Source organism: Pseudomonas sp. PS01300, assembly GCF_029960155.1.
Classification (GTDB): Bacteria; Pseudomonadota; Gammaproteobacteria; order Pseudomonadales; family Pseudomonadaceae; genus Aquipseudomonas; species Aquipseudomonas palmensis.
Genome location: NZ_JASCPN010000042.1, coordinates 1 through 50,270, shown reverse-complemented (window position 1 = coordinate 50,270; position 50,270 = coordinate 1). Strand labels below are relative to the sequence as shown.

At 65.3% G+C, this 50,270-nt stretch carries 38 protein-coding genes, 1 pseudogene and 1 riboswitch; of the genes and pseudogenes, 15 read left to right on the top strand and 24 right to left on the bottom strand.

Annotated features, from left to right (window positions below):
* Positions 1–81: 81 nt before the first annotated feature.
* Positions 82–1,962 carry a phosphomethylpyrimidine synthase ThiC gene (gene thiC, locus QMX96_RS18920; RefSeq protein ID WP_054915742.1) on the bottom strand — a complete coding sequence of 627 codons (1,881 nt, stop codon included), beginning with the start codon at positions 1,960–1,962 and terminating at the stop codon, positions 82–84.
* Between the two features lie 146 nt (positions 1,963–2,108).
* A riboswitch (TPP riboswitch) is annotated at positions 2,109–2,214 on the bottom strand.
* 142 nt (positions 2,215–2,356) lie between these two features.
* On the opposite strand from thiC, the gene QMX96_RS18915 reads away from it, so the two are divergent.
* The gene (locus QMX96_RS18915) at positions 2,357–3,787 is read left to right on the top strand and encodes a TolC family outer membrane protein (RefSeq protein ID WP_043863566.1); all 1,431 of its coding nucleotides are present in this window, start codon (positions 2,357–2,359) and stop codon (positions 3,785–3,787) included.
* A gap of 77 nt (positions 3,788–3,864) precedes the next feature.
* Here the strand turns inward: QMX96_RS18915 and waaA are convergent, their stop codons facing one another.
* Entirely contained in the window at positions 3,865–5,139 is a 1,275-nt protein-coding gene (waaA, locus tag QMX96_RS18910) for a lipid IV(A) 3-deoxy-D-manno-octulosonic acid transferase (protein WP_100632907.1), read from the bottom strand.
* Between the two features lie 14 nt (positions 5,140–5,153).
* A complete protein-coding gene (locus tag QMX96_RS18905) occupies positions 5,154–6,044 on the bottom strand; it encodes a LysR family transcriptional regulator (RefSeq protein WP_236176705.1) in 891 nt (296 codons plus the stop codon).
* Between the two features lie 85 nt (positions 6,045–6,129).
* Here QMX96_RS18905 and QMX96_RS18900 point away from each other — a divergent pair, with 85 nt between their 5' ends.
* The 4 genes from QMX96_RS18900 (at position 6,130) to QMX96_RS18885 (ending at position 9,509) form a co-directional block, all read left to right on the top strand.
* Positions 6,130–6,462 (top strand): multidrug efflux SMR transporter, encoded by a 333-nt coding sequence (locus tag QMX96_RS18900; RefSeq protein ID WP_043863569.1) that lies wholly within the window; start codon positions 6,130–6,132, stop codon positions 6,460–6,462.
* Positions 6,463–6,530: 68 nt separating this feature from the next.
* The gene (locus QMX96_RS18895; protein WP_078479863.1) at positions 6,531–7,706 is read left to right on the top strand and encodes an FAD-dependent oxidoreductase; all 1,176 of its coding nucleotides are present in this window, start codon (positions 6,531–6,533) and stop codon (positions 7,704–7,706) included.
* A complete protein-coding gene (locus tag QMX96_RS18890) occupies positions 7,703–8,515 on the top strand; it encodes an aldo/keto reductase (RefSeq protein ID WP_058541609.1) in 813 nt (270 codons plus the stop codon). The genes QMX96_RS18895 and QMX96_RS18890 overlap by 4 nt, the downstream gene beginning before the upstream one ends.
* A 40-nt stretch (positions 8,516–8,555) precedes the next feature.
* Positions 8,556–9,509 (top strand): hypothetical protein, encoded by a 954-nt coding sequence (locus QMX96_RS18885; RefSeq protein WP_043863572.1) that lies wholly within the window; start codon positions 8,556–8,558, stop codon positions 9,507–9,509.
* 36 nt (positions 9,510–9,545) lie between these two features.
* Here the strand turns inward: QMX96_RS18885 and hldE are convergent, their stop codons facing one another.
* The 3 genes from hldE to QMX96_RS18870 all read right to left on the bottom strand — a co-directional run bounded on the left by hldE (position 9,546) and on the right by QMX96_RS18870 (position 14,089).
* Positions 9,546–10,967, bottom strand: coding sequence for a bifunctional D-glycero-beta-D-manno-heptose-7-phosphate kinase/D-glycero-beta-D-manno-heptose 1-phosphate adenylyltransferase HldE (hldE, locus tag QMX96_RS18880; RefSeq protein ID WP_043863573.1), 1,422 nt, complete (start codon positions 10,965–10,967; stop codon positions 9,546–9,548).
* Positions 10,968–11,089: 122 nt separating this feature from the next.
* The gene (gene msbA / locus QMX96_RS18875) at positions 11,090–12,898 is read right to left on the bottom strand and encodes a lipid A export permease/ATP-binding protein MsbA (RefSeq protein WP_058541611.1); all 1,809 of its coding nucleotides are present in this window, start codon (positions 12,896–12,898) and stop codon (positions 11,090–11,092) included.
* Positions 12,899–12,913: 15 nt separating this feature from the next.
* The gene (locus QMX96_RS18870; protein WP_282362221.1) at positions 12,914–14,089 is read right to left on the bottom strand and encodes an O-antigen ligase family protein; all 1,176 of its coding nucleotides are present in this window, start codon (positions 14,087–14,089) and stop codon (positions 12,914–12,916) included.
* Positions 14,090–14,189: 100 nt separating this feature from the next.
* Here QMX96_RS18870 and QMX96_RS18865 point away from each other — a divergent pair, with 100 nt between their 5' ends.
* Entirely contained in the window at positions 14,190–14,795 is a 606-nt protein-coding gene (locus QMX96_RS18865) for a lipopolysaccharide kinase InaA family protein (protein WP_282362220.1), read from the top strand.
* On the opposite strand, the gene QMX96_RS18860 is transcribed toward QMX96_RS18865, so the two are convergent.
* The 9 genes from QMX96_RS18860 to putP all read right to left on the bottom strand — a co-directional run bounded on the left by QMX96_RS18860 (position 14,781) and on the right by putP (position 25,625).
* A complete protein-coding gene (locus QMX96_RS18860; protein WP_282362219.1) occupies positions 14,781–15,893 on the bottom strand; it encodes a glycosyltransferase in 1,113 nt (370 codons plus the stop codon). The genes QMX96_RS18865 and QMX96_RS18860 overlap by 15 nt on opposite strands.
* 48 nt (positions 15,894–15,941) lie before the next feature.
* Positions 15,942–16,715, bottom strand: a complete 774-nt coding sequence (locus QMX96_RS18855) for a glycosyltransferase family 2 protein (RefSeq protein ID WP_282362218.1) — start codon at positions 16,713–16,715, stop codon at positions 15,942–15,944.
* A gap of 69 nt (positions 16,716–16,784) precedes the next feature.
* Positions 16,785–17,741 carry a glycosyltransferase gene (locus QMX96_RS18850; RefSeq protein WP_282362217.1) on the bottom strand — a complete coding sequence of 319 codons (957 nt, stop codon included), beginning with the start codon at positions 17,739–17,741 and terminating at the stop codon, positions 16,785–16,787.
* A gap of 49 nt (positions 17,742–17,790) precedes the next feature.
* Entirely contained in the window at positions 17,791–19,200 is a 1,410-nt protein-coding gene (locus QMX96_RS18845; RefSeq protein WP_282362223.1) for a PIG-L family deacetylase, read from the bottom strand.
* Entirely contained in the window at positions 19,197–20,093 is an 897-nt protein-coding gene (locus QMX96_RS18840) for an antimicrobial resistance protein Mig-14 (RefSeq protein WP_043863580.1), read from the bottom strand. The genes QMX96_RS18845 and QMX96_RS18840 overlap by 4 nt, the downstream gene beginning before the upstream one ends.
* Entirely contained in the window at positions 20,093–21,223 is a 1,131-nt protein-coding gene (locus QMX96_RS18835; protein WP_054915750.1) for a glycosyltransferase, read from the bottom strand. The genes QMX96_RS18840 and QMX96_RS18835 overlap by 1 nt, the downstream gene beginning before the upstream one ends.
* Complete coding sequence (locus QMX96_RS18830) at positions 21,207–22,964, bottom strand: carbamoyltransferase (RefSeq protein WP_043863582.1); 1,758 nt, start codon at positions 22,962–22,964, stop codon at positions 21,207–21,209. The genes QMX96_RS18835 and QMX96_RS18830 overlap by 17 nt, the downstream gene beginning before the upstream one ends.
* Positions 22,965–23,175: 211 nt before the next feature.
* The gene (rlmJ, locus tag QMX96_RS18825) at positions 23,176–24,012 is read right to left on the bottom strand and encodes a 23S rRNA (adenine(2030)-N(6))-methyltransferase RlmJ (RefSeq protein WP_043863583.1); all 837 of its coding nucleotides are present in this window, start codon (positions 24,010–24,012) and stop codon (positions 23,176–23,178) included.
* Positions 24,013–24,140: 128 nt separating this feature from the next.
* Positions 24,141–25,625 (bottom strand): sodium/proline symporter PutP, encoded by a 1,485-nt coding sequence (gene putP / locus QMX96_RS18820; protein WP_210013885.1) that lies wholly within the window; start codon positions 25,623–25,625, stop codon positions 24,141–24,143.
* A 351-nt stretch (positions 25,626–25,976) separates the two neighbouring features.
* Here putP and putA point away from each other — a divergent pair, with 351 nt between their 5' ends.
* From putA to yccS, 8 genes are all read left to right on the top strand, one after another.
* Positions 25,977–29,930 carry a trifunctional transcriptional regulator/proline dehydrogenase/L-glutamate gamma-semialdehyde dehydrogenase gene (gene putA, locus QMX96_RS18815; protein WP_282362215.1) on the top strand — a complete coding sequence of 1,318 codons (3,954 nt, stop codon included), beginning with the start codon at positions 25,977–25,979 and terminating at the stop codon, positions 29,928–29,930.
* Between the two features lie 204 nt (positions 29,931–30,134).
* On the top strand, positions 30,135–31,937 hold the full coding sequence (locus QMX96_RS18810; protein WP_282362214.1) for an acyl-CoA dehydrogenase: 1,803 nt from the start codon (positions 30,135–30,137) through the stop codon (positions 31,935–31,937).
* A gap of 31 nt (positions 31,938–31,968) precedes the next feature.
* Entirely contained in the window at positions 31,969–33,411 is a 1,443-nt protein-coding gene (locus tag QMX96_RS18805) for a TldD/PmbA family protein (protein WP_196933008.1), read from the top strand.
* Positions 33,411–34,742: a TldD/PmbA family protein gene (locus QMX96_RS18800; protein WP_282362213.1), complete on the top strand. Its 1,332-nt coding sequence runs from the start codon at positions 33,411–33,413 to the stop codon at positions 34,740–34,742. The genes QMX96_RS18805 and QMX96_RS18800 overlap by 1 nt, the downstream gene beginning before the upstream one ends.
* 110 nt (positions 34,743–34,852) lie before the next feature.
* On the top strand, positions 34,853–36,280 hold the full coding sequence (gene mdtD / locus QMX96_RS18795) for a multidrug transporter subunit MdtD (RefSeq protein ID WP_043863589.1): 1,428 nt from the start codon (positions 34,853–34,855) through the stop codon (positions 36,278–36,280).
* 105 nt (positions 36,281–36,385) lie between these two features.
* Complete coding sequence (gene dbpA / locus QMX96_RS18790; RefSeq protein ID WP_229589801.1) at positions 36,386–37,723, top strand: ATP-dependent RNA helicase DbpA; 1,338 nt, start codon at positions 36,386–36,388, stop codon at positions 37,721–37,723.
* Between the two features lie 121 nt (positions 37,724–37,844).
* Positions 37,845–39,026 (top strand): NAD(P)/FAD-dependent oxidoreductase, encoded by a 1,182-nt coding sequence (locus tag QMX96_RS18785; RefSeq protein ID WP_282362212.1) that lies wholly within the window; start codon positions 37,845–37,847, stop codon positions 39,024–39,026.
* A 121-nt stretch (positions 39,027–39,147) separates the two neighbouring features.
* On the top strand, positions 39,148–41,328 hold the full coding sequence (gene yccS / locus QMX96_RS18780; protein ID WP_043863622.1) for a YccS family putative transporter: 2,181 nt from the start codon (positions 39,148–39,150) through the stop codon (positions 41,326–41,328).
* Here yccS and QMX96_RS18775 read toward each other — a convergent pair whose 3' ends face one another.
* Entirely contained in the window at positions 41,329–42,066 is a 738-nt protein-coding gene (locus QMX96_RS18775; protein ID WP_213606800.1) for a transporter substrate-binding domain-containing protein, read from the bottom strand. It abuts the gene before it with no gap.
* A 242-nt stretch (positions 42,067–42,308) separates the two neighbouring features.
* On the opposite strand from QMX96_RS18775, the gene QMX96_RS18770 reads away from it, so the two are divergent.
* Positions 42,309–42,761 (top strand): GNAT family N-acetyltransferase, encoded by a 453-nt coding sequence (locus QMX96_RS18770; protein WP_282362211.1) that lies wholly within the window; start codon positions 42,309–42,311, stop codon positions 42,759–42,761.
* A 68-nt stretch (positions 42,762–42,829) separates the two neighbouring features.
* On the opposite strand, the gene QMX96_RS18765 is transcribed toward QMX96_RS18770, so the two are convergent.
* The 8 genes and pseudogenes from QMX96_RS18765 to epd form a co-directional block, all read right to left on the bottom strand.
* Entirely contained in the window at positions 42,830–43,126 is a 297-nt protein-coding gene (locus QMX96_RS18765; RefSeq protein ID WP_043863593.1) for a winged helix-turn-helix domain-containing protein, read from the bottom strand.
* A gap of 17 nt (positions 43,127–43,143) precedes the next feature.
* Positions 43,144–43,644 (bottom strand): M48 family metallopeptidase, encoded by a 501-nt coding sequence (locus QMX96_RS18760; RefSeq protein WP_043863594.1) that lies wholly within the window; start codon positions 43,642–43,644, stop codon positions 43,144–43,146.
* Between the two features lie 61 nt (positions 43,645–43,705).
* A pseudogene (locus QMX96_RS18755) lies at positions 43,706–45,814 on the bottom strand (EAL domain-containing protein); the annotation flags it as partial.
* Positions 45,815–46,078: 264 nt separating this feature from the next.
* Positions 46,079–47,143, bottom strand: coding sequence for a class II fructose-bisphosphate aldolase (fba, locus tag QMX96_RS18750; protein ID WP_043863595.1), 1,065 nt, complete (start codon positions 47,141–47,143; stop codon positions 46,079–46,081).
* Between the two features lie 100 nt (positions 47,144–47,243).
* Positions 47,244–47,570, bottom strand: a complete 327-nt coding sequence (locus QMX96_RS18745) for an MliC family protein (protein ID WP_043863596.1) — start codon at positions 47,568–47,570, stop codon at positions 47,244–47,246.
* Between the two features lie 51 nt (positions 47,571–47,621).
* Positions 47,622–47,840 (bottom strand): hypothetical protein, encoded by a 219-nt coding sequence (locus tag QMX96_RS18740; protein WP_043863597.1) that lies wholly within the window; start codon positions 47,838–47,840, stop codon positions 47,622–47,624.
* Between the two features lie 32 nt (positions 47,841–47,872).
* Positions 47,873–49,036 carry a phosphoglycerate kinase gene (locus tag QMX96_RS18735; protein WP_043863598.1) on the bottom strand — a complete coding sequence of 388 codons (1,164 nt, stop codon included), beginning with the start codon at positions 49,034–49,036 and terminating at the stop codon, positions 47,873–47,875.
* Between the two features lie 12 nt (positions 49,037–49,048).
* The gene (gene epd, locus QMX96_RS18730) at positions 49,049–50,116 is read right to left on the bottom strand and encodes an erythrose-4-phosphate dehydrogenase (protein WP_043863599.1); all 1,068 of its coding nucleotides are present in this window, start codon (positions 50,114–50,116) and stop codon (positions 49,049–49,051) included.
* Positions 50,117–50,270 lie beyond the last annotated feature (154 nt).

Here is a 50,270-nt window from a genome sequence, read left to right as displayed (position 1 = left end):
GGTCAAGCCCGCTCCCACGGGGTATCGCTGATCTCTAGGGCAGCGGCATACCTGTGGGAGCGGGCTTGACCCGCGATGCTTTCAGACCTTCTGGTACAACTGGCTGCCTTCCTGGCGGAACCGCTCGGCCTGCTCGCGCATGCCCTCTTCTACCGCCACCTCGACCGGCTGGTTGGCGGCGTATTCACGCACTTCCTGGGTGATCTTCATCGAGCAGAACTTCGGCCCGCACATCGAGCAGAAGTGCGCGACCTTGGCCGAATCCTTGGGCAGGGTCTCGTCGTGGAACGAGCGTGCGGTGTCCGGGTCCAGGCCCAGGTTGAACTGGTCTTCCCAGCGGAACTCGAACCGCGCCTTGCTCAAGGCGTTGTCGCGGATCTGCGCGCCCGGGTGCCCCTTGGCCAGGTCCGCCGCGTGCGCGGCGATCTTGTAGGTGATGATGCCGGTCTTGACGTCGTCCTTGTTCGGCAGCCCCAGGTGCTCCTTGGGCGTCACGTAGCAGAGCATCGCGCAACCGAACCAGCCGATCATCGCCGCACCGATGCCCGAGGTGATGTGGTCGTACCCCGGCGCGATGTCGGTGGTCAGCGGGCCCAGGGTGTAGAACGGCGCCTCGTCGCAGCACTCGAGCTGCTTGTCCATGTTCTCCTTGATCAACTGCATCGGCACGTGGCCGGGGCCTTCGATCATGCACTGCACGTCATGCTTCCAGGCGATCTTGGTCAGCTCGCCCAGGGTCTCCAGCTCGCCGAACTGCGCCGCGTCGTTGGCGTCGGCGATCGAGCCCGGACGCAGGCCGTCGCCCAGCGAGAAGCTGACGTCGTAGGCCTTCATGATTTCGCAGATTTCGTCGAAATGGGTGTAGAGGAAGTTTTCCTTGTGATGCGCCAGGCACCACTTGGCCATGATCGAGCCGCCGCGGCTGACGATGCCGGTCACGCGCTTGGCGGTCAGCGGCACGTAGCGCAGCAGCACGCCGGCATGGATGGTGAAGTAGTCCACGCCCTGCTCGGCCTGTTCGATCAGGGTGTCGCGAAACAGCTCCCAGGTCAGGTCCTCGGCCACGCCGTTGACCTTCTCCAGTGCCTGGTAGATCGGCACCGTACCGATCGGCACCGGCGAGTTGCGGATGATCCACTCGCGGGTTTCATGGATGTGCTTGCCGGTGGACAGGTCCATTACCGTGTCCGAGCCCCAGCGGATGCCCCAGGTCAGCTTGGCCACTTCTTCCTCGATGGAGGAGCCCAGCGCGCTGTTGCCGATGTTGCCGTTGACCTTCACCAGGAAATTGCGGCCGATGATCATCGGCTCCAGCTCCACATGGTTGATGTTGGCCGGAATGATCGCGCGGCCGCGAGCGACTTCCTCGCGTACGAATTCGGCGGTGATCTCCTTGGGGATGCTTGCGCCGAAGCTGTGCCCGGCGTGCTGCTGGTCGAGCAGGCCGGCGGCGCGGGCCTCCTGCAGCTTCATGTTCTCGCGGATGGCCACGTACTCCATCTCGGCGGTGATGATGCCCTGACGCGCGTAGTGCATCTGGCTGACGTTGGCGCCGGCCTTGGCCCGGCGCGGGTTGCGCACGTGGGCAAAGCGCAGCTTGGTCAGTTCCACGTCGTTCAGGCGCATCTGGCCGAAACTGGAGGACAGCCCGGCCAGGCGCTCGGTGTCGCCGCGCGCGTCGATCCAGGCCGAGCGCACATCGCCCAGGCCCTTGCGCACGTCGATCTGCACGGTGGGGTCGGTGTAGGGGCCGGAGGTGTCGTACACCAGCACCGGCGCGTTGGCTTCGCCGCCGAAATCGGTGGGGGTGTCGTCCAGGCTGATTTCGCGCATGGGCACCTGGATATCGGGGCGCGAGCCCTGCACGTAGATCTTGCGCGAACGGGTGAACGGCTGCACGGACTGCTCGTCGACCTTGGCCGATTCACTCAGGTGCGCGGGGTATTTTTGTTTTTGGCTCATCACAGGCTCTCCAGACGGGTTGGCAGTCGGAGTGAACCTGAAAGGCACGGGCGCACCAGGGCTGGTGCTGTGCCGAAAACGGAAGATGCCACACCAGCCAAAAAGCTGAAATGACAATCCCGCAGCCGACACAAGAGGGCTCGCGGGAGACGAGCAATCTTGTTCCCTACGCAGGCGCTAACCTGATCAGGTTCAACGGGATCCGGAATTATCCGATCTCAGCCTCAACGCAAGGCACCCCGACAAGAACGCGCCCAGCATAGACCGGTGCGACGCGAAACGCCAACAGTCCAAGCACAAGCATGATAAAAGGCGCAAATAGCGGATTGTTGCAAAATGCCTGCGCAACTACACTCATCGGTTCAGAAATACTCAACCGTTCAAGGACTGCCCTATGCTGCGCAAACTTTCACTGGCCCTCGCCGTGTCGTGTGCTACCAACGGAATGGCCTGGGCAGCAGAACCGCCCCTGTCGGTACGCACCGATCTGGTCAGCGTGTATCAGGAAGCGGTGAACAACAACGCCGACCTGGCCGCTGCCCGCGCCGACTACGGCGCCCGCAAGGAAGTGGTGCCCCAGGCCCGTGCCGGCCTGCTGCCCAACCTCTCGGCCGGCGCCGAGATGATGAACAGCCGTACGAAGATCGATCACCCCTCGATCACCGCCAACCGCAGCGGCAACTCCTGGCAGGCCACCCTGGCCCAGCCGATCTTCCGCGCCGACCGCTGGTTCCAGTTGCAGGCAGCCGAAGCGGTGAACGAACAGGCGGCGCTGGAGCTGTCGGCCACCGAACAGAACCTGATTCTGCAAAGTGCCGAGAACTACTTCGCCGTGCTGCGCGCCCAGGACACCCTGGCCTCGACCAAGGCCGAAGAAGCCGCGTTCAAGCGCCAGCTCGACCAGAGCAACGAGCGCTTCGATGTAGGCCTGTCGGACAAGACCGACGTGCTGCAGTCCCAGGCCAGCTACGACACCGCACGGGCCAACCGCATCGTCGCGCAGCGCCAGGTGGACGACGCCTTCGAGGCCCTGGTGACCCTGACCAACCGCGACTACAACTCGGTGCAGGGCATCGTGCACACCCTGCCGGTGCAGGTACCCACGCCCAATGACGCCAAGGCCTGGGTAGAAACCGCCGCAAAGCAGAACCTGAACCTGCAGGCCACCAACTACGCGGTCAACGCGGCCGAGGAAACCCTGCGCCAGCGCAAGGCCGGGCACGCGCCGACGGTGGACGCGGTGGCGCGCTACCAGAAGGGTGACAACGACAGCCTGGGCTTCAGCAACCCCAACCTGACGGGCCAGAACTACCGCGGCGACGTGGAGCAGACCAGCATCGGCCTGCAGCTGAACATCCCGATCTACAGTGGCGGGCTGACCAGCTCGCAGGTGCGCGAGGCGTACCAGCGCCTGAGCCAGAGCGAACAGCAGCGCGAGAGCCTGCGTCGCCAGGTGGTGGAAAACACCCGCAACCTGCACCGCGCGGTGAACACCGACGTGGAGCAGGTGCAGGCGCGCAAGCAGTCGATCATTTCCAACCAGAGTGCGCTGGAAGCGACCGAAATCGGTTACCAGGTGGGTACGCGCAACATCGTCGACGTGCTGGATGCACAGCGCCAGCTGTACACCTCGGTGCGCGACTACAACAACACCCGGTATGACTACATCCTCGACAACCTGCGCCTGAAGCAGGCCGCCGGGACCTTGAGCCCGCAAGACCTGAATGACCTGGGTCGCTACCTCAAGCCCGACTACAACCCGGACAAGGACTTCCTGCCGCCGGACCTGGCCAAGGCGGCGCAAGCCAATTTCGAAAGGCCCTGAAACAGCTTCGCCGGCAAGGCCGGCTCCTACAGGTGTTGCGCACCCGTGTAGGAGCCGGCCTTACCGGCGAACAGGCCTCACGCCTTGAGCAGATTCCCCAGCCCATCCAGCAGGCGCTTCAACGCCCCCTGATTGGCCCGCATCACCCCGACCCCCGCCTCGCCCATCTTCAGTGCATCACTGGGCAGCTCGATCAGGCGCCGCACCTCGGCCGCCAGCCCCTGGGCATCATCCACTTCGCACAACGCCCCCGCCTCGCGCAGCATTGCCGCGATCTCGAGAAAGTTGAACAGATGCGGCCCACTCAGCACTGGCCTGGCCAGTGCAGCCGGCTCCAGCAGATTGTGCCCGCCGTTGGGCACCAGGCTGCCGCCGACGAACGCGATGTCCGCCAGCGCATACAGAAACAGCAGCTCGCCCATGGTATCGCCCAGCAGTACCTGGCAATCCGCCGTCACCGGCGCACCGCCAGAGCGGCGCACCGTGGAAAACTGCGCTGCGCACAACCCATGCACCGCGTTGAAGCGCTCCGGATGGCGCGGTACCAGCATCAGCAGCGCGTCCGAATGGTGCGCCAGCAACTGCCGATGCGCTGCCAGGATCACCTCGTCCTCGCCCTCATGGGTGCTTGCGGCAATCCACACCGGCCGTTGCAGCGCCTGCCACTCTTCACGCAGTGCCCTGGCGCGCACCGGCAGCTGCGCATCGATGGTCAGGTCGAACTTGATCGAGCCGGTCACCTGCACGCACTCGGGCCGCGCACCGAGCTGGCGAAAACGCTCGGCCTCGGTTTCGGTCTGCACCGCGATCAGGCTCATCTCGGCCAGCATCGGCCGGGTCAGCCCGGCAAAACGCGCATAGCCCTTGGCCGAACGCGCCGACAACCGCGCATTGGCCAGTGCCACCGGTATGCCACGTCGGGCGCACTGGTGGATATGGTTGGGCCACAGCTCGGTCTCCATGATCACCGCCAGTTGCGGGCGAGCACGCTCCAGAAACCGCGCCGCCGCCCACGGCAGGTCGTACGGCAGGTAGCAGTGCTGGATGCGTGGCTCGTTTGCGAACAGCGCCTGGATGCGCTCGGAACCGGTGGGCGTCATGCAGGTGATGGTGATCGGCAACTGTGGATAACGTTGCAGCAGGGCACGCACCATCGGCGCGGCGGCGATGCTCTCGCCCACCGACACCGCATGCACCCAGATGCCCCCCGGCTGCAGGGGCGGCAGCTTCAGGCCGAAGCGCTCGGCAATGCGCCGGGCATAGGCCGGCGCCTTGCGCGAACGCAGGTACAGGCGCAGCGCGACCAGCGGCAGGCCCAGGTGAAACAGCAGGGTATATAGGGTTCTGTTCATGGCGCCGAAGTGTACTAGCCAATGGCGCACAAATGCACTGCGAAGCGCTCGGCCAGCCAGCGCGCGGCCGGCCCCAGCGGCTCGTCGCGGCGCCACGCCAACTCCACCACCAGCGCCGGCGGGCGCCACTCGCTGGCAAGCTCCACCATCTGCTGCTGGTAGGCCGGGTACTGCACCACATGGCGCGGCAGCCAGGCCCAGCCCAGCCCGCGCATGAGCATCTCGGCCATCACGTAGAAGCTGTCGGCGCGCCAGATCTGCGGGCTGATCGGTTCGCCGCCAGGGTAGCCACTCTGCTGGGGCGTGATCAGCAACTGACGGTGCTGCGCCAGGTGCTGGCGGTTGACGCTGGCCAGTTGCGCCAGCGGGTGATGCACCGCGCACACGGTGACCATCTCCACGCTGCCCAGCGCCTGGCGCTCCAGCGCTGCAGGCATGTGCTCGTGGTGGAACATCAGACCCAGGTCGGCACGGCGCTCCAGCAACTTGCGCGCCACATCGCCCTGGGCACCGCTGGCCACCTGGATTTCCAGCAGCGGGTACTGCACGGCCAGCTCGTCGAGGCTGTCGAGCACCGGCTGGAAGGGCATGGCCTCGTCCTGCGCCAGGCGCAGTTGCGCCTCCTGCCCGCGCATCAGCGCCTGCGCCCGACCGTCCAGGCGCTCGCACTGGCGCAGCAGCTCGCGTGCCTCCTCGAGCAACGCCTGGCCGGCATCGGTCAGGCGCGGCTGACGCCCGCTGCTACGCTCGAACAGCGTGACCCCAAGGTCGGCCTCAAACAACGCGATGGCGTTGCTGACCGCCGACTGGGCCTTGCGCTGCTCACGCGCCACCGCCGAGAACGAGCGCAGTTCGGCGACCCGCACGAAGGTGCGCAGCTGTTCGAGGTTCCATTGACCGTGCATGCCCGCCTATCTCCAGAATAGATAGGTAATGACTTTACCCCATTGCGCCATCCTCTAGAATGCGCGACCAGAACAGAGGACTACCATGAACGCCTATACCTACCTGGCCATCGCCATCTGCGCCGAAGTCATTGCCACCGCCTCGATGAAGGCGGTCAAGGGCCTGAGTACGCCGCTGCCCCTGCTTCTGATGGTGTGCGGCTACATCGTGGCGTTCTGGATGCTGACCCTGGTGGTGCGCAGCATTCCGGTAGGCATTGCCTACGCCATCTGGTCGGGCCTGGGCATCGTGCTGATCAGCATCGCGGCGCTGGTGATCTACGGGCAGAAACTGGATGTGCCGGCCATGCTCGGCATGGCCATGATCGTCGGCGGCGTGGTGGTGATCCAGGTGTTCTCCAAAACCACCGGGCATTGATGAGCGACAGGGTACGAAACCTCACAGGCTGTATACTGCGCTCCTGTCTTTGCTTGTGAGGTGCGTGCATGTCATCCGTTATTTCCACCGACGTGCTGATCGTCGGCGCAGGGGTCGCAGGCCTCTGGCTCAATGCCCGCCTGCGCCGCCTGGGCTACTCGACGGTGCTGGTGGAACGCGCCAGCCTCGGTGGCGAGCAGACCCTCAAGTCCCAGGGGATCATCCACGGCGGTGCCAAGTACGCCCTGCACGGTGCGCTCACCGGCGCCTCCGAGGCCATTGCCGACATGCCGCGGCGCTGGCGCGAGGCCCTGGCCGGCAACGGCGAACTGGACCTGAGCGGCGTGCGCCTGCTGTCCGAGGCGCACTACCTGTGGTCGCCCGGCACCCTGGCCGGCAACCTCACCAGCTTCTTCGCCAGCAAGGCGGTACGCGGCCGGGTCGACCAGGTCAAGGGCGACCAGTTGCCCCCTGCCCTGCAGGACCGTGCCTTCAAGGGCAAGGTGTACCGCCTGGCCGAACTGGTGGTGGACGTGCCGAGCCTGCTCGCGCGCCTGGCAGAGCTGGCCGGCGACAGCCTGCTGGCCGGTGAACATATCGAACCGCTGCATGAAGGTGACGAACTGGTCGGCTTGCGTGTCGATGGCCGCGATATCCGCGCCCAGCGCGTGGTGCTCAGCGCCGGTGCCGGCAATGCCGCGCTGCTGCAAAGCCTGGGCCTGAGCCAGCCGGCCATGCAGCGCCGACCGCTGCACATGGTCATGGCCAAGGGCCCGAGCCTCAAGCCCCTGTACGCCCACTGCCTGGGCGGCGGGCCCAAGCCGCGCATCACCGTGACCACCCACCCGGCCGCCGACGGCCAGTGGGTGTGGTACCTGGGCGGCGACCTGGCCGAAGCCGAGGGCGTTGCGCGCGAACCCGAAGCGCAGATCGCTGCCGCCCGCAAGGAGGTCGCGGGGCTGCTGCCCTGGGTCGACCTCAGCCAGGTGCAGTGGGCCACCGTGCGTGTCGACCGCGCCGAACCTGCGCAATCGGGCCTGGTGCGCCCCGACAACGCCTTCCTCGCCGACCAGCAGCGCCTGCTGGTGGGCTGGCCGACCAAGCTGGCCCTGGCACCGGACTTCGCTGACCGCGTGCTGAACAGCCTGGAACGTGACGATATCAAGCCAGGCAATCTGCCTGCCCTGCCGCCCCTGCCAAAACCGCCCCTGGCACAACCGGTATGGGAGCAACTGCTGCCATGAGCCTGCCGACCCTGCACCCCTATCACCGCCCGCTGGGCAGCACCGGCCTGAGCGTTTCCCCGCTGGGGCTGGGCACGGTCAAGCTGGGCCGCGACCAGGGCGTCAAATACCCCAACGGCTTCACCATCCCCGACGACGACGAGGCCCGCCTGCTGCTGCGCCAGGCCCGCGAGCTGGGCATCAACCTGATCGACACCGCACCGGCCTATGGCCGCAGCGAAGAGCGGCTGGGCCCATTGCTGCGCGGCCAGCGCCACGACTGGGTGATCGTCAGCAAGGTCGGCGAAGAGTTCGACGACGGCCACTCGCACTTCGACTTCAGCGCCGCCCACACGCGCCGCTCGGTGGAACGCAGCCTCCAGCGCCTTGAAACAGATTGTATCGATCTTGTACTGGTGCATTCCGACGGCAACGATCTGCGCATTCTGCAGCAGGAAGCGGTGTACGAAACCCTGGCCCGACTCAAGCAGGAAGGCAAGATTCGCGGCTTCGGGCTGTCCGGCAAAACCGTCGAAGGTGGGCTGCAGGCCCTGCAATCAGGCGATTGCGCGATGGTTACCTACAACCTCGACGAGCAGGGCGAACGCCCGGTGCTGGACTATGCTGCCGAACACGGCAAGGCCATCCTGGTGAAAAAGGCCCTGGCCAGTGGTCATGCCTGCCTGGCCCCGGGCGTCGACCCGGTGCGGGCCAGCTTCGAGCTGCTGTTTGCCCACCCCGGGGTGAGCAGTGCTATTGTCGGCACCATCAATCCCGTGCACCTGGCCCACAACGTGGGCGTGGTCGCCAAGATCCTGAGCCAGCGCTGAGCCGCCGCCGCGGCCGACCCCAACGCAAGAAGGAGCCGAGATGCCGCGCACGCTGATCCGCAAGAACCCCAGCAACTTCAAGACCCTGCCCCTGCATGTGGAAGCCGGCCCCGAGGGCCTGAGCTACCAGAGCATCGGCATGCCGCTGAACTTTGCCCAGACCCTGCAGCGGCGCAAGGCCATCCAGGTGGCCGACCCCGAGCGCTTCGCCGTGGAGCTGGCCAACCTGGGCGTTTCGGTGCGCCTCACCCTGCAGTGGCAGAACCGCGACTACTGGGTACTGGTGCGCCAGCGCCGCCAGGACCGCGGTGATGTGGTGCTCAAGCTGATCTCCGGTTACGTGCCCGCTCAGGAACTGAACCTGCCCTTGCACACGGCCGTGCAGGAAGTGGCCGAGGAATGCCTGCTGGAGACCCCGGAAGGCTGGCTTGGGGGGCGTTTCAACGACACCTGGTTGCCGGCGCCGTACGCCGACGCGCTGCATTACCGTGAAGCGATGCCCTTCGTGCTGACCCCTCACTCGGGGGCCGCGCGACCGGTGCGCTGTGGCAACCAGCCGCTGATCGAGCGACCGCGAGCCTATGTCCACCTGCCCACGGCGTCACTGCAACTGATTTATGACCTGCGCCTGCAAGTGCCCAGGGAAGCCAAATCATTGAGCCTGTTCCATGTGGACGAGCGCCTTGAGGGCGACCAACTGGTGGCACGCCTCAACCGCAGCCGGCCAGACTTGTACCTGATGCCGCTGGAAGACGGTCAGCCGCAGGCCGAGCTGTACACCCTGAAGAAGGACCGATTGGTGCCGGCGAGTACACGTGGTATCTACCTGGCCGAAAGCTTTGCCCGACAGGATGGCTGGCTGGTGCGTGAAGAGCGGATTCGCTGGAAGGACTGGCTGAGGCAGCAGGGGCTGGTGGCGCCCAGGCCGGACTCGAAACTTAAAAGGCTGACGGGCAAGGCCCGCCAGCTGTTGGGGCTGGCTTTGCAGAAGTAGGACGTTTTTGCAGGCCCTAATCGCGGGTCAAACCACTCAGTTCTTGCGGATTTTCTCCACGATCGCCGTGGTCGAGCTGTTTTCCACCAGCCCCAGCACCTTCACCGTACCGCCATAGGCCTTGACGATATCGGCGCCCACCACCTGATCGATGCCGTAGTCGCCACCCTTGACCAGCACGTCGGGCTTGACCTCGGCAAGCAGGTTTTCCGGGGTGCCTTCGGAGAAGCTGATGACCCAGTCCACTGCCCCCAGCCCCGCCAGCACCGCCATGCGCCGGTCGACACTGTTGATCGGGCGACCCGGCCCCTTCAGGCGACTGACCGAAGCATCGTCATTGACCGCCACGATCAACCGGTCGCCCTGCGCACGCGCCTGCTCCAGGTAGGTCACGTGCCCGGCATGCAGAATGTCGAAGCAGCCATTGGTGAACACGATCTTCTCGTTGTGCGCCCGCGCATCGTCGATGGCCAGCAGCAACTGCTCAAGACTCAGCACCCCGCGCTCGGAGCCTTCTTCGCGCTGGATGGCGCGGCGCAGTTCCGGCGCGCTGATGGCCGCCGTACCCAGCTTGCCGACCACGATGCCGGCAGCCAGGTTGGCCAGACCGACCGCATGGGGCAGCTCCTCACCGGCGGCGATCGCCGCCGCCAGGGTGGAGATCACGGTATCGCCGGCACCGGTCACATCGAACACTTCACGCGCCCGTGCCGGCAGGTGCATGGCCGGATGGCCCGGGCGCAGCAAGGTCATGCCGTGCTCGCCTCGGGTCACCAGCAAGGCGCCCAGTTCCAGCTCGCGCATCAGCTCGCCGCCCTTGCTGACCAGTTCGGTCTCGTCGGCGCAATGCCCGACGATGGCCTCGAACTCGCCCAGATTCGGCGTGATGACGCTGGCGCCGCGGTAGATCGAGAAATCCTTGCCCTTGGGGTCGGCCAGCACCGGAATGCCCTTGGCCCGCGCGGCCTGAATCAGGCTCTGATGGTTCTTCAATGCGCCTTTGCCGTAGTCGGACAGCACCAGCACCTTCACCCCTTCGAGCAGGGCGTCGACTTCGGCGCCCAGCGACAGCGGGTCGGTGGCAAAGGGCTCTTCGAAATCGATGCGCAGCAGTTGCTGGTGACGGCTCATGACCCGCAGCTTGACGATGGTCGGCTGATGGGCGATGCGCTGGAAGATCGAACGAACCCCCGCTGCCTGCAGGCTGTTGGCCAGACTGTCGGCGGCCTCGTCCTGGCCGGTGACGCCCACCAGCGAGGCCGGCGCACCCAGCGCGGCAATGTTCAGCGCAACGTTGGCCGCACCACCCGGACGGTCCTCGATCTGCTCGACCTTGACCACCGGTACCGGGGCTTCAGGTGAAATGCGAGAGGTACCGCCATGCCAGTAGCGGTCGAGCATGACATCCCCGACCACCAGTACCGGAGCTTGATCGAAACGCGGCATGGACAACTTCATGGGCAACCCATATAGACAAAATGAACAGGGGCGGGATATTAGCACAGCCCTGGCACCGGCCTGTTCGGCGCCGGTAACCTGCTGTGACAACCAGGGCGCAGAACGCGCCCTGGCAGGGTGACTCAGGTGATGTCGGCCTTGGCCGGCTCATCCAGGCCCATGGCGTGCAGGCGCGCGTAATAGCCGTTTTCGGCCAGCAACTGGCCATGCGTGCCACGCTCGACGATGCGCCCCTGATCCATCACCAGGATCAGGTCGGCCTTCTCGATGGTCGACAGGCGGTGCGCGATCACCAGAGTGGTACGGCCTTTCATCACCTGGTCCAGGGCGGCCTGGATGTGCCGCTCCGACTCGGTATCGAGGGCCGAGGTGGCCTCGTCCAGAATCAGCAGCGGTGCATTCTTGAGCAGGGCCCTGGCGATCGCCAGACGCTGGCGCTGGCCGCCGGACAGCAGCACGCCGTTCTCGCCGACCTCGGTGTCCAGCCCTTGGGGCAACTGATCGATGAACTCCTTGGCATAGGCATCGGCTGCCGCAGCCTCGATCTGCTCGCGCGGCGCACCGGCCAGGTCACCGTAGGCGATGTTGTTGGCCACGGTGTCGTTGAACAGGGTCACATGCTGGGTCACCTGGGCAATGTGCCGACGCAGGTTACGCAGGCGGTACTGCTCCACCTCCACGCCATCGAGCAGGATCTCGCCCTCGGCATGCGGGTAGAAACGCGGTATCAGGCTGGCCAGGGTCGACTTGCCGCTGCCCGAACGCCCAACCAGCGCCACCATCTGACCCGGCTCGGCGGTGAAGCTGATGTCATCGAGCACGCGGCGCTCGCTACCCGGGTAGGTGAAGCTCAGGTGGCGTACATCCAGACGCCCGGTAACCCGGTCGCGCTCGACGGTGCCGTGGTCGACTTCCGGCTCCACATCCAGCTGCTCGAAGATGCTCTCGGCCCCCGACACACCCTTCTGGATGGTCGAGCTGACTTCCGACAGCTGGCGGATCGGCTTGGGCAGCAGACCGGCCGCGGTGATGTAGGCCACCAGGTCGCCGGCGGTGGAGTCGCCGCGCAGGTACAGCACCAGGAACATCAGCACGGCCATGGCCGAGTAGATCACCAGTTGCAGCATCGGTGTATACACCGCGCTGGTCTTGGTCATGCGCAGCTGCTTCTCGGTGTTGCTCTGGCTGGCATCGGCGAAGCGCTGCTGCTCGTAGTTCTCGCCCCCGAAACTGCGCACCACGCGATAGCCCTGGATGGTCTCGGACGCGACATGCGTCACATCGCCCATGGCCACCTGGATCTTCTTGCTCTGCTTGCGGAATTTCTTGCTCGAACTGCTGACCATCAGCGCGATCAGCGGCAGGATCGCCAGCATCACGATGGTCAGCTTCCAGTTCATCCACAGCAGATAGCCGAACAGGAACACCACGGTCAGGCCTTCGCGGATCACCACCTTGATTGCATCGGTGGCGGCGCCGGTGACCATGGTCACGTTGAAGGTGATACGCGAAATCAGGTGTCCGGAGTTGTGGCTGTCGAAATAGCGGTTGGGCAGTACCAGCAGCTTGTTGAACAACTCCACCCGCAGGTCGTGCACCAGGCCCAGAGAAACCTTGGCCAGAAAGAAGTTGCCCAGAAACGAGCCCAGGCCCTGCCAGGCGGCGATCAGCACGATCAGCAGCGGCACGGCCTGCAACAGTTGGAGGTCACGCAGGTAAGGCACGTTGGGGAACAACACCGCTTCGGGATTGCTCAGCCCATCGACGAAATACTTGAGGATGCCCGCCAGCATGGGCTGGGTCGAGGCGAATATCACGAAGCCGAGGATACTCAGCAGGAAAATGCCAATGTAGGGCTTTACGTAGGTCAACAGTCGGAAATAGATCTTCAGACTGGAGCTCTGCTGCGCCGTGCGCGGTGTTTCAGCCATCTTCGAGCTCACTGTTCAGGTTGAACGATCGATTTTATCACAGCCTGCCGATTGGGCACGCGCCCACACCAGCACGCTGGCCAACCCCACTGGCAGCCAACTGATGAACCATTCGGCACGGGGGGTGCCGGTCAGGCTCGCAGCGTCGAACTGCATGGCCAGGGTGCAGAACAGCCACAGACCGATGAGGCCCTTGCCCAACAGCGTGTCGCGGGCACGCCACCCCTCCCTGAGCACCAGCAGCCACACTGCAGCCCACAGCAACAGGCCAGGCACACCCAGCTCGATACCAATGTGGGTGAACATGTTGTGCGAGTGATCGAAGGCGATACCGTTGGCCACCACCTTGAACTGCGTACCGAGGCCCAACCCCAGCCAGGGATGGTCGGCGATCATCTGGAGCGCGCTGTTGAAAATCTCGGGACGATAGGAAACGCCGCGCAAAACGATCAGTCGGTAGACCATCAGAAAGCCCAGTACCGAAATGATCAGCGCCCCAGCGGCAAGCACTCGACTGCGCCGGTCACGGCACCAAAGCGGCATTGCCACGACGGTAAGCAGAAGGGCCAGCGCAGCGCCGCGGCTTTGGCCAAGCATCACGAAGGCCCCCAGACATACCACCGAAAGTGCCCATAAAAGCTGCATCCAGCGCTGTTGCGGCATCCAGTGCAACATCCAGACAATGGCCGCACCCACCACGTAGGCACCCAGAATCGGATGGGAAATTTCACCGATGCCTTGCAGCCGAGCCACCCATGGGCGTCCCAGGACTCCGTAGAAGTGGACGATCGAGATTGCAGCGGCCAACCCCAGACCGATGCCACCCCATTGCATCAAAAGTAAAAATCGCTGCGTACCTGCACTGGCCAGCAAAGGAAACGCCAACAGGAACAGGATGATGTAGAACAGCCGCTTGCCCTCCCGGATCGGCTCTTCACCTACGGCCCAGCTCAACGACACCAGGCCCCAGCCCAGCAACATAAGCACGCTCATGCACAGCGCGCGCTGCTGTGCCCACAATCGGCCGAACTGCTCCCGGGCCGACCAGCCCAGTACCAGGGTCGGTAGCCAAAGAAACGCGATCAGACCTTGCTGATAAATCTTGTTACTAGGCGCCAGAGCAATACCTGCCAGAAACCAGAGCAGCCCTACAGCCAACCACAATTGCGCCCAGCGACTCGCGTACATCATCCCTTCCCCATTCAATCCAAGCGACCAACATGGTGCATTCTTTTAGTTTTCGGCATTATGCCCTGTCATTCCTGCTCGCTATTTCGACAAGGCCATCTACATGCAATGCTCCCGGCTCCCTCAGGCCGACCTCAACCAACTGATCGTCGGTGCCCAGATACTGGAAGCTGACAGCTACGGTGCGAAAGTCTACCTGCTAGAGAACGGCAATATCCTTAAACTTTTCCGGCGCAAGCGCCTGCTGTCGTCGGCGTTGCTGCGGCCCTACTCCCGCCGCTTCATCGACAACGCCGCCAGGCTGGAGCAGTTGGGCATTCCGACTCTGCGTGTATTGGCGCATTACCGCCTGGAAAAGCCCGGCATGACGGCGGTGCTGTACCACCCCCTGCCAGGCCAGACGCTGAGCCAGCTCAGCCGCAAGGAAGGCTTCAGCTGGCAGCAGGCACTGCCGGACATGGTCCGCCTGGTACGGACCCTGCATCGATCGGGGGTATATTTTCGCTCGCTGCACCTGGGCAACATCGTGGTGACGCCCGACCAGCAGTGGGGGCTGATCGATGTGGCGGACATGCGTTTTCTACGCGGGCCGCTGAGCCGGCGCATGATCAAGCGCAACATACAGCACTTCGCCCGCTACCTGTCACGTGAAAAACTCGGCGGGAGCTTCCCCCTCGCCGAGCTGGAACAGGCCCTACTGGCTCCCTGAGTCAGGCTTGACCGCCCACATTTCCCGCAGGGTTCGACTGAAGCATTCCCAGGCTTGCTCCGGTGCCAGCGAGCGGTACTGCGCCTGGGCAACGGCGGTTGCCGGCAGGCTGGCGCAACGCTCGATGGCAGCAGCCCACTCCTGCACATCACCGACCCGAGCGTAAAGACCGCTATCGCCCAACTGTTCATGGAACACCGGCAGGTCACTGCACAGCACCGGCACGCCGGCAATGACTGCCTCCTGCAGTACCAGGCCCAGGCCCTCGGCCCGGGAAGGCACGAGCAACCAGTCGAACGCCTGGTACAGGCACTCCAGAATGTCGCAATGCCCTGTCAGCGATACCTTGCCCTGCAGGCCCAGCGCCTGGATCTTTTGCTGCAGCAATGGGCGCTCGGGGCCTTCGCCGAGAATGACCAGGCGCAGATCGGGTTGCGCCCGGCTGGCGTCGGCAAATGCATCGATCAGGTAGTCGAACCCCTTGTCCATGACCAGGCGACCGACAGCCCCCATGATCCGCACACCGGGCTCCCTCAACCCCATGACCTGGCGCGCTTGCTGCGCTGTCAGTTGCTCGGCGCAAAAACGGGTAGGTTCCAACGCGGTACGCAAGGCCGTCACCTTCAGGCCCAGCTCGGCCTGCAATGACGCCGCCAGCGTGGCCGACACCGCCACCAGTGACAGCTGCGCCGGCTTGAACCCGCGCAACAGCGCCACGTCACTGGGATGCAAACGGGTCTTGCCGTGAAACACCACGGTCGCCTTTACCTCAGGCAGGCCCTTGAGCACAGGCAAGATCAGGCGCGACACACCCACCCCATCGAGCAGCAAGGCGTCGGCATCGGCCTCCAGCAGCGCCTTGCGCAGGCGGGCGCGCAACCAGGGCTGCAGCAGCCCCCACACATGACGACCCTTTATCAGGCGCTGTGGCAGGTTCCATTCCCGCGTTGCGCCCGGGGCGCACGCAGCCCCATGGCCCTGCAGCAACCAGCTGTTCACAGAGATGTCAGGAGGCACCAGCGAAAGAATCTGCTGGTGGACCTTGTGCACGGAGACGAACGGCGAGCCACCTGCCCACATGATATTGATGACGTTCACTGGCCAGCCCACCTTGATTCACCTATCACTGGAAAGGCAGAAAACGACTCACGACAACAGAAGAGCAAGGCCAACTCCCACCACCAACCCCGCTATTGCCGCCAACGACAACCGAACACGCTCGCGCTGCTTGCGACGTGCCTTGCGCAGCCGCTCCTCGGGCATCGTGACGTGATGGCCGAATCCGGTGTGCAGTACCGCATCGCCTTCAAGGGTCACAGCAGTCAGTTCAAGTTCGGCATACCGCTTTGACAGCGACTTTTCACCGCCATGCGCAGCGAAGGGTGCACATAGATGATAGTCACTCAGGCGCCGCAGCCCTGGGTTCAGCGAGAAAGACTGCCACTCGGGCTTGTCCGAGAGCAGTGGGTAGCAAGGGACCCCAGCGATGATCTCGCGCTCGCCCAGATGAATGTAGGGGCTGTTGACGTTGAGGTCGTAGACGAAATTGCGCAGCCATACCTGCAGCAGTTTCGGCCGCGCCTCGAGAATCGCTCGCGAATCTTCGACGAAGGCCGGGCGATAGAACCGCCAGTCATCCTCGCAATGAAAGATGTACGGGGTTTTGACATGACCGTAGGCCAGGTCGATCGACGCCAGCTGCCCAAGCTTGGGCTTGTTCACGAACACCGTGCAGTAAGGCTTCCAGTGCTCCGGTATGGCGTCGTGCACGGCCTCCTCACCGCTGTCTTCGGTGATGAAAACCTCACGGATAGGCGCCGTGTTGAACTGATCGAAGCTGTCCAGCGTCAGCTTGAGCAGATCGAACCGCCCGCAGCTGGTCACTACCAGCGTCACATCACTCTTTTCACTAAATTGCACAGCAACCCCCGGTAAATACATCCATGCAGTTGCAACCTCTCCAGTCCGTTCGGGCGGCAGCCCAGGGAGTCAGACCCCCAGTTTCAGACGCAGACGCTGCCAAGCGCTCAATGGTGGGTGAGGACGGAGTACCGGCTGCAACTGCTCGACAATACTGCGCCCGACCTGGGCGAAACTGAAACGTGAAACCGCCAGATCACGGCCGTTGGTAGCAATACGCCGCACCAGGGCCTCATCGGCACGCAGGACCTTCAACTTGGCCTGCAGCTGGGCAATGCTGCCATACAGTACGACGTTGTGCATGTCCTGCAAACCCAGCGCACGATTCTCCGCCTCGCCCTGGTCGAACGCCAGCAGCACGCAACCGCAGGCCATGGCCTCGAAGTTCTTGATCATGTATTCGCCCATGCCGACGTCGGCACTGACGAAGAAACGAATGCGGTTGAGCGTGTCGCAATACTCGGCACCCGAATTGGTACGGGTCACCACCAGGTTCTCGACTTGCCCCAGCTCGTCGAGCAACGCCTTGCGGCCGCTGTAGGCCACACTGTTGGTGCTGCCGACGAAGGCAAGCTCCATGTCCCGCTCGCGCCCCTGGTCGGCCAGCAACTGCTGGTCGTAGCCCTTGGGCACGAACACCGCGTCGAAGCCTTCCTGGCGCAGGCGCTCGCTGACCATGAAGCCCGAGCTGATCACCCGGGCCCAGGGCAGCTTGCGGTAATGCGCGCTGAACTTGCCGGTGTACTTGCACGGAATGTAGTTCTGGTAGGCATCGTGCTCCAGAATGACCAGATTGGGCACGGTACGGATGAAACCGACCTGACGGATCTCCTGCTTGAAGCGCAGGAAGAAGATGATGCGGTCGTACCGGGTGACGTCCACCTCGCGGCGAAAATACCCGCGCAGGTCGCGCTGTTCGGCACTGCTCAACCAGCGCAGGTCGCATTCGCAATGGGCCGCAACCCCTTCGTACAGCCGGTCAAGAATGGCCCGCTGTTCCTTCTGCACCAGAAATAGAACTTTCATTGTCTTCCTTGCGGCGCTCGGGCCACAGCTATGCAGTCATGCACCGGGTTCAGAGGTCCCGGCGCCAGAACAATTCGTGTCGACGTACCGCCTTGCGGAAGAACTCGTTCTCACCGTAAGGCGAAGGCTGACGACCGGCCAGCCAACGTTGCAGCAGGCGACGCAGGCGACGCTTGAAGGGTGCACGCGGCTGCAGGTCATGCATCATGCCCAGGGCCATGGCCTTGTCGCGCTGGGTGTCCAGCGTCAGGCTCAGGCTGTAGGGTGCCCAGGCCTGGCCAGGCTCGACCTGCGGCGGCAAGGCGATGCCGGCACCGCTGTCACCCATCGGCCAGCGATCGTTGTCATGCAGGTGGTTGGCGTAGTACAGCACGCTCTCGGGCTGCCATTGCAGGCCGTGCAACGCTTCGAGCACGGCGGCCTGGGCACACAGGTGGTCCGGATGCGGGTCCAGGGTCGGGTGCGGCATCACCAGCACCTGTGGACGCGCCTGCATGATCAGTGCACGCAGGTCGGCCAGCAGGTTGTTCCAGGTGGGCGCGCCGTCCTGGTCGCCCGGCAGCGACAGGGCGTTGAGCTGGCGGAACAGCCGCGTATCGCTCAGGTCGGCTTCGCGTGAGGCGACGGGCTGATCCGGTGCGGCCTGCATGGCGGGCAACTGCAGGCAGAAGTAGCCCAGTTGCACGCACTGCGCTTCTGGCACACCGGCCCAGCGCGGTACGGCGATACTGTCCCACGCGCGCAAGCGGCCCTTCAGGCGTGCGGCGTGCGCAGGCTCCAGGCCCATCTGCTGGTAATGCTCGGCCTCGATCTCGCCGGCCGTAAGCGTCACAACCCACGCCTCTTCGGCCTGGCTGTACAGCCCGTAGGCGGCCAGTTCCGCATCGTCGGCGTGGGGCGCAATCACCATCACCCGGCGCTGGCGCAGGTCGCTGGCGCGCACCACGATCAGCGACGCAGCCTCGACCACCCGGCAGCAACGCCCGCGGATGCGCAGAGTGCCGGCCAGCAGCGCCGGCGCCTGCCCGGTCAGATTGAGGTAGCGCAGCCCGTCGACCCCGCGCTCCAAGCCCTGCAGATCCGCCCCCCCCTCGCCCGACACCTCGACGCCAGGGTCGCGAAAACGCCCCAGCAGCGAGCTTTTGACACGCACCTGCAGCACCAGCGTCTCATCGCCCGACAGGCTCAATGATGCCGGCGCACGCAGCACCAGGCCATCCAGCGACACCGGCACGCGCTCGCAGGGTTCAGGGAACTCGTACAGATAATCATCACCTGGCGAATAGAACAGGTGATCGGCAAACCATGCCTCGTGAGCCACCCACAACAGCGGCAACAGCACCAGCGCCAGCCACCATTTCACCAGCACGCCCAGGGCGATCAGCACCACCAGAGCGACCAGCAGGCCCACGCGCTTGTTGCGCCGATGGCGCCTGAGCAACTGCTGCTTGCGGCTCACACCTGAAACACCGGCACGGGGTTGCACCATCGGTCCTTGTACTCGCGATCGGCGCGGCCGAAGGAGAACCGCAGCGGCTTGTTCAGCGCGCGCGCGGCTTCCCAGGCGCTCTGTGTGTTGAGAAAGCTCAGCACGCTGCCCGGGCTGAAGGCACGCGTCTCGGGGTCGACGCCGCCGTTGACGTACTCGACGCTGACCCACTCGGGAGCCTCGACGCGGTACACCAGCTGGATCGCGATCGGCTTGTCTTCCAGAAACAGCACCGAGCCGATCAGCAACGCGCGCAGGCGTTCGACCATCTCGGCCATGCGCTCGGCACCGGTGGCCGCAAAGCCCCAGCGGCGCTGGAACAGGTCGCAATACATCGACGCGATCTCGGCACTGGTGAACTCGGTGATGGCCCGCACCTGCCCGCCCGCCTCTTCCAGCAAGCGCAGTTCGCGGCGCTGGTTGTAGCGAAACTTCTTCGACAGTTCTTCGGGCTGGCGTGCCATGGCCAGGGCTTCGGGCTGCGCCTTGAGGCCGCTGAAACGGCCCTGGTTGAGCTCGGACAGGTAGCGCCCGGCATGGCGCAGCGGCGCCTGTGCATCGGCAGCGGCCGGCAGAATCAGCTCGGCATTGCCCAGGTCGAACAGGCCCTTCTTGCCCCGGCGCTTGAGCACGTCCTTGGACAGTGCCAGGTAGCGGTCCCAGGTGGGTATGGCCGCCTTCAGTTCGTCACCCTGGTACCAGCCCAGGTAACGCACCGGAATATCGGCCATCTCGGCCAGTTGCGCGAGCACCAGCGGGTGGGTCGCCACACTGCCGCCAAAGCGCTGCCAGGCGTCGGCGTAGGCCGGCGCATCGATCACGCGCCAGCCGCGCTCACGCCAGCCTTGTACATAATTGAGCATCAGGCCTGCCCCGTCAGTTCGACAACCTGGGGAAGGTGCCAGAAAGTCTCGCGCACGGCCGTGTCGGAGAAGCGTTCGCGCAGGCGCTCGAGCATGCGCTCGGCACAGGCCTGGCGTTGCGCCTGGTCCAGCTCGGCCAGGTGTTGCAGGCCTTGCGCCAGACGCTCGGCATCCCCGAGCGGGAACAGGATGCCGACACCTTCGACCACTTCCTTGGCGCCACCGCAGGCGGTGGCCAGCAACGGCACGCCGGCCACCATCGCTTCGAGCAGCACCATGCCGAAAGGCTCGTGGTCCGAGCTCAGGGCAAACACGTCGAAGGCACTGAAATAGCGCCGTGCATCCGGTACCTGGCCGAGAAAGTCCACCTGTGCGGCAATCCCCAGCGCCTCGGCCTGCGCCTTGAGCGCGTGCTCCAGGCGGCCGGTGCCCAGCACTGCCAGGCGGGCGCCTGCCGGCAGTGCCGGCAGTGCCTGGGCAAACCCGCGCAGCAAGGTGGCCTGGTCCTTGTCCGGGTGCAGGCGGCCGACGTTGCCGACGATCCATGCCTTCGCATCCAGGCCCAGGGCCTGGCGCGCCTGCGCGGCGGGCACCAGGCTGGCCTGCAGGGCGTCGATGTCGATGCGGTTGTACAGCGTCTGGATACGCTCGGCCGGCCACTTGGGCAGGCACTGGCGCATGTCGTCGCGCACCGCGTCCGACACCCCGAGCAGGCTCAGGCGTTTGCTGAACAGGTTGGCGAACAGCTGGCGGGTACGCCGCTGGTAGTCGCCAAAGGCGTGGTGCACGCCGATCACCGGCAGGCGGGTGGCCAGCAGGGCGATGTAGATAGGCTTGAAGCGATGGGCGATGCAGAAGCTGAATCGGCGCGACGCGGCAATGCGGCGCAGTTCGCGAATCGCGCCCAGCTTCAAGCCACGAATGGCCTTGGAGCTGAACTCGAGAAACAGCACTTCATCGCTCGCACAGCCCGCCGCCACCTGCGGATCGGCGGCGCCGGTGAGAAACACCGTGGTGACGCGGTAGCCCTTGCCCGCGAACAGGCTGGCGTACTGACGGGCGCAATCGAGAAACGGCCCGTCATAGCCGTGGCAAAACTGCAGGACGTGCCGTTCAGCCAACGCTGTCATAAGCTTTCGCGCCGTCCTTGACCACCAGGATGTCTTCCATGATCAGGTACTGCAGGTCCGAGCCGAAGAACATGTTCAGGGCATCGGTCGGCGAGCAGATCATCGGTTCGCCACGACGGTTGAGCGAGGTATTGAGCGACACGCCGTTGCCGGTCAGCGTCTCCAGCGCCTTCATCATGTCGTAGTAGCGCGGGTTGTACTCGCGCTTGAGCACCTGGGCCCGCGAGGTGCCATCTTCGTGGACCACTTCCGGCACGCGGGTCTTCCACTCTTCAGCCACTTCGAAGGTGAAGGTCATGAACGGGGCCGGGTGATCGATCTTGATCATCTGCGGCGCCACGGTGTCGAGCATCGAAGGGCAGAAAGGCCTCCAGCGCTCGCGGAACTTGATCTGGTGGTTGATGCGGTCGGCCACGCCCGGCACGCTCGGGCAGCCGATGATCGAACGTCCGCCCAAGGCCCGCGGGCCGAACTCCATGCGGCCCTGGAACCAGGCCACCGGGTTGCCGTCGACCATGATCCGGGCGATCTGCTCGGGCATGTTGTCCAGCTTGCGCCAGGTCGGCTTGTGTTCGTGACGGGCGCAGGCGGCGATCACGTCCTCGTTGCTGTACGCCGGGCCGAGGTAGACGTGTTCCATCTTCTCGACCGGTACGCCACGGGCGTGGGACACATAGGCGGCAGCACCGACTGCGGTGCCGGCGTCGCCCGAGGCGGGCTGCACGAACAGCTCCTTCACGTCGGGACGGGCGATGATCTTCTGGTTCAGCTTGACGTTCAGCGCGCAGCCGCCGGCAAAGGCCAGCTTGCCGGTTTCCTTGAGCACGTCACCCAGGTAGTAGTCGATCATCTGCAGCGCGAGCTTCTCGAACAGCGCCTGCATGCTGGCCGCATAGTGGATGTACGGCTCGTCGGCGATGTCGCCTTCGCGCTTGGGGCCCAGCCACTCGATCAGCTTGGGCGAGAAGTAGAAACCCTTGCCCTTCTCTTTATAGCGGCGCAGGCCGATGACGTTGGCGTAGTCGGTGTTGATCTCCAGCTCGCCGTTTTCGAAGCTGGCCAGGCGCGAGAAGTCATACTTGCTGGCGTCGCCGTACGGCGCCATGCCCATGACCTTGAACTCGCCGTCGAGCATTTCGAAGCCCAGGAACTCGGTGATCGCGCCATACAGGCCGCCGAGGGAGTCCGGGTCGAAGAATTCCTTGATCTTGTGGATCTTGCCGTTTTCGCCGTAGCCGAAGAACGTGGTGGCGTACTCGCCCTTGCCGTCGATGCCCAGGATCGCGGTCTTTTCCTTGAAACCCGAGCAGTGGTAGGCGCTGGAGGCGTGGGCCAGGTGGTGCTCGACCGGTTCGATCTTGATCTTTTTCGGATCGAAGCCCAGTTGCTCCAGGCACCAGACGATCTTGTTGCGGTAGCGCTTGTAGCGACGGTTGCCCATCAGCAGCGCGTCGAGGGCGCGATCCGGGGCGTACCAGTAGCGCTTGGCGTAGTGCCAGCGGGCCTTGCCGAACAGGCTGATGGGGGCGAACGGAATCGCTACCACATCGACATCGGACGGCTTGATGCCGGCCTGTTCGAGGCAGAACTTCGCCGATTCGTAGGGCATGCGGTTCTTTGCATGTTTGTCGCGCACGAAGCGCTCTTCTTCAGCGGCGGCAATCAGCTTGCCGTCGATGTACAGGGCCGCGGAAGGATCATGGCTAAGGGCGCCGGACAGGCCAAGAATCGTCAATGCCAAGGGTCTAGCCTCTTCAAATCTGTAGATGTGCGCCCCGGCCTCATGGGCGGGTGGCAGCGAAAGGGCGGGATTATAGCGTAAAGCGTGGTACGGAGTGCAGGGCGCACTGCTGGCGTGGAACCCATCGCGGGTCAAGCCCGCTCCCACAAGGACATCATTGCCTCTGTGGGAGCGGGCTTGACCCGCGATAGGCCAACACATTCACAACACCCTACTCGGCAATCAGCCAGTCCATGCGCCAGCTGCCCTGGGTCTGCCCCAGCACCTGGGCCAGCCACGGCAGCAGTGCGCGCAGCTCTTCTTCCAGGCCCCAGGGCGGGTTGGCGATCGCCAGGCCAGAGCCGTTCAAGCCCTGCGGGCTGTCCTGCGGGTGCACGTACAGCTCCACCCGCAGCAGCTTCGGCGCACCGGTGCTGGTCAGGTCCTGATAGAAACGCACCAGCTGGCGCTGGTCCTTGATCGGGTACCAGATGGCCGCGACCGTCTGGCGCATGCGGCCAATCGTCTCCTTCATCGCCACCGTGCAGCGCTTGAGCTCGTCGGCCTGCTCGAAGGGCGGGTCGATCAGCATCACCGCGCGCTTCTCCTGCACCGGCAGCAAGGCCCTCGGCACGTGCCAGCCCTCGCCCAGGTGCACCGCCACGCGTGGGTCCTTCTTCATGTTTTCCTTGAGCAGGCGCCCGTCTTCGGGGTGCTTCTCGTTGAGCAGCACGCGGTCCTGCTGGCGCGCCAGGCGCCGTGCCAGCTCGGGCGACCCCGGGTAGTAGCGCAGCTCGCCGTCGGGGTTCATCTTGCGCAGGATGCGCAGGTAATCGGCCGTCACCTCGGGCAGGTCGTCGCGCCCCCAGAGCCGGCCGATGCCTTCCAGCCACTCGCCGGTGCGGGTCGCCTGGTCGCCCTGCAGGTCATACAGGCCAAGGCCGGCGTGGGTGTCGAGGTAGGCGAACGGCTGCTCCTTGCGCGACATCAGCGCAATCAGCCGGGTCAATACGAGGTGTTTGAACACGTCGGCGTGGTTGCCGGCGTGAAAGGCGTGACGATAGTTCATGGCAACTCCTGCAAGGCCCGGAAGTTTACCCTGTCAGGCCCGCGCCGTCAGGTGACAGCCGCCAGAATGACAACGGCCCGACCTCCAGAAGAGGCCGGGCCGTTGCCGGGCAGCATGATGCAGCCGTGTTACTTGTCGGCGTGGAACGCCGCTTCAGCGGTTTCGAAACGCTTGACCATCGCAGCCGACGGGCTGCCCGCCTTGCTCACGAAGTAGATCGCCAGCGATGCGAACAGGAAACCCGGGATGATTTCGTACAGGCCCATGGTGTCGAACTGCTTCCACAGGATCACGGTCACCGCGCCCACCACGATACCGGCCAGTGCGCCGTCGCGGGTCATGCCCTTCCACAGTACCGAAATCAGCACCACCGGGCCGAAGGCGGCACCGAAGCCGGCCCAGGCGTAGGCCACCAGGCCCAGCACGCGGTTGTCCGGGTTGGCGGCCAGCGCGATGGCGATCAGCGCAACCGCCAGCACCATCAGGCGACCGACCCATACCAGCTCGACCTGCGAGGCGTTCTTGCGCAGGAAGGTCTTGTAGAAGTCTTCGGTCAGGGCGCTGGAGCACACCAGCAGCTGGCAGCTCAGGGTACTCATCACTGCTGCCAGGATGGCCGACAGCAGCACACCGGCAATCCACGGGTTGAACAGGATCTTGGCCAGTTCGATGAACACGCGCTCGTGGTTCTCGGTGACCGGGCCGGCCACTTCAGGGTGCGCCGAGAAGTAGGCGATGCCGAAGAAGCCCACGGCCACGGTACCGGCCAGGCACAGGATCATCCAGGTCATGGAGATGCGACGGGCATTGGCGATCGATTTCACCGAGTCTGCCGCCATGAAGCGCGCCAGGATGTGCGGCTGGCCGAAGTAGCCCAGGCCCCAGCCCATCAGCGAGATGATGCCGATGAAGGTGGCGCCCTTGAACATGTCGAAGTTGCCCGCGCCCTGGGCTTCGATGGCCAGGAAGGTGGTGTCGAAGCCGCCGGTGGCGATCAGCACGATCACCGGGGTCAGGATCAGCGCGAAGATCATCAGCGTGGCCTGCACGGTGTCGGTCCAGCTCACCGCCAGGAAGCCACCGACGAAGGTGTAGGCGATGGTGGCAGCAGCACCGGCCCACAGCGCCGTCTCATACGACATGCCGAAGGTGCTTTCGAACAGGCGGGCGCCGGCCACGATGCCGGAGGCGCAATAGATGGTGAAGAACACCAGGATCACGATTGCCGAAATGATGCGCAGCAGGCCGCTGTGGTCTTCGAAACGGCTGGCGAAATAGTCCGGCAGGGTCAGCGCGTCGCCGTTGTGCTCGGTCTGCACGCGCAGGCGGCCGGCCACGAACAGCCAGTTCAGGTAGGCACCGACAGTCAGGCCGATGGCGATCCAGGCTTCGGAAAGGCCCGACATGTAGATGGCGCCCGGCAGGCCCATCAGCAACCAGCCGCTCATGTCCGAGGCACCGGCCGAGAGCGCGGTCACCACGCTGCCGAGGCTGCGGCCACCGAGGATGTAATCGGAAAGGTTGTTGGTGGAGCGATAGGCCATGAAGCCGATCAGCACCATTGCCGCGATATAGATCACGAACGTGATCGTGATTGGATTGCTAAAACTCATTGTTGCGCCCTGGCGTTTGTTTTTATGTAGTGACAGCCGCTAACGGTTGCACCCAGGCGGCGAATCCTATGCAACAACGCAAACAAGGTGCAACCAGTTTCTTCAGTCAAGTTGCACCTGGTCGGATATTTCGCATAACAACGTGTTTTTGCTCCATTTGGGAGCAAAAACCGCCGTTTACATAAGCAAATGCACCTTGAACAGCCATTTATGCTGTGGGGTTTTAGCCACCGGACGAGTTGCACTCCTCAACGCGATTATTTGGGTTGCACTAGGTTGCACCCACAAAGGCGCCCGGCTAATCTTGGCGCCAGCTTAGCCACGGCCCAGTGGCAATAATGAGGATAAGAAATGGCGACGACCACCCTTGGGGTCAAACTCGACGACCCTACCCGCGAGCGACTGAAAACGGCTGCGCAGTCCATCGACCGCACCCCGCACTGGTTGATCAAGCAGGCGATCTTCAACTACCTGGAGAAGCTCGAGGGTGGCGCCACCCTGACCGAACTCAGCGGTCAGCCCGGCAATCAGAGCGACGACGCCGGCGATGTGCAGGCCGACCACTCGCACCAGTGCTTCCTCGAGTTCGCCGAGAGCATCCTGCCGCAGTCGGTGCTGCGTGCCTCGATCACCGCCGCCTACCGTCGTCCGGAACCGGAAGTGGTGCCGATGCTGCTGGAGCAGGCACGCCTGCCCGCGCCCATGGCCGAGGCCACCCACAAGCTGGCCGCCGGCATTGCCGAAAAGCTGCGCAACCAGAAGAGCGCCAGCGGCCGCGCCGGCATCGTCCAGGGCCTGCTGCAGGAGTTCTCGCTGTCGTCCCAGGAAGGCGTGGCGCTGATGTGCCTGGCCGAAGCGCTGCTGCGCATTCCCGACAAGGGCACCCGCGATGCGTTGATCCGCGACAAGATCAGCACCGGCAACTGGCAGCCGCACCTGGGCAACAGCCCGTCGCTGTTCGTCAACGCCGCCACCTGGGGCCTGCTGCTGACCGGCAAACTGGTGTCCACGCACAACGAATCCGGCCTCACCTCCTCGCTCAGCCGCATCATCGGCAAGAGCGGCGAGCCGATGATCCGCAAGGGCGTCGACATGGCCATGCGCCTGATGGGCGAGCAGTTCGTCACCGGCGAGACCATTGCCGAAGCCCTGGCCAATGCCAGCAAGTTCGAAGCCAAGGGTTTCCGCTACTCCTACGACATGCTCGGTGAAGCCGCGCTCACCGAGCACGACGCGCAGAAATACCTGGCCTCCTACGAGCAGGCCATCCACGCCCTCGGCAAGGCCTCCCATGGCCGCGGCATCTATGAAGGCCCGGGCATCTCGATCAAGCTCTCGGCCCTGCACCCGCGCTACAGCCGCGCCCAGTACGAGCGCGTGATGGACGAGCTGTACCCGCGCCTGCTGTCGCTGACCCTGCTGGCCAAGCAGTACGACATCGGCCTGAACATCGACGCCGAAGAGGCCGACCGCCTGGAGCTGTCGCTGGACCTGCTCGAACGCCTGTGCTTCGAGCCGCAGTTGAGCGGCTGGAACGGCATCGGCTTCGTGATCCAGGCCTACCAGAAGCGCTGCCCTTACGTGATCGACTACGTCATCGACCTGGCACGCCGCAGCCGTCACCGCCTGATGATCCGCCTGGTAAAGGGCGCGTACTGGGACAGCGAGATCAAGCGCGCCCAGGTCGAAGGCCTGGAAGGCTACCCGGTGTACACCCGCAAGGTGTACACCGACGTCTCCTACATCGCCTGCGCCCGCAAGCTGCTGTCGGTGCCCGAAGCCATCTACCCGCAGTTCGCCACCCACAACGCCCACACCCTGTCGGCCATCTACCATATCGCCGGGCAGAACTACTACCCGGGCCAGTACGAGTTCCAGTGCCTGCACGGCATGGGCGAGCCGCTGTACGAACAGGTGGTGGGCAAGGTGGCCGACGGCAAGCTGAACCGTCCGTGCCGCGTGTACGCCCCGGTCGGCACCCACGAAACGCTGCTGGCCTACCTGGTGCGTCGCCTGCTGGAAAACGGCGCCAACACCTCGTTCGTCAACCGTATCGCCGACCAGTCGATCTCGATCCAGGAACTGGTGGCCGACCCGGTCGCGACCATCGAGCGCATGGCCACCCAGGAAGGCGGCTTCGGCCTGCCGCACCCGCGCATCCCGTTGCCGCGTGACCTGTACGGTGCCGAGCGCGCCAACTCCAGCGGCATCGACATGGCCAACGAACACCGCCTGGCCTCGCTGTCGTGCGCCCTGCTGGCCACCGCGCACAACGACTGGAAGGCCGAGCCGATGCTCGGTTGCGCGTCCAGCGACGAAGCTGCCGCACCGGTGCTGAACCCGTCCGACCACCGTGACGTGGTCGGCCACGTGCAGGAAGCCACCGTCGAGGACGCCGACAACGCCATCCAGTGCGCACTCAACGCCGCACCGATCTGGCAGGCCACCCCGCCGGCCGAGCGTGCCGCGATCCTGGAACGTGCCGCCGACCTGATGGAAGGCGAGATCCAGCCGCTGATGGGCCTGCTGGCCCGCGAAGCCGGCAAGACCTACGCCAACGCCATCGCCGAGGTGCGCGAAGCGGTCGACTTCCTGCGCTACTACGCGGTGCAGGCACGCAACGACTTCAGCAACGACGCCCACCGCCCGCTGGGCCCGGTGGTGTGCATCAGCCCGTGGAACTTCCCGCTGGCGATCTTCAGTGGCCAGGTGGCTGCAGCGCTCGCTGCCGGCAACCCGGTACTGGCCAAGCCTGCCGAGCAGACCCCGCTGGTGGCCGCCCAGGCCGTGCGCCTGCTGCTCGAGGCCGGCATCCCGCAAGGCGTGGTGCAACTGCTGCCGGGCCGTGGCGAGACCGTCGGTGCGCGCCTGGTAGGCGATGACCGGGTCAAAGGCGTGATGTTCACCGGTTCCACCGAAGTGGCGCGCCTGCTGCAACGCAACATTGCCGGCCGCCTGGACAGCCAGGGCCGTCCGATCCCGCTGATCGCCGAAACCGGTGGCCAGAACGCGATGATTGTCGACTCCTCGGCGCTGACCGAGCAGGTGGTCATCGACGTGGTCTCCTCGGCCTTCGACAGCGCCGGCCAGCGTTGCTCGGCCCTGCGCGTGCTGTGCCTGCAGGAAGACTCGGCCGACCGCGTGATCGAGATGCTCAAGGGCGCCATGGCCGAAAGCCGCCTGGGCAACCCGGAGCGCCTGAGCGTGGACATCGGCCCGGTGATCGACGCCGAGGCCAAGGCTGGCATCGAAAAACACATCCAGGGCATGCGCGACAAGGGTCGCAACGTGTATCAGGTGGCCATTGCCGACGGTGAAGAGATCAAGCGCGGCACCTTCGTGATGCCGACCCTGATCGAGCTGGAAAGCTTCGATGAACTGCAGCGTGAGATCTTCGGCCCCGTCCTGCACGTGGTGCGCTACAACCGCAAGCACCTCGACCAGTTGATCGAGCAGATCAATGCATCCGGCTACGGCCTGACCCTGGGCGTGCACACCCGCATCGACGAGACCATCGCCAAGGTGATCGACAACGTCCATGCCGGCAACGTCTACGTCAACCGCAACATCGTCGGCGCCGTGGTCGGCGTGCAGCCGTTCGGTGGTGAAGGCCTGTCGGGTACCGGCCCCAAGGCCGGTGGCCCGCTGTACCTGTACCGTTTGCTGTCCACGCGCCCGGCCGATGCCATCGAGCAGTCGTTCCAGCGCAGCGACGCCGGTACTGCCCCGGACGTGCGTCTGCGCGAGCAGTTGCTCAAGCCGCTGCAATCGCTCAAGGCGTGGGCCGGCAGCAACCAGCAGGCCGAACTGGCGCAGCTGTGCGAGCAGTTCGCGCAGCAGTCGCAGAGCGGCGTCACCCGCCTGCTCAACGGCCCGACCGGCGAGCGCAACAGCTACACCATCCTGCCGCGCGAGCACGTGCTGTGCCTGGCCGAGTCGGAGGCTGATCTGCTGACTCAACTGGCAGCGGTACTGGCGGTGGGCAGCTCGGCAGTGTTCGTCGACGGCGAGCCGGGCAAGGCCTTGCGTGGGCGCTTGCCGAAGGATGTGCAGGCGCGCATCAAGCTGGTGAGCGACTGGGCCAAGGACGAGGTGGTGTTCGACGCGGTGCTGCATCACGGCCATTCGGACCAGCTGCGCGCAGTATGCGAGCAGGTGGCCAAGCGTGCCGGTGCGATCGTGGGTGTGCAGGGCTTGTCGTCGGGTGAAACCGCGATTGCGCTGGAGCGCCTGGTGATCGAGCGTGCGTTGAGCGTGAACACCGCCGCAGCGGGCGGCAATGCCAGCCTGATGACCATCGGCTAACCACCGAGGCGTTGCCAATCGCGGGTCAGGCCCGCCCCCACAGGATCGATGCAGATTCTTGTGGGGGACGGCCTGGCCCGCGATTTTTTTTGCGGACACACACCTGACAACGGTTCTGACCCCTCATCACCCCCACCTATTAACCTGTCCACCTCCCGCCCGCATGCCTAGACTCGGCCCCATCCCCACCAAGGTATGGCCGCCATGTCCGACACCCTGCTCAGCGCCCGCAACCTGGCCTTCGAACTCTACGAAGTGCTCGACGCCGAGGCCCTCACCCAACGCCCACGCTTCGCCGAGCACAGCCGCGAAACCTTCGACGCCGCGCTGCACACCGCTCGCACCCTGGCCGAAAAATACTTCGCCCCGCACAACCGCAAGGGCGACGAGCACGAGCCACGCTTCGAGAACGGCCAGGCCATCCTCATCCCCGAGGTCAAACCTGCCGTCGACGCCTTCCTCGACGCCGGATTTCTCAACGCCAACCGCGACTTCGAGGCCGGCGGCATGCAGTTGCCCACCCTGCTCTCGCAAGCCTGCTTCGCCCACTTTCAGGCCGCCAACGCCGGCACCACCGCCTACCCGTTCCTGACCATGGGCGCCGCCAACCTGATCGAGAACTTCGGCACCGACGAGCAAAAGCGCCTGTTCCTGCAACCGATGATCGAGGGCCGCTTCTTTGGCACCATGGCCCTCACCGAACCCCACGCCGGCAGCTCGCTGGCCGATATCCGCACCCGCGCCGAACCCGCCGCCGACGGCAGCTTCCGCCTCAAGGGCAACAAGATCTTCATCTCCGGGGGCGATCACACGCTGTCCGAGAACATCGTGCACCTGGTGCTGGCCAAACTCCCCGACGCACCACCCGGGGTAAAGGGCATTTCGCTGTTCATCGTGCCCAAGTTCCTGGTCAACCCGGACGCCAGCCTGGGCCAGCGCAACGATGTGGTGCTGGCCGGCCTGTTCCACAAGATGGGCTGGCGCGGCACCACCTCCACCGCACTCAACTTCGGCGACAACGGCCAGTGCGTCGGCTACCTGATCGGCCAGCCGCACCAGGGCCTGGCCTGCATGTTCCAGATGATGAACGAGGCGCGCATCGGCGTGGGCATGGGCGCGGTGATGCTCGGCTACGCCGGCTACCTGTACTCGCTGGACTACGCCCGCCAGCGCCCGCAAGGCCGCCTGCCCGACAACAAGAACCCCGCCACCGCCGCCGTGCCGATCATCCAGCACAGCGATGTGAAACGCATGCTGCTGACCCAGAAAGCCTACGTCGAAGGCGCCTTCGACCTGGGCCTGTACGCCGCCCGGCTGTTCGACGACAGCCATACCGCCGCCACCGAAGACGAGCGCCAGCAGGCCCAGCAACTGCTCGACCTGCTGACCCCGATCGTCAAATCGTGGCCGTCCGAGTTCTGCCTCAAGGCCAATGAGCTGGCGATCCAGATCCTCGGTGGCCACGGCTACACCCGCGATTACCCGGTAGAGCAGTACTACCGCGACAACCGCCTGAACCCGATCCACGAAGGCACCCACGGCATCCAGTCACTCGACCTGCTCGGGCGCAAGCTGGCCCAGCACGGTGGCGCCGGCCTCAAGCAACTGGTACGCCTGATCGCCGGCACCTGCGCCCAGGCCCATGCCTACACCCGCCTGGACCCGTTGCGCGAGCCGCTGGAACAACTGCTCAGCCGCCTGCAGCACGTGACCCTGGGCCTGCTTGGCGAGTTGTCCACAGGCCAGGTCAACAGCGCCCTGGCCAACTCGGCGCTGTACCTCAAGGCCTTCGGTCACTGCGTGATCGGCTGGCGCTGGCTGGAGCAGGCGATTCGCGCCGAACAGGGCCTGGCCCGCGGCAACCCGGCCGATACCGGGTTCTATCGGGGCAAGTTGCAGGCCGCACGGTTTTTCCTCACCTGGGAAGTACCGGCCTGCCATAATGACCTCGCATTGCTCGAGGCCCGCGACGATACCTGCCCGGGCATGCACGAGGAGTGGTTCTGAGGGGGAACCACCGTCACCCGGAGGTTCGCGCATGTTCGATTTCACCGCGCCGCTGCGCCAGCGTTTCGCTGGCCTGAACAGCGGCGCCGAGTTTTTCTCCCTGCGCTATGTGCAGGAAGCCCACCAGCACCTGTCGGTGCGCAAGAACATCGCCGAACCACCCAGCCTGACCCGCGACCAGGGCGCGATGCTCACCGTGCGCGTCAACGGCGTGGAGGCCTACGCGGCCACCGCCGACCTGTCCCAGGCCGGCCTGCAACGCGCCCTCGACCAGGCCGAGGCGCTGGCCCGCCAGATCGCGCGCCACGCCCTGCTCGACCTGCGCGAGCAACCGGTGTCCAGCGCCCGCGCCGACTACTGCTCGCCCAACCTCAACAGCACCTTCCCGGCCCTGGCCGACTGCTATGAACTGCTGGCCCGCGAATCGGCCAGTGTGCCGGGCGATTCGCGCCTGGTGAACTGGCAGGCCAGCCTGGGCCTGAGCACGGTCGAGCAGATCTACCTCAACAGTGCCGGCGCCGAACTGCGCCAGGCGCAACGCTTCGTGTTCCCCGGCATGAGCGTCACCGCCTTCGACGGCAGCGACAGCCAGAGCCGCAGCCTGGGCCGCGAGAACTTCGGCCAGCAGGGCGGCGTGGATGTGATCGAGCGCTGCGGCCTGCTCGGTGCCGGGGCCCAGGTGGCCGACCAGGCCCTGCAACTGCTGCTGGCGCCCAACACCCCGAGCGGGGTACGCGACCTGCTGCTGATGCCCGACCAGATGATGCTGCAGATCCACGAGTCCATCGGCCACCCGCTGGAGATGGACCGCATCCTGGGCGACGAGCGCAACTACGCCGGCACCAGCTTCATCAAGGCCCAGGACTTCGGCCACCTGCAGTACGGCTCGGCACTGCTCAACGTGACCTTCGACCCGGCCATCCCCGAAGAGCTGGCCAGCTACGCGCACGATGACGACGGCACCCCGGCCCACAAGCAGTTCCTGATTCGCGAGGGTGTACTGGTGCGCCCGCTGGGCGGTGCGCTGTCACAGTTCCGCTCGGGCCTGGACGGCGTGGCCAACAGCCGCGCCTGCGGCTGGAACCGCGCACCGATCGACCGCATGGCCAACCTCAACATCGAGCCGGGCGACAAGTCCCTGGCGCAACTGATCGGCGGCATCGAGCACGGCATCCTGATGCGCACCAACCGCTCGTGGTCCATCGACGATGCGCGCAACAAGTTCCAGTTCGGCTGCGAATGGGGCCAGTTGATCGAGCACGGCGAACTCAAGGGCGTGGTCAAGAACCCCAACTACCGCGGTATTTCCGCCGGTTTCTGGCGCAACCTCAGCGCCGTGGGCGACGCCAGTACCTTCCAGGTGCTCGGCACGCCCAACTGCGGCAAGGGCGAACCCAACCAGGTGGTGCGCGTGGGCCATGCCTCGCCGGCCTGCGTGTTCAGCCAGATCGACGTATTCGGAGGAGACGCCTGATGGCCGCCAGCCCTTTGCACAACTTCCAGGACCTGGTCGCATGGCTGCGCGACAACGTGCGCGCCCCCGAACAGTTCACCCTGAGCTACAGCGCCGAGCAGTCGCAATTCATCCGATTCAACCATGCCAGGGTGCGCCAGGCCGGCGACGTGCAACAGGCCGGCGCGAGCCTGAAGCTGATTGCCGACGGTCGCCAGGCCGACCTGCACCTGACCCTCAGCGGCGAGCAGGCGCTGGACCGCGAGCGCCTGCACCAGGCACTGGCCGAGCTGCGCCAGATCCTGCCACTGATCCCTGCCGACCCGTACCTGTTGCTCAACGATAGTGCCTGGCACAGCCATCAGGTACAGGACGGCCCGCTGCCGGATACCGCACGGGTGCTCGAGCAGATCGAACACGGCGCCGGCGCGCTGGACCTGGTGGGCATCTATGCCGCCGGGCCTATCAGTCGCGGCTTTGCCAGTTCGTTCGGCGCCTCTGGCTGGCATCAGGCCAACAGCTTCAATTTCGACTTCAGCCTGTTCCACGCCAACGGCCAGGCGGTGAAGGCCAACTACGCCGGGCAGGTGTGGGACAATGCCGCGTTCGCCCGGCGCCTGGCCCAGGCCCGCGAGCAGCTGGAGTACCTGGGTCGTCCACTCAAGACCCTCGCCCCCGGCCAGTACCGCGCCTACCTGGCACCGGCAGCGATGGACGAGATCATGGGCATGCTGTGCTGGGGCGGTTTTTCGGCGCAGGCCATCGCCAGCAAGGACAGCCCGCTGCAACGCCTGTATGCCGGCGATGCGGCATTGAGCCCGCTGGTGAACATCACCGAACAGGTCAGCGGCTCGCTGAGCCCGGCGTTCTCCGGCGAAGGCTACCCACGCAGCGACGTGCAGCTGGTGGACGCAGGGCGGGCGCGCGAACAGCTGACCAATGCGCGCAGCGCCGCCGAGTTCGAGCAGGTCGCCAATGGCGCCGAGGCCCACGAGTGGCCGAGCGCCTTGAGCCTGGCCGCCGGCGAGCTGGCGCTGGATGAGGTGCTCGCCAGGCTGGGTACGGGGCTGTACATCAGCAACCTGTGGTACCTGAACTACTCCGACCTGCCGGCGGCGCGCATGACCGGGCTGACGCGCTTTGCGACATTCTGGGTCGAGGACGGTCAGATCCAAGCGCCGGTCAGCACCATGCGCTTCGACGACAGCGTATACAGCCTGCTCGGCTCGCAGCTGGAGGCGCTCACGACCGAGCGCGAGCTGATCCTGTCGACCAGCACCTACGGACAGCGCCAGACCAGTTCGAGCCATTTGCCGGGGGCGCTGGTCAAACGCCTGACGCTGACATTGTGATGCCGCCATCGCGGGTCAAGCCCGCTCCCACAGGGATCACCGCCGCCCCTGTGGGAGCTGCGGTTCGACGCTTCGACTTGCCCGCGAAGGGGCCCTCAAGGACATAGAGCATGCCCAACCGCACCCCGCTGGACCCCGTCACCGCCCGCTGGATTCCCTGGGTAGTGGCCATCGCCTTCTTCATGCAGTCGCTGGACGGCACCATCCTCAACACCGCGCTGCCGGCCATGGCCCGCGACCTGGCGGAAAACCCGCTGCGCATGCAGTCGGTGATCATCGCCTACATGCTCACCGTGGCCCTGCTGATCCCGGCCTCGGGCTGGATCGCCGACCGCTTCGGCACCAAGCGCATCTTCTTCAGCGCGATCCTGCTGTTCAGCATCGGCTCGCTGCTGTGTGCACTGTCCAACAGCCTCGGCATGCTGGTCGGCGCCCGCGTGATCCAGGGCCTGGGCGGCGCGCTGATGCTGCCGGTGGGGCGCCTGGTGGTGCTGCGCGCCTACCCGCGCACCGAACTGGTGCGCATCATGAGCTTCATCACCATCCCCGGCCTGCTCGGCCCGCTGCTGGGCCCGACCATGGGCGGCTGGCTGGTGGAGTACCTGAGCTGGCACTGGATCTTCCTGCTCAACCTGCCGGTCGGCGCGCTGGGCTGCTATGCGGTGTGGAAGTTCATCCCCGACCTGCGCGGCTCCGAGCGCACACGCTTCGACGGCGTGGGCTTTGTGCTGTTCGGCGCCGCGATGGTGCTGATCACCATCGCCATGGAGGGCCTGGGCGAGCTGCACCTGCCGCACCTGCGCGTGATGCTGCTGCTGTTCGCCGGCATGGCGTGCCTGGCCGCCTACTGGCTGCGCGCCGGCAGCATCGACAACCCGCTGTTCTCGCCCCGGCTGTTTCGCACCCGCACCTTCTCGGTGGGCATCCTCGGCAACCTGTTCGCCCGCCTGGGCAGCGGCGCACTGCCGTTTCTGGTGCCGTTGCTGCTGCAGGTGGCGCTGGGCTATTCGCCGTCCCAGGCCGGCATGAGCATGATCCCGCTGGCCGCCTCGGCGATGGTCGCCAAGTCCATCGCCCGGCCGCTGATCGAGCGCCTGGGCTACCGCACCATCCTCACCGGCAACACCCTGCTGCTGGGCGTGCTGCTGTGCAGCCTGGGGCTGGTCAACGAACACACCCCGTATGCCCTGCTGCTGGTGCAACTGGGGCTGCTGGGGGCGGTGAACTCGCTGCAGTTCACGGCGATGAACACCGTGACCCTGATCGACCTGGACGACGCCAGCGCCAGCAGCGGCAACAGCCTGCTGTCGGTGGTGGCGCAGCTCTCGCTGAGCCTGGGTGTGGCCTGCGCTGGCGCACTGCTGGGCGGCTTTACCGGCGCTGGCAGCGGCGATGGGGTGGAGACCACGCTGGGCGCGTTCCAGCTGACCTTCCTGACCATCGGCCTGATGTCGATGCTGGCGGCGGCGATCTTCATGCAGCTGTCCAGGGCGGACGGAAGGCGTGCCCGTCGTCCGGAACCGGAGATCGAGGCTTAGGGCTAATGGCCACGAGGCTGGTACACTGCGCGACATTTTGTTTTGCAGGCCCGCCTCGTGACCACCATTGCCACCGAATTCGCCACCTTGCCGCTGTCCGCCGCCATGCTGGCCAACCTGGACGCCCTCGGCTACGCCCAGATGACCCCGATCCAGGCCCAGAGCCTGCCGGTGATCCTCAAGGGCATGGACCTGATCGCCCAGGCCAAGACCGGCAGCGGCAAGACTGCCGCGTTCGGCATCGGCCTGCTCAACCCGATCAACCCGCGCTACTTCGGCTGCCAGGCCCTGGTGCTGTGCCCCACCCGCGAGCTGGCCGACCAGGTGGCCAAGGAGCTGCGCCGTCTGGCCCGCTCCGAAGACAACATCAAGATCCTGACCCTGTGCGGCGGCGTGTCCCTGGGCCCGCAGATCGCCTCGCTGGAACACGGCGCGCACATCATCGTCGGCACCCCAGGCCGCGTGCAGCAGCACCTGCGCAAGGGCACCCTGGTGCTCGACGGGCTCAACACCCTGGTGCTCGACGAAGCCGACCGCATGCTCGACATGGGCTTCTACGACGCCATCGCCGACATCCTCGGGCAAACCCCGGAGCGTCGCCAGACCCTGCTGTTCTCGGCCACCTACCCGGCCGGCATCAAGCAGCTGTCGGCCGCATTCATGCGCAACCCGCAGCAGGTCAAGGCCGAGTCGCTGCATGCCGACACGCAGATCGAGCAGCGCTTCTACGAGATCTCGCCCGAGCAGCGCATGGACGCGGTGACTACCCTGCTGGCGCACTTTCGTCCGCAGTCGTGCGTGGCGTTCTGCTTCACCAAGCAGCAGTGCCAGGAAGTGGTCGATCACCTCAAGGCCAAAGGCATCGCCGCCGAGTCGCTGCATGGCGACCTGGAGCAGCGCGACCGTGACCAGGTGCTGACCCTGTTCGCCAACCGCAGCACCTCGGTGCTGGTGGCCACCGACGTGGCCGCGCGCGGGCTGGATATCGACGCGCTGGACATGGTCATCAACGTGGAGCTGGCGCGGGACTCGGAAATTCACGTGCACCGCGTGGGCCGTACCGGGCGTGCCGGCGAGAAGGGCCTGGCGGCGAGCCTGGTGGCCCCGTCCGAAGCGCACCGCGCCCAGGCCATCGAGCAGCTGCAGAAGGCGCCCCTGCGCTGGGAGCAGATCGACAGCCTCAAGCCCCAGGCCGGCGGCCCGCTGGTGCCGACCATGAGCACGCTGTGCATCGGTGCCGGGCGCAAGGACAAGCTGCGGCCGGGCGACATCCTGGGTGCGCTGACCGGTGATGCCGGCATCCCGGGCACCCAGGTGGGCAAGATCGCGATCTTCGATTTCCAGGCCTTCGTGGCGGTGGAACGCGGCGTGGCCAAGCAGGCGCTGCAGCGGCTCAACAGCGGCAAGATCAAGGGGCGCTCGCTGCGGGTTCGCATCGTCTGAGTCCGTTATCGCCTATCAGGGCCTCATCGCGGGTCAAGCCCGCTCCCACAAGGACTTGCGTACCTCCTGTGGGAGCGGGCTTGACCCGCGATAGCTTCAACACCTATTTGAGGATTTTGCAGTGCGTTCCACCGAAGTGATCATCATCGGCGCTGGCGCCGCCGGCCTGATGTGCGCCATCCACGCCGCCAACCGCGGCCGCCAGGTGCTGCTGCTGGACCATGCCAACAAGCCCGGCAAGAAGATCCTGATGTCCGGTGGCGGGCGCTGCAACTTCACCAACCTGTACACCGAGCCGGCCAACTTCCTCTCGCACAACCCGCACTTCTGCAAGTCGGCCCTGGCCCGCTACACCCAGTGGGACTTCATCGAGATGGTCGGCAAGCACGCCGTGCCCTATCACGAGAAAAAACTCGGCCAACTGTTCTGCGACAACAAGTCCAGCGACATCCTCGACATGCTGCTCAGCGAGCTCCAGAGCGCCGGCGCCGAGCTGCGCATGGACACGCGCATCGAGCAGATCGAAAAGCTCGAGCAAGGCTACTTGCTCGAAACCAGCATGGGCACGCTGCAATGCCAGTCGCTGGTGATCGCCACCGGCGGCCTGTCGATCCCGACCCTGGGCGCCACCGGTTTCGGCTACCAGGTGGCCCGCCAGTTCGGCCACACCCTGCTGCCGACCCGCGCCGGGCTGGTGCCCTTCACCATCACCGAGCCGCAGCTCAAGGCCATGTGCACCGAGCTGTCGGGCACCTCGGTGGACTGCGTGGCCAGCTGCAACGGCACCAGCTTTCGCGAGAACCTGCTGTTCACCCACCGCGGCCTCAGCGGCCCGGCGATCCTGCAGGTGTCGTCGTTCTGGCACAGCGGCGACAGCGTCGAGATCAACCTGCTGCCCGAGCATGACGCCCTCGCCTGGCTGCAACAGCAACAGGCCGAACGCCCCAACAGCGAACTCAAGACCCTGCTTGGCGAGGTCTTCACCAAGAAGATGGCCAACCTGCTGGCCGAGCACTGGTTCGTGTCCCGGCCGATGAAGCAGTACACCCCGGCCGAACTGGCCGAGGTCGCCGACAAACTGGCGGCCTGGCAGGTGGTGCCGGCCGGCACCGAGGGCTACCGCACCGCCGAAGTCACCCTGGGCGGGGTCGACACCCGCGAAGTGTCGTCCAAGACCCTGGAGTCGCTGAAAAGCCCCGGCCTGTATTTCGTGGGCGAAGTGCTGGACGTCAGCGGGCACCTGGGCGGGTTCAATTTCCAGTGGGCCTGGGCATCGGCCTACGCGGCCGCGCAGTTCGTCTAACCTTCGCGTTAGAATCGCGCATCACGGAACAAATTTTGCTGGTACGTGACCACGGTGACAGTTCGCTGCCACCGTGACCGGCTCAATTTCGATCATCGCCAAGCAGGCCTGCCGCCCTATCATGTCATCGTCTTCCTTGCGTCACTCGCTGCGTCGTTTGTGGGCCCTGGACAAGTTCAGCTACAGCATCCGGGTATTGATCGCGCTGACCGGCAGCATGGCGCTGTGCTGGTACCAGGACGAGATGGGGCTGCTGATCCCGCTGTTCCTGGGCATCATCGCCAGCGCCCTGGCCGAGACCGACGACAGCTGGCAGGGCCGGCTCAACGCCCTGGCCGTGACCCTGGTGTGCTTCACCGTCGCTGCGCTGTCGGTGGAGCTGCTGTTCCCCTACCCGATCCTCTTCGGCTGCGCCCTGGCGCTGGCGGCGTTCGCGCTGACCATGCTCGGCGCGCTGGGCGAGCGCTACGGCGCCATCGCCTCGGCCACACTGATCCTGTCGGTGTACACCATGATCGGCGTGGACCAGCGCGGCGGCCAGGTCACCGACTTCTGGCACGAGCCTTTGCTGCTGGTGGCAGGCGCCGCCTGGTACGGATTGCTGTCGGTGCTGTGGCAGGCGCTGTTCTCCAACCAGCCGGTGCAGCAGAGTCTGGCGCGGCTGTTTCGCGAACTGGGCCGCTACCTCAAGCTCAAGGCCACCCTGTTCGAGCCCATCCGCCAGCTGGACGTGGAGGCCCGCCGCCTGGAACTGGCCCAGCAGAACGGCAAGGTGGTGGCCGCCCTCAACGCCGCCAAGGAAATCATCCTGCACCGCGTGGGCAATGGCCGCCCCGGCTCCAAGGTGAGCCGCTACCTGAAGCTGTACTTTCTGGCCCAGGACATCCACGAGCGCGCCAGTTCCTCGCACTACCCCTACAACGCTCTCACCGAGGCGTTCTTCCACAGCGACGTGCTGTTTCGCTGCCAACGCCTGCTGCGCCAGCAGGGCAAGGCGTGCGTGCAGTTGTCCGAGTCGATCCAGCTGCGCCAGCCGTTCGTCTACGACACCAGCTTCGCCGCCGCACTGGAAGACCTGCACGCCTCGCTCGAGCACCTGCGCATCCAGAGCAACCCGGCCTGGCGTGGCCTGCTGCGCTCGCTGCGGGCGCTGGCGGCGAACCTGGCAACCCTCGACCGCCTGCTCGGCGATGCCAGCAACCCCGACAACCTGGCCGACAACAGCGACTCGAGCCTGCTCGACCGTTCGCCGCGCAGCCTCAAGGATGTGTGGAGCCGCCTGCGCCAGCACCTCACGCCGACCTCGCTGATCTTTCGCCACGCCCTGCGCCTGCCGCTGGCGCTGTCGATCGGCTACGGCATGGTGCACCTGATCCACCCCACCCAGGGCTACTGGATCATCCTCACCACGCTGTTCGTGTGCCAGCCCAGCTATGGCGCCACCCGGCGCAAGCTGGTGCAGCGGATCATCGGCACCGCCATCGGCCTGACCGTGGGCTGGGCGCTGTTCGACCTGTTCCCCAGCGCGATCATCCAGTCGCTGTTCGCGGTGGCCGCCGGGGTGGTGTTCTTCGTCAACCGCACCACCCGCTACACCCTGGCCACGGCGGCGATCACGCTGATGGTGCTGTTCTGCTTCAACCAGATCGGCGACGGCTACGGTCTGTTCCTGCCGCGCCTGTTCGACACCCTGGTGGGCAGCCTGATCGCGATCCTGGCGGTGTTCCTGTTCCTGCCCGACTGGCAGGGCCGTCGGCTGAACAAGGTGCTGGCCAACACCCTGAGCTGCAACAGCACCTACCTGCGCCAGATCATGCAGCAGTACGCCCAGGGCAAGAGCGACGACCTGGCCTACCGCCTGGCCCGGCGCAACGCGCACAACGCCGACGCGGCGCTGTCGACCACGCTGGCCAACATGCTCATGGAGCCGGGGCATTTTCGCAAAGAGGCCGACGTGGGCTTTCGCTTCCTGGTGCTCTCGCACACCCTGCTCAGCTACCTCTCCGGGCTGGGTGCACACCGTGACAGCGCACTGGCACCCGAAGCCCACGAGCAGTTGATCGACGGCGCGGGTGCCAGCCTGGCCGCCAGCCTCGACGAAATCGCCACTGGCCTTGCCAGCAAGACCCCGGTGGCGATCCACAGCGACGCCGAGGAAGCCCTGGCGGCGAGCCTTGAGCAGATGCCCGAGGAAATGGACGAGAACCAGCGCCTGGTGCAGACCCAGCTGGCACTGATCTGCCGCCAGCTGGGCCCGCTGCGCACCCTGGCCGCGCACCTGATCAAGGACACCCCGGCCTGACTACAGGCCGTAGTCCTTGAGCAACCGGGCATAGCTGCCATCGGCCTTCATGGCGGCGATGGCCTTGTCGAAGCCGGCCACGATCTGGGCATGCTGCGGATGCCTGAGGCTGACCAGGATGTGCAGGCTGTTCTCGCTCACCGGCTTGCCGAAGAACTGCACGCGGTTGCGCACGTCCGCGCTTTCACGCTGCAGGTAGTAGCGCGCCACGTATTCGTCCTCCAGGGTCAGGCGCACCCGCCCGGCAGCCAGCATGCCCACCGCCACCGAAAAGTCGCGCACCGGCACCTTCTGCAGACGCCCATCATTGTCGAATTCGGCCGCATAGGCATAGTCGCGCACCACCGCGATGGCGTGCGGGTAGAGATCGCTCAGGGTATCGAAACGCAGTACGTCGCCCTTGCGCTTGAGCAGCCGCACGCGGTTGCTCAGGTAGCCCTGGGAGAAGGCCCCGATGCGGGTACGCGCATCGCTCTGCCAGGCGTTGATCAGCACATCGTAGCGGCCCTCGCCGATGCCCCGCAGCGCGCGCGCCCACGGCGCCTGCTCGAACTCGCTGGCAAACCCGGCACGCTCCAGGGCGGTGGTGACAAGGGCGGTGGCCAGCCCGCCCCTGGGTAGGCGGGCGTCGGTGAAGGGGGGCCAGGCATCGGCCACCAGCCGCAGTTTTTCGGCCTGGGCCGACTGGGCACAGAGCAGCAATCCAAGCAAACCCAAGGCTCGAAGCAGTGGCCGCATGCTCAAATCCCTTAGCGGATCGGGTCCGCGTTCTTGTTGAATGGCATGAGATTTCTGTTGGCGCAAAGCTAGGCTGCACGGCCAGATTACACAAAGATTCCGGTATCGGGCAGTGCCAGGTGATAGCTAATTGCCTCTATTTTTGCCGATTCCGCGCCGACTTGATCCATGGCAATTCGCGACCTTCGCCCTGAGGTGCTCGGCGTGGTTATGATCGGGGCATTACACAGGAGAGAAACGCGATGATCATCGACTGGATCTGCAAGCATCACACCGACCTTGGCAAGCAACAGCTGTACGCGCTGCTGACGCTGCGCATCGAGGTGTTCGTGGTGGAGCAGAAATGCCCGTACCTGGAAACCGATGGCCAGGACCTGGAGGGCGACACCTGCCACCTGATGGCCTGGCGCGATGGCGAGCTGGTGGCGTACCTGCGTCTGCTGGACCCCGAGTCACAGGGCGGCGACGTGGTGATCGGGCGGGTGGTGATTGCGCCGTCGGCGCGGGGCGAGGGGCTGGGGCATGCACTGATGGTGCAGGGGCTGGCACAGGCCGAGAAGCACTGGCCAGGGGTGCCGGTGTACCTGTCCGCACAGGCGCACCTGCAGGCCTACTATGCTCGGCACGGGTTCGAGGTGGCCGGGGAGGCGTATCTGGAGGATGGCATCCCGCACATCGGCATGCGCCGGGGCTAGACGCTTCGCCGGCAAGGCCGGCTCCTACAGGGGTTGGTGCAGGGGCCGGGCTTGCCGGCGGAGGGGCTTCAGGGGTAGCCCAGCACCTGGCGGATACTGCGCAGATGCTGGGTGATCCACTGCTTGTCGATCGCGCCCCAGTCACGTATCCGGTAATGCCCGGCATGGTTGCGCGCACCTTCCTGCTGCTCGAACTCGCACACGATGTCCAGGTCGGCCAGCGCCGCGATGGTGTCCTGCGCCGTGCGCCGCGGCATGCCGGTGGCCTCCATCAGCGCCGGCACGCTGCTGGCGGTACGGCTGTCGATCAGCCACGCCACGTACAGGCGACGATAGAAACTGGTCTTGGTCTTGCTCACTTCCATTGGCAATTCCCTTTCGCTCACTGGGCGCCGGACAGGTCGCGCCAGGTCAGGTAGATGCGCAGGTCGAACTCCAGTTGATGGTAGCCCGGCTGCATGTATTCGCAGAGTTGGTAGAACGCCTTGTTGTGGTCGCTCTCCTTGAGGTGCGCCAGTTCGTGCACCACGATCATCTTCAGAAACTGCGGCGCCGCGTCCTTGAACAGCGAGGCGATGCGGATTTCCTTCTTGGCCTTGAGCTTGCCGCCCTGCACGCGCGATACCGCGGTGTGCAGGCCCAGCGCGCGGTGGGTGAGATCGAGGCGATTGTCGAACAGCACCTTGTCCAGGTTCGGCGCATTGCGCAGGTGCTCCTGCTTCAGGGCCTGGGCATAGGCATACAGCGCCTTGTCGCTCTGTACCGCATGGCGCTCGGGGTAGCGCTGGCGCAGGTAGTCACCCAGACGGTTCTGGGCAATCATCTGGCGCACCTGGTCTTGCAGGGCAGGCGGATAGGCTTGCAGGTACTTGAGTACGGTCATGGGCACGGGGCATTGCAGGCAAAGGCGTCAGTGTACTCAATTCCCCGGCCGCCTCGTTGCGCCAGTCGAAAAAAGCCGGGAAATCACCGGCGCGCTGCGCCGTCAGGGGCCGTGCCACCAGGAAGCCCTGGGCATAGGCGCAACCGTTTGCCTGCAGCCACTGCGCCTGCTCCCGCGTCTCGACGCCCTCGGCCACCACACACACGCCATAGTCGCGGCACAGGCCGATGACACTGCGGACCAGCGCCGCGTCCGCCGCCGAACCGGGCAGGCGCGCCACCAGGTGCCGGTCGAGCTTGAGCGTGTCGATGGGCAGGTCGCGCAGCAGGCGCAGCGAGCACTCTCCCGCGCCGAAATCGTCCAGCGCCACTCGCACGCCCAGCTCGCGCAGCCTGCGCAACTGACGCAGCGCAATGTCGAGGTTGGCGGCCAGCGAGGTTTCCGCCACCTCCACCTCAAGCTGGGCCGGGCGCAGGCCATGGCTGGCGATCACCCGCCCCAGTTCCTCGACCAGGTTGGGCATGGCGAACTGCACGCGGCTGAGGCTGATGCTCAGCACCAGGTCCGGCTCGAACCGCGCCTCCCAGGCGCGCCGCTGCGCCGCACCCTGGGTGTAGATCCAGCTGGCCAGCCGCGAGACCAGCCTGGCCTCCTCCAGCAACGGCAGGAACAACCCCGGCGGCACATCGCCGACACTGGGGTGCTGCCAGCGCAACAACGCCTCGAACCCGCGCAGGCGACCATCGGCAAACGCCACCTGCGGCTGATACACCAGGCTGAAGTCGTGCCGCTCGATCGCATCGCGCACACTGTCTTCGAGCATCAGGCGCGAGCGAGCACGACCGTTGAGCTCCTGGTCGTAGTAGCGGTACTGCTGGCGGCCGGCCTGCTTGGCGGCATACATGGCCGCGTCCGCCGCACGCAGCAGGCCGTCCAGGTGCGGCCCGCAATCGGAGTAGGTGGCGATGCCGATGCTCACGCCAAGCGTCACCTCCAGGCCGTCGATCTGCTGGCAGATGGACATGCGCTCGATCAGCTTTTCGGCAAAGCGCGCCGCCTGCTCCGGGTATTCCAGGGTATCGAGCAAGGCCGTGAACTCGTCGCCGCCCATGCGCCCGAGGATCGCGTAGGCGCCCAGGCATTCCTTGAGCTGTTCGCCCACCCAGTGCAGCACGCGGTCGCCGGCCGCATGGCCGAGCGAGTCGTTGATCCGTTTGAAACCGTCAAGGTCCATGTACATCAGGGCCTGGGCCTTGTCGGAATGCTCGCTGCGCAGCAGCGCAGCTTCGGCGGCCTGGCAGAACCCGCGGCGGTTGAGCAGCCCGGTCAGCGGGTCGGTCACGGCCTGGAACTCCAGCTGCTGGTGCAGGTTGCGCACCACCGACATATCCAGCACCGTCACCACCATCGCCCGCTGCTCGCCGGGCAGCGCCGCGCACGACAACGCCACCGGCAGCGGCAACCCGGAGGCGGTGAGCAGCACGGCGTCGTGCAGGCGGTAGATATCGCGCTCCTGGTAGGCCTGGTAGAACGCCGAGTCGCGCCACCGGGTTGGCACGGGCGACTGCACGAAGCCCAGCAGGTCTGCGCCCTGCAATTGCTCCACCGGGGCCTGGAGCAGGCGCGAGATGGCCGGGTTGGCAAAGCGGATGCGACCGTCCTCGGCCACCACCAGGATGCCTTCGGCGGCGTTGTCCAGAACCGAGGCGTTGAATGCGCGCTCGGCCTCCAGGTCGCGGCTCAGGCGCTGCAAGGCACGCCGGTTGCGCTGCTGGTCGAGCAGGGCCTGGACCTTGGGCTTGAGAATGTGCGGGTCGAATGGCTTGAACAGGTAGTCCACCGCGCCACTGGCATAGCCCTTGAGCACGGCCGCCTGGGACTGTTCATTGGCGGTCAGGAAGATGATCGGGGTCAGGCAGGTGCGCTGGCTGCCGCGCATCAGGCGCGCGACTTCGAAGCCGTCCATACCGGGCATCTGCACATCCAGCAGCACCAGGTCCACCTCATGCTCGAGCAGCGTGCTCAGGGCTTCGGTACCGGAGCTTGCGGTCAGCACATGCCAGTCCTCACGCGCAAGCAAGGCTTGCAGGCTGATCAGGTTTTCCGGGTAGTCATCGACGATCAGTAAAACCGAACCGCTGTCGTGAGTGTGAGGGTGCGCGCAATCCATGCTGCTTCTCTTGTGTAACGACGCCAGATTCCGGATGGAACTTGAGGCTTTACTCTAGACCTGGCTGAAACAAATCTGAAGTCAGCACATTGGCATCATCGGTATAAACAAAGTGTTGCCCGACTAACGGTCTGTCGCGTTGGGCCAGATCCGGTGTCCGTGGCGGCCCCGCAACCGAAAACCCCCGGTTCCGGCCGGTGAAGCAGGCCGCACGGGCATAAAAAAACCCGCATCGCTGCGGGTTTTTCGTACAACCAACCAGGCTTAGTTGACCTTGGCGGCCAGCTCGCCCTTGGCATAGCGCTGGAACATCGCTTCGAGGGAGATCGGCTTGATCTTCGAGGCGTTGCCGGCGGTGCCGAAGGCTTCGTAGCGGGCGATGCACACGTCGCGCATGGCCTTGACGGTTTCACCGAAGAACTTGCGCGGGTCGAACTCGCTCGGGTTGGTGGCCATCAGGCGACGCATGGCACCGGTGGACGCCAGGCGCAGGTCGGTGTCGATGTTGACCTTGCGCACGCCGTACTTGATGCCTTCGACGATTTCTTCAACCGGCACGCCGTAGGTTTCCTTGATGTCGCCACCGTACTGGTTGATGATCGCCAGCCACTCCTGCGGCACCGAAGACGAACCGTGCATCACCAGGTGAGTGTTGGGGATGCGCTTGTGGATCTCCTTGATGCGGTCGATCGCCAGCACGTCGCCGGTAGGCGGCTTGGTGAACTTGTAGGCGCCGTGGCTGGTGCCGATGGCGATGGCCAGGGCATCGACCTGGGTACGCTTGACGAAATCGGCAGCTTCTTCAGGGTCGGTCAGCATCTGGCTGTGATCCAGCACGCCTTCGGCGCCGATGCCGTCTTCTTCACCGGCCATGCCGGTTTCCAGCGAACCCAGGCAGCCCAGCTCGCCCTCTACCGAAACGCCGCAGGCGTGGGCCATGGCCACGGTCTGCTGGGTGACACGCACGTTGTAGTCGTAGTCGGTCGGGGTCTTGCCGTCTTCGCCCAGCGAGCCGTCCATCATCACCGAGCTGAAGCCCAGCTGGATCGAACGCTGGCACACGTCAGGGCTGGTGCCGTGGTCCTGGTGCATGCACACCGGGATGTGCGGGAATTCTTCGATCGCCGCCAGGATCAGGTGGCGCAGGAACGGCGCACCGGCGTATTTGCGGGCACCGGCCGAGGCCTGGACAATCACCGGGGAGTCGGTCTTGTCGGCGGCTTCCATGATGGCGCGCATTTGCTCGAGGTTGTTGACGTTGAAAGCCGGAACGCCGTAGCCGAACTCGGCGGCGTGGTCCAGCATCTGGCGCATGCTAATGAGTGCCATTGTGTATCTCTCTCCCGACAAGCGTCGTTTTTCGTGCAAGCCTGCCGCAGCGGCGGTTGCTATTCAAGTAGTGTGGGCCGACAGCGGTCGGCCCGGCCAGTCACGGTGCCTTGCAGCCCCGCCCTATCAAATCGTTGGTCGCTACCCAGTACACCAGGCCTTCATCACCCTTGGTGTGCAGGGCCAGCACGCCATCGCTGTACAGCGCACCCGACGCACCGGGCTCCGGCTTGAGCCGGTAGACCTGATCGCCGCCACCAAGGCGTACATCCACCTCTTCCTGGCTGGCATCGGCAAACCGCCACAGCACCTCGGCCTGACTGTCACAGACCCAGCGGGTCCAGTTGTCGGTCGGGGCCGGGGTTGGCTTGAGGCTTGCGCAACCTGCCATCAGAACCAGGGCCATCAGGGCTACAACGCTTTTCATCGAATATCCTCTAGAAGACCACGAACCGGCCAACAGGTTGCCTCGAACCGATCAAGGGCAACCCGGGGCCTGGCGCTGGTGTTCCTCGTCATACTTCTCCAGCCCGTCCGGGCCGAGCCTCTTGTTGATCACCGGCACGGTCTCTGCCTGCCACTGCGACTGGTAGCAACCGCCCTTCGGCTTGCCGGGGGCATCCGCCGCAGGCTCCGGGCTGCCAGCGCAGGCGCTGAGCAGACCGGCCAGGATAAACACAGGCAACCGCTTGACCATCAGGCCACACTCCCTTTGCCAGGCTGAGCGAGTCAGGCCTTGGCCCGTTGTTCCAGCACGTCCACCGCCGGCAGCACCTTGCCCTCGACGAACTCGAGGAATGCACCGCCACCGGTAGAAATGTAGGAGATCTGGCTGGCCACGCCATATTTGTCGATGGCCGCCAGGGTGTCGCCACCGCCGGCAATCGAGAACGCGGCGCTGTCGGCGATGGCCTTGGCCAGGGTCCTGGTGCCGTTGCCGAACTGGTCGAACTCGAACACGCCCACCGGGCCGTTCCACAGGATGGTCTTGGACGACTTCAGCAGCTCGGCGAACTGTTCGGCGGTCTGCGGGCCGATGTCCAGGATCATGTCGTCCTCGGCCACCTCGCCCACCAGCTTGACGGTAGCCGTGGCGCTTTCGGCAAATTCCTTGGCCACCACCACGTCCACCGGCAGCGGCACGTTGACCTTGGCCGCGATGGCCTTGGCGGTGTCGATCAGGTCGGCTTCGTACAGCGACTTGCCCACCGGGTGGCCGGCAGCGGCCAGGAAGGTGTTGGCGATGCCGCCACCGACGATCAGCAGGTCGCACACCTGGCTCAGGCTGTTGAGCACGTCCAGCTTGGTCGATACCTTGGAACCGGCGACGATGGCGGCCATCGGCTTGGCCGGGGCCTTCAGGGCCTTGCCCAGTGCATCCAGTTCGGCGGCCAGCAGCGGACCGGCAGCGGCGACCTTGGCGAACTTGGCCACGCCGTGGGTCGAGCCCTCGGCACGGTGGGCGGTACCGAAGGCGTCCATCACGAACACGTCGCACAGGGCGGCGTATTGCTGGGCCAGTTCGTCGGCGTTCTTTTTCTCGCCCTTGTTGAAGCGCACGTTCTCGAACAGCACGATGTCGCCGGCCTTCACGTCCACGCCGCCCAGGTAGTCGGCCACCAGCGGCACCTCACGGCCCAGCGCCTTGCTCAGGTAGTCGGCCACCGGCTTGAGGCTGTTCTCGGCCGAGAACTCGCCTTCGGTCGGGCGCCCCAGGTGCGAGCAGACCATCACGGCCGCGCCCTTCTCCAGGGCCAGCTTGATGGTCGGCAGCGAGGCCAGGATGCGCGCGTCGCTGCTGACCACACCGTCCTTCACAGGCACGTTGAGGTCTTCGCGGATCAGTACGCGCTTACCTTGCAGATCGAGGTCGGTCATCTTCAAAACGGTCATGAATGCAGTCCTTCAGGGCTGTTTGCGAGTGGTGCTGGTTGAGTCCACGACGCGCAGAAAATGTTCGGCGACGTCGAGCATGCGGTTGGCGAACCCCCATTCGTTGTCGAACCAGGCCAGCAGGTTCACCAGGCGGGGGCCGCAAACGCGGGTCTGGCTGGCATCGACGATGGCCGAATGTGGGTCATGGTTGAAATCACAGCTGGCGTGGGGCAGTTCGGTGTAGGCCAGCAACCCCTTGAGCGGGCCACTCAGGGCCGCTTCACGCAGCACCTGGTTGACTTCGGCCGCAGTGGTATCGCGGGCGGTCTGCAGGGTGATGTCCAGGCACGACACGTTCACCGTCGGCACGCGTACCGCTTTGGCCTGGATTCGCCCGGCAAGTTCCGGCAGCAGGCGTTCGATACCCCGTGCGAGCCCGGTGGACACCGGAATCACCGACTGGAACGCCGAACGGGTGCGGCGCAGGTCTTCGTGGTGGTAGGCATCGATCACCGGCTGGTCGTTCATTGCCGAGTGGATGGTGGTGATCTGCACGTACTCGATGCCGAAGGCCTGGTCGAGCACACGCAGCAGCGGCACGCCGCAGTTGGTGGTGCAGGAGGCGTTGGATACCAGCCGTTCGCCGCCTTCAAGGCAATCCTGGTTGATGCCGTAGACAACGGTGGCGTCGACATCCGCCTCGCTGGCCATCGGCTGGGAAAACAGCACCCGTGGTGCGCCGGCGTCGAGGAAACGCTGGCCGTCGGCGCGGGTGTTGTAGGCCCCGGAGCATTCGAGCACCAGGTCGACGTCGAGCGCGGCCCAGTCGATGCCTTCGGGGGTGGCGCTGCGCAGTACTTTGACGCAGTCGCCATTGATATGCAGACAATCGCCGTCGACCCTGACCTCACCGGGAAAGCGCCCGTGGGTGGAGTCGAAGCGTGTCAGGTATTCGAGGCTGGCCTGATCGGCCAGGTCGTTCAGTGCAACGATCTCGAAGCCCGCGCTGGCCCCCCGTTCAAAGAGTGCGCGCAGGACGCAACGACCGATGCGGCCGTAGCCGTTGAGTGCAACTTTGTAGGGACGCGGTTGGGGCATGGGATGCTCACGGAACAGAATGTTATCTGCAACCTGCAGGAACCGAGTCGCGGCAATCGCGGGTCAAGCCCGCTCCCACAAGGACACTCGTGATCCCTGTGGGAGCGGGCTTGACTCGCGATGGGTTCAACGCCGCTCCAACTGGTTTTATCAG

Excerpts from the sequence above, each read along its gene's own strand:
- QMX96_RS18895 (WP_078479863.1), top strand. The coding sequence starts at position 6,531 with ATGTCATCCGTTATTTCCACCGACGTGCTGATCGTCGGCGCAGGGGTC.
- QMX96_RS18890 (WP_058541609.1), top strand. The coding sequence starts at position 7,703 with ATGAGCCTGCCGACCCTGCACCCCTATCACCGCCCGCTGGGCAGCACC.
- waaA (WP_100632907.1), bottom strand. The coding sequence starts at position 5,139 with ATGAACAGAACCCTATATACCCTGCTGTTTCACCTGGGCCTGCCGCTG.
- QMX96_RS18885 (WP_043863572.1), top strand. The coding sequence starts at position 8,556 with ATGCCGCGCACGCTGATCCGCAAGAACCCCAGCAACTTCAAGACCCTG.
- QMX96_RS18850 (WP_282362217.1), bottom strand. The coding sequence starts at position 17,741 with ATGAAAGTTCTATTTCTGGTGCAGAAGGAACAGCGGGCCATTCTTGAC.
- QMX96_RS18770 (WP_282362211.1), top strand. The coding sequence starts at position 42,309 with ATGATCATCGACTGGATCTGCAAGCATCACACCGACCTTGGCAAGCAA.
- msbA (WP_058541611.1), bottom strand. The coding sequence starts at position 12,898 with ATGGCTGAAACACCGCGCACGGCGCAGCAGAGCTCCAGTCTGAAGATC.
- yccS (WP_043863622.1), top strand. The coding sequence starts at position 39,148 with ATGTCATCGTCTTCCTTGCGTCACTCGCTGCGTCGTTTGTGGGCCCTG.
- QMX96_RS18760 (WP_043863594.1), bottom strand. The coding sequence starts at position 43,644 with ATGACCGTACTCAAGTACCTGCAAGCCTATCCGCCTGCCCTGCAAGAC.
- QMX96_RS18905 (WP_236176705.1), bottom strand. The coding sequence starts at position 6,044 with ATGCACGGTCAATGGAACCTCGAACAGCTGCGCACCTTCGTGCGGGTC.
- QMX96_RS18870 (WP_282362221.1), bottom strand. The coding sequence starts at position 14,089 with ATGATGTACGCGAGTCGCTGGGCGCAATTGTGGTTGGCTGTAGGGCTG.
- QMX96_RS18865 (WP_282362220.1), top strand. The coding sequence starts at position 14,190 with ATGCAATGCTCCCGGCTCCCTCAGGCCGACCTCAACCAACTGATCGTC.
- QMX96_RS18835 (WP_054915750.1), bottom strand. The coding sequence starts at position 21,223 with ATGACAGCGTTGGCTGAACGGCACGTCCTGCAGTTTTGCCACGGCTAT.
- mdtD (WP_043863589.1), top strand. The coding sequence starts at position 34,853 with ATGCCCAACCGCACCCCGCTGGACCCCGTCACCGCCCGCTGGATTCCC.
- QMX96_RS18775 (WP_213606800.1), bottom strand. The coding sequence starts at position 42,066 with ATGCGGCCACTGCTTCGAGCCTTGGGTTTGCTTGGATTGCTGCTCTGT.
- putA (WP_282362215.1), top strand. The coding sequence starts at position 25,977 with ATGGCGACGACCACCCTTGGGGTCAAACTCGACGACCCTACCCGCGAG.
- QMX96_RS18805 (WP_196933008.1), top strand. The coding sequence starts at position 31,969 with ATGTTCGATTTCACCGCGCCGCTGCGCCAGCGTTTCGCTGGCCTGAAC.
- QMX96_RS18915 (WP_043863566.1), top strand. The coding sequence starts at position 2,357 with ATGCTGCGCAAACTTTCACTGGCCCTCGCCGTGTCGTGTGCTACCAAC.
- QMX96_RS18735 (WP_043863598.1), bottom strand. The coding sequence starts at position 49,036 with ATGACCGTTTTGAAGATGACCGACCTCGATCTGCAAGGTAAGCGCGTA.
- QMX96_RS18800 (WP_282362213.1), top strand. The coding sequence starts at position 33,411 with ATGGCCGCCAGCCCTTTGCACAACTTCCAGGACCTGGTCGCATGGCTG.
- hldE (WP_043863573.1), bottom strand. The coding sequence starts at position 10,967 with ATGAAGTTGTCCATGCCGCGTTTCGATCAAGCTCCGGTACTGGTGGTC.
- QMX96_RS18745 (WP_043863596.1), bottom strand. The coding sequence starts at position 47,570 with ATGAAAAGCGTTGTAGCCCTGATGGCCCTGGTTCTGATGGCAGGTTGC.
- dbpA (WP_229589801.1), top strand. The coding sequence starts at position 36,386 with ATGCTGGCCAACCTGGACGCCCTCGGCTACGCCCAGATGACCCCGATC.
- rlmJ (WP_043863583.1), bottom strand. The coding sequence starts at position 24,012 with ATGAACTATCGTCACGCCTTTCACGCCGGCAACCACGCCGACGTGTTC.
- QMX96_RS18900 (WP_043863569.1), top strand. The coding sequence starts at position 6,130 with ATGAACGCCTATACCTACCTGGCCATCGCCATCTGCGCCGAAGTCATT.
- epd (WP_043863599.1), bottom strand. The coding sequence starts at position 50,116 with ATGCCCCAACCGCGTCCCTACAAAGTTGCACTCAACGGCTACGGCCGC.
- fba (WP_043863595.1), bottom strand. The coding sequence starts at position 47,143 with ATGGCACTCATTAGCATGCGCCAGATGCTGGACCACGCCGCCGAGTTC.
- putP (WP_210013885.1), bottom strand. The coding sequence starts at position 25,625 with ATGAGTTTTAGCAATCCAATCACGATCACGTTCGTGATCTATATCGCG.
- QMX96_RS18810 (WP_282362214.1), top strand. The coding sequence starts at position 30,135 with ATGTCCGACACCCTGCTCAGCGCCCGCAACCTGGCCTTCGAACTCTAC.
- thiC (WP_054915742.1), bottom strand. The coding sequence starts at position 1,962 with ATGAGCCAAAAACAAAAATACCCCGCGCACCTGAGTGAATCGGCCAAG.
- QMX96_RS18840 (WP_043863580.1), bottom strand. The coding sequence starts at position 20,093 with ATGCTCAATTATGTACAAGGCTGGCGTGAGCGCGGCTGGCGCGTGATC.
- QMX96_RS18740 (WP_043863597.1), bottom strand. The coding sequence starts at position 47,840 with ATGGTCAAGCGGTTGCCTGTGTTTATCCTGGCCGGTCTGCTCAGCGCC.
- QMX96_RS18765 (WP_043863593.1), bottom strand. The coding sequence starts at position 43,126 with ATGGAAGTGAGCAAGACCAAGACCAGTTTCTATCGTCGCCTGTACGTG.